The sequence below is a fragment of the Rhizobium sp. FG113 genome (genome assembly GCF_057809895.1).
The window spans coordinates 110,730-165,836 of record NZ_JBMDKV010000016.1 but is presented as its reverse complement, the minus strand read 5'-3'; the positions used below and the strand labels follow the sequence as shown (position 1 = coordinate 165,836).

At 62.3% G+C, this 55,107-nt stretch carries 56 protein-coding genes (1 of these 56 cut by a window edge); 25 read left to right on the top strand and 31 right to left on the bottom strand.

The window, feature by feature from the left end:
* Positions 1–17 precede the first annotated feature (17 nt).
* Complete coding sequence (locus ACODTZ_RS27875) at positions 18–1,712, bottom strand: recombinase family protein (RefSeq protein WP_489029640.1); 1,695 nt, start codon at positions 1,710–1,712, stop codon at positions 18–20.
* Between the two features lie 246 nt (positions 1,713–1,958).
* On the opposite strand from ACODTZ_RS27875, the gene ACODTZ_RS27870 reads away from it, so the two are divergent.
* Together ACODTZ_RS27870 and ACODTZ_RS27865 are read left to right on the top strand one after the other, a co-directional pair.
* Positions 1,959–3,875, top strand: a complete 1,917-nt coding sequence (locus ACODTZ_RS27870) for a peptidoglycan L,D-endopeptidase MepK (protein WP_489029638.1) — start codon at positions 1,959–1,961, stop codon at positions 3,873–3,875.
* Positions 3,876–3,969: 94 nt separating this feature from the next.
* Positions 3,970–4,737 (top strand): pyrroline-5-carboxylate reductase, encoded by a 768-nt coding sequence (locus tag ACODTZ_RS27865; RefSeq protein ID WP_489029637.1) that lies wholly within the window; start codon positions 3,970–3,972, stop codon positions 4,735–4,737.
* A 15-nt stretch (positions 4,738–4,752) separates the two neighbouring features.
* Here the strand turns inward: ACODTZ_RS27865 and ACODTZ_RS27860 are convergent, their stop codons facing one another.
* Positions 4,753–4,947: a hypothetical protein gene (locus ACODTZ_RS27860; RefSeq protein WP_489029635.1), complete on the bottom strand. Its 195-nt coding sequence runs from the start codon at positions 4,945–4,947 to the stop codon at positions 4,753–4,755.
* A 102-nt stretch (positions 4,948–5,049) separates the two neighbouring features.
* Complete coding sequence (locus ACODTZ_RS27855) at positions 5,050–6,162, bottom strand: NAD(P)/FAD-dependent oxidoreductase (RefSeq protein WP_489029633.1); 1,113 nt, start codon at positions 6,160–6,162, stop codon at positions 5,050–5,052.
* A 262-nt stretch (positions 6,163–6,424) separates the two neighbouring features.
* Between ACODTZ_RS27855 and ACODTZ_RS27850 the strand changes: the two genes are divergently transcribed.
* A complete protein-coding gene (locus ACODTZ_RS27850; protein ID WP_209235522.1) occupies positions 6,425–7,861 on the top strand; it encodes an NAD-dependent succinate-semialdehyde dehydrogenase in 1,437 nt (478 codons plus the stop codon).
* 97 nt (positions 7,862–7,958) lie between these two features.
* Here the strand turns inward: ACODTZ_RS27850 and ACODTZ_RS27845 are convergent, their stop codons facing one another.
* The 3 genes from ACODTZ_RS27845 to ACODTZ_RS27835 form a co-directional block, all read right to left on the bottom strand.
* Positions 7,959–8,222 (bottom strand): DUF2312 domain-containing protein, encoded by a 264-nt coding sequence (locus ACODTZ_RS27845; RefSeq protein WP_018899724.1) that lies wholly within the window; start codon positions 8,220–8,222, stop codon positions 7,959–7,961.
* Between the two features lie 90 nt (positions 8,223–8,312).
* Entirely contained in the window at positions 8,313–8,618 is a 306-nt protein-coding gene (locus tag ACODTZ_RS27840; RefSeq protein WP_112981606.1) for a DUF1244 domain-containing protein, read from the bottom strand.
* Between the two features lie 15 nt (positions 8,619–8,633).
* Positions 8,634–9,422 (bottom strand): N-formylglutamate amidohydrolase, encoded by a 789-nt coding sequence (locus ACODTZ_RS27835; protein ID WP_489029648.1) that lies wholly within the window; start codon positions 9,420–9,422, stop codon positions 8,634–8,636.
* A gap of 233 nt (positions 9,423–9,655) precedes the next feature.
* On the opposite strand from ACODTZ_RS27835, the gene ACODTZ_RS27830 reads away from it, so the two are divergent.
* Together ACODTZ_RS27830 and pyk are read left to right on the top strand one after the other, a co-directional pair.
* Positions 9,656–10,141 carry a DUF1036 domain-containing protein gene (locus ACODTZ_RS27830; RefSeq protein WP_111563360.1) on the top strand — a complete coding sequence of 162 codons (486 nt, stop codon included), beginning with the start codon at positions 9,656–9,658 and terminating at the stop codon, positions 10,139–10,141.
* Positions 10,141–11,580 carry a pyruvate kinase gene (pyk, locus tag ACODTZ_RS27825; protein ID WP_489029630.1) on the top strand — a complete coding sequence of 480 codons (1,440 nt, stop codon included), beginning with the start codon at positions 10,141–10,143 and terminating at the stop codon, positions 11,578–11,580. Before ACODTZ_RS27830 ends, pyk begins: the two co-directional genes overlap by 1 nt.
* A gap of 308 nt (positions 11,581–11,888) precedes the next feature.
* On the opposite strand, the gene ACODTZ_RS27820 is transcribed toward pyk, so the two are convergent.
* Positions 11,889–12,440, bottom strand: a complete 552-nt coding sequence (locus ACODTZ_RS27820; RefSeq protein ID WP_489029628.1) for a DUF4865 family protein — start codon at positions 12,438–12,440, stop codon at positions 11,889–11,891.
* Positions 12,437–12,856, bottom strand: a complete 420-nt coding sequence (locus tag ACODTZ_RS27815) for a tautomerase family protein (RefSeq protein WP_489029626.1) — start codon at positions 12,854–12,856, stop codon at positions 12,437–12,439. Before ACODTZ_RS27815 ends, ACODTZ_RS27820 begins: the two co-directional genes overlap by 4 nt.
* A gap of 106 nt (positions 12,857–12,962) precedes the next feature.
* On the opposite strand from ACODTZ_RS27815, the gene ACODTZ_RS27810 reads away from it, so the two are divergent.
* Entirely contained in the window at positions 12,963–13,901 is a 939-nt protein-coding gene (locus ACODTZ_RS27810) for a LysR substrate-binding domain-containing protein (RefSeq protein WP_489029624.1), read from the top strand.
* A 216-nt stretch (positions 13,902–14,117) separates the two neighbouring features.
* Entirely contained in the window at positions 14,118–14,948 is an 831-nt protein-coding gene (locus ACODTZ_RS27805) for a phytanoyl-CoA dioxygenase family protein (RefSeq protein WP_489029622.1), read from the top strand.
* A gap of 306 nt (positions 14,949–15,254) precedes the next feature.
* Here ACODTZ_RS27805 and ACODTZ_RS27800 read toward each other — a convergent pair whose 3' ends face one another.
* Both ACODTZ_RS27800 and ACODTZ_RS27795 read right to left on the bottom strand, forming a co-directional pair.
* Positions 15,255–16,229, bottom strand: coding sequence for a threonine ammonia-lyase (locus ACODTZ_RS27800; RefSeq protein ID WP_489029620.1), 975 nt, complete (start codon positions 16,227–16,229; stop codon positions 15,255–15,257).
* Between the two features lie 69 nt (positions 16,230–16,298).
* Positions 16,299–17,414 carry a helix-turn-helix domain-containing protein gene (locus tag ACODTZ_RS27795; protein WP_489029618.1) on the bottom strand — a complete coding sequence of 372 codons (1,116 nt, stop codon included), beginning with the start codon at positions 17,412–17,414 and terminating at the stop codon, positions 16,299–16,301.
* Positions 17,415–17,572: 158 nt separating this feature from the next.
* On the opposite strand from ACODTZ_RS27795, the gene ACODTZ_RS27790 reads away from it, so the two are divergent.
* A complete protein-coding gene (locus ACODTZ_RS27790; RefSeq protein ID WP_489029616.1) occupies positions 17,573–18,280 on the top strand; it encodes a hypothetical protein in 708 nt (235 codons plus the stop codon).
* 67 nt (positions 18,281–18,347) lie between these two features.
* Here ACODTZ_RS27790 and ACODTZ_RS27785 read toward each other — a convergent pair whose 3' ends face one another.
* The 10 genes from ACODTZ_RS27785 to ACODTZ_RS27740 form a co-directional block, all read right to left on the bottom strand.
* Positions 18,348–20,954 carry a TonB-dependent receptor gene (locus tag ACODTZ_RS27785; protein WP_489029615.1) on the bottom strand — a complete coding sequence of 869 codons (2,607 nt, stop codon included), beginning with the start codon at positions 20,952–20,954 and terminating at the stop codon, positions 18,348–18,350.
* 259 nt (positions 20,955–21,213) lie between these two features.
* On the bottom strand, positions 21,214–22,173 hold the full coding sequence (locus tag ACODTZ_RS27780) for a FecR family protein (protein WP_489029613.1): 960 nt from the start codon (positions 22,171–22,173) through the stop codon (positions 21,214–21,216).
* 125 nt (positions 22,174–22,298) lie between these two features.
* Entirely contained in the window at positions 22,299–22,811 is a 513-nt protein-coding gene (locus tag ACODTZ_RS27775; protein WP_489029611.1) for an RNA polymerase sigma factor, read from the bottom strand.
* A gap of 160 nt (positions 22,812–22,971) precedes the next feature.
* The gene (gene ggt / locus ACODTZ_RS27770; RefSeq protein WP_489029609.1) at positions 22,972–24,717 is read right to left on the bottom strand and encodes a gamma-glutamyltransferase; all 1,746 of its coding nucleotides are present in this window, start codon (positions 24,715–24,717) and stop codon (positions 22,972–22,974) included.
* A 72-nt stretch (positions 24,718–24,789) separates the two neighbouring features.
* The gene (locus ACODTZ_RS27765; RefSeq protein WP_489029608.1) at positions 24,790–25,860 is read right to left on the bottom strand and encodes an alpha/beta fold hydrolase; all 1,071 of its coding nucleotides are present in this window, start codon (positions 25,858–25,860) and stop codon (positions 24,790–24,792) included.
* Positions 25,861–25,965: 105 nt separating this feature from the next.
* Complete coding sequence (locus ACODTZ_RS27760; RefSeq protein WP_018899710.1) at positions 25,966–26,598, bottom strand: tetratricopeptide repeat protein; 633 nt, start codon at positions 26,596–26,598, stop codon at positions 25,966–25,968.
* Positions 26,599–26,706: 108 nt separating this feature from the next.
* Complete coding sequence (gene ykgO, locus ACODTZ_RS27755) at positions 26,707–26,832, bottom strand: type B 50S ribosomal protein L36 (protein WP_003566454.1); 126 nt, start codon at positions 26,830–26,832, stop codon at positions 26,707–26,709.
* 177 nt (positions 26,833–27,009) lie between these two features.
* A complete protein-coding gene (locus ACODTZ_RS27750) occupies positions 27,010–28,071 on the bottom strand; it encodes a 5-(carboxyamino)imidazole ribonucleotide synthase (protein WP_489029605.1) in 1,062 nt (353 codons plus the stop codon).
* Entirely contained in the window at positions 28,068–28,562 is a 495-nt protein-coding gene (gene purE / locus ACODTZ_RS27745) for a 5-(carboxyamino)imidazole ribonucleotide mutase (RefSeq protein ID WP_018899708.1), read from the bottom strand. Before purE ends, ACODTZ_RS27750 begins: the two co-directional genes overlap by 4 nt.
* Before the next feature lie 37 nt (positions 28,563–28,599).
* Entirely contained in the window at positions 28,600–28,803 is a 204-nt protein-coding gene (locus ACODTZ_RS27740; protein WP_018899707.1) for a YdcH family protein, read from the bottom strand.
* 229 nt (positions 28,804–29,032) lie between these two features.
* Between ACODTZ_RS27740 and ACODTZ_RS27735 the strand changes: the two genes are divergently transcribed.
* Complete coding sequence (locus tag ACODTZ_RS27735; RefSeq protein ID WP_018899706.1) at positions 29,033–29,206, top strand: YdcH family protein; 174 nt, start codon at positions 29,033–29,035, stop codon at positions 29,204–29,206.
* Between the two features lie 156 nt (positions 29,207–29,362).
* Here ACODTZ_RS27735 and ACODTZ_RS27730 read toward each other — a convergent pair whose 3' ends face one another.
* Positions 29,363–29,623 carry an ArsR/SmtB family transcription factor gene (locus ACODTZ_RS27730; RefSeq protein WP_018899705.1) on the bottom strand — a complete coding sequence of 87 codons (261 nt, stop codon included), beginning with the start codon at positions 29,621–29,623 and terminating at the stop codon, positions 29,363–29,365.
* A 68-nt stretch (positions 29,624–29,691) separates the two neighbouring features.
* The gene (locus ACODTZ_RS27725) at positions 29,692–30,456 is read right to left on the bottom strand and encodes a sulfite exporter TauE/SafE family protein (protein ID WP_489029603.1); all 765 of its coding nucleotides are present in this window, start codon (positions 30,454–30,456) and stop codon (positions 29,692–29,694) included.
* 107 nt (positions 30,457–30,563) lie between these two features.
* Between ACODTZ_RS27725 and ACODTZ_RS27720 the strand changes: the two genes are divergently transcribed.
* Both ACODTZ_RS27720 and ACODTZ_RS27715 read left to right on the top strand, forming a co-directional pair.
* Positions 30,564–31,217: a thiamine phosphate synthase gene (locus ACODTZ_RS27720; RefSeq protein WP_489029601.1), complete on the top strand. Its 654-nt coding sequence runs from the start codon at positions 30,564–30,566 to the stop codon at positions 31,215–31,217.
* A gap of 10 nt (positions 31,218–31,227) precedes the next feature.
* Positions 31,228–32,310 (top strand): tetratricopeptide repeat protein, encoded by a 1,083-nt coding sequence (locus ACODTZ_RS27715; RefSeq protein ID WP_111563349.1) that lies wholly within the window; start codon positions 31,228–31,230, stop codon positions 32,308–32,310.
* Positions 32,311–32,325: 15 nt separating this feature from the next.
* On the opposite strand, the gene ACODTZ_RS27710 is transcribed toward ACODTZ_RS27715, so the two are convergent.
* Positions 32,326–34,062 (bottom strand): chemotaxis protein, encoded by a 1,737-nt coding sequence (locus ACODTZ_RS27710; RefSeq protein WP_489029599.1) that lies wholly within the window; start codon positions 34,060–34,062, stop codon positions 32,326–32,328.
* A gap of 344 nt (positions 34,063–34,406) precedes the next feature.
* Between ACODTZ_RS27710 and ACODTZ_RS27705 the strand changes: the two genes are divergently transcribed.
* The 10 genes from ACODTZ_RS27705 to ACODTZ_RS27660 all read left to right on the top strand — a co-directional run bounded on the left by ACODTZ_RS27705 (position 34,407) and on the right by ACODTZ_RS27660 (position 46,039).
* Positions 34,407–34,736, top strand: a complete 330-nt coding sequence (locus ACODTZ_RS27705; protein WP_018899700.1) for an STAS domain-containing protein — start codon at positions 34,407–34,409, stop codon at positions 34,734–34,736.
* Entirely contained in the window at positions 34,733–35,101 is a 369-nt protein-coding gene (locus ACODTZ_RS27700) for a response regulator (protein WP_018899699.1), read from the top strand. Before ACODTZ_RS27705 ends, ACODTZ_RS27700 begins: the two co-directional genes overlap by 4 nt.
* Positions 35,098–37,173: a chemotaxis protein CheA gene (locus tag ACODTZ_RS27695; protein ID WP_489029596.1), complete on the top strand. Its 2,076-nt coding sequence runs from the start codon at positions 35,098–35,100 to the stop codon at positions 37,171–37,173. Before ACODTZ_RS27700 ends, ACODTZ_RS27695 begins: the two co-directional genes overlap by 4 nt.
* On the top strand, positions 37,170–37,670 hold the full coding sequence (locus tag ACODTZ_RS27690; RefSeq protein WP_112944887.1) for a chemotaxis protein CheW: 501 nt from the start codon (positions 37,170–37,172) through the stop codon (positions 37,668–37,670). Before ACODTZ_RS27695 ends, ACODTZ_RS27690 begins: the two co-directional genes overlap by 4 nt.
* 30 nt (positions 37,671–37,700) lie before the next feature.
* The gene (locus ACODTZ_RS27685; RefSeq protein ID WP_489029594.1) at positions 37,701–39,395 is read left to right on the top strand and encodes a methyl-accepting chemotaxis protein; all 1,695 of its coding nucleotides are present in this window, start codon (positions 37,701–37,703) and stop codon (positions 39,393–39,395) included.
* 217 nt (positions 39,396–39,612) lie between these two features.
* Entirely contained in the window at positions 39,613–41,550 is a 1,938-nt protein-coding gene (locus ACODTZ_RS27680) for a HAMP domain-containing methyl-accepting chemotaxis protein (RefSeq protein ID WP_489029592.1), read from the top strand.
* A gap of 208 nt (positions 41,551–41,758) precedes the next feature.
* Positions 41,759–43,573 carry a methyl-accepting chemotaxis protein gene (locus ACODTZ_RS27675; RefSeq protein ID WP_489029590.1) on the top strand — a complete coding sequence of 605 codons (1,815 nt, stop codon included), beginning with the start codon at positions 41,759–41,761 and terminating at the stop codon, positions 43,571–43,573.
* A 1-nt stretch (position 43,574) separates the two neighbouring features.
* Positions 43,575–44,051, top strand: coding sequence for a chemotaxis protein CheW (locus tag ACODTZ_RS27670; RefSeq protein ID WP_111563342.1), 477 nt, complete (start codon positions 43,575–43,577; stop codon positions 44,049–44,051).
* 26 nt (positions 44,052–44,077) lie between these two features.
* Positions 44,078–44,932: a CheR family methyltransferase gene (locus ACODTZ_RS27665; RefSeq protein WP_489029587.1), complete on the top strand. Its 855-nt coding sequence runs from the start codon at positions 44,078–44,080 to the stop codon at positions 44,930–44,932.
* A gap of 12 nt (positions 44,933–44,944) precedes the next feature.
* Entirely contained in the window at positions 44,945–46,039 is a 1,095-nt protein-coding gene (locus ACODTZ_RS27660; RefSeq protein ID WP_113235213.1) for a protein-glutamate methylesterase/protein-glutamine glutaminase, read from the top strand.
* Positions 46,040–46,097: 58 nt separating this feature from the next.
* Here ACODTZ_RS27660 and ACODTZ_RS27655 read toward each other — a convergent pair whose 3' ends face one another.
* Positions 46,098–46,838: a 3-oxoacyl-ACP reductase family protein gene (locus ACODTZ_RS27655; protein WP_489029585.1), complete on the bottom strand. Its 741-nt coding sequence runs from the start codon at positions 46,836–46,838 to the stop codon at positions 46,098–46,100.
* A 77-nt stretch (positions 46,839–46,915) separates the two neighbouring features.
* A complete protein-coding gene (locus ACODTZ_RS27650) occupies positions 46,916–47,494 on the bottom strand; it encodes a TetR/AcrR family transcriptional regulator (protein ID WP_489029583.1) in 579 nt (192 codons plus the stop codon).
* Between the two features lie 211 nt (positions 47,495–47,705).
* On the opposite strand from ACODTZ_RS27650, the gene ACODTZ_RS27645 reads away from it, so the two are divergent.
* From ACODTZ_RS27645 to ACODTZ_RS27635, 3 genes are all read left to right on the top strand, one after another.
* Positions 47,706–48,506, top strand: a complete 801-nt coding sequence (locus tag ACODTZ_RS27645; protein WP_113235219.1) for an inositol monophosphatase family protein — start codon at positions 47,706–47,708, stop codon at positions 48,504–48,506.
* Between the two features lie 100 nt (positions 48,507–48,606).
* Positions 48,607–49,704, top strand: a complete 1,098-nt coding sequence (locus tag ACODTZ_RS27640) for a flagellar motor protein MotA (RefSeq protein WP_489029580.1) — start codon at positions 48,607–48,609, stop codon at positions 49,702–49,704.
* A gap of 3 nt (positions 49,705–49,707) precedes the next feature.
* Entirely contained in the window at positions 49,708–50,739 is a 1,032-nt protein-coding gene (locus ACODTZ_RS27635; RefSeq protein ID WP_018899686.1) for a peptidoglycan -binding protein, read from the top strand.
* A gap of 103 nt (positions 50,740–50,842) precedes the next feature.
* Here ACODTZ_RS27635 and ACODTZ_RS27630 read toward each other — a convergent pair whose 3' ends face one another.
* From ACODTZ_RS27630 to ACODTZ_RS27615, 4 genes are all read right to left on the bottom strand, one after another.
* Positions 50,843–51,034 carry a YegP family protein gene (locus tag ACODTZ_RS27630; protein ID WP_047509410.1) on the bottom strand — a complete coding sequence of 64 codons (192 nt, stop codon included), beginning with the start codon at positions 51,032–51,034 and terminating at the stop codon, positions 50,843–50,845.
* A gap of 96 nt (positions 51,035–51,130) precedes the next feature.
* A complete protein-coding gene (locus tag ACODTZ_RS27625; RefSeq protein WP_489029578.1) occupies positions 51,131–51,472 on the bottom strand; it encodes a CopG family antitoxin in 342 nt (113 codons plus the stop codon).
* A complete protein-coding gene (locus tag ACODTZ_RS27620) occupies positions 51,453–51,746 on the bottom strand; it encodes a BrnT family toxin (protein WP_111563336.1) in 294 nt (97 codons plus the stop codon). The genes ACODTZ_RS27625 and ACODTZ_RS27620 overlap by 20 nt, the downstream gene beginning before the upstream one ends.
* 79 nt (positions 51,747–51,825) lie before the next feature.
* Positions 51,826–53,616, bottom strand: coding sequence for an ABC transporter transmembrane domain-containing protein (locus tag ACODTZ_RS27615; protein ID WP_489029646.1), 1,791 nt, complete (start codon positions 53,614–53,616; stop codon positions 51,826–51,828).
* 203 nt (positions 53,617–53,819) lie between these two features.
* Between ACODTZ_RS27615 and rpmE the strand changes: the two genes are divergently transcribed.
* A complete protein-coding gene (gene rpmE / locus ACODTZ_RS27610; protein ID WP_037182697.1) occupies positions 53,820–54,041 on the top strand; it encodes a 50S ribosomal protein L31 in 222 nt (73 codons plus the stop codon).
* Between the two features lie 67 nt (positions 54,042–54,108).
* On the opposite strand, the gene ACODTZ_RS27605 is transcribed toward rpmE, so the two are convergent.
* Both ACODTZ_RS27605 and rcdA read right to left on the bottom strand, forming a co-directional pair.
* The gene (locus ACODTZ_RS27605; protein ID WP_489029575.1) at positions 54,109–54,741 is read right to left on the bottom strand and encodes a hypothetical protein; all 633 of its coding nucleotides are present in this window, start codon (positions 54,739–54,741) and stop codon (positions 54,109–54,111) included.
* 92 nt (positions 54,742–54,833) lie between these two features.
* Positions 54,834–55,107, bottom strand: the 3' portion of a protein-coding gene (gene rcdA / locus ACODTZ_RS27600; protein ID WP_026283232.1) for a protease adaptor protein RcdA. It continues 242 nt past the right edge of the window; 274 of the gene's 516 nt are visible here — the last part of the coding sequence; the start codon falls outside the window, past its right edge — the gene reads right to left on this strand; it ends in the stop codon at positions 54,834–54,836.

Genomic DNA, 55,107 nt, shown 5'->3' with positions numbered 1-55,107 from the left:
CTCTTCTTGCCTCAAAATTAGGAAAGAAGGTGTCTACAAATCTCGGGGCTATTCACATCAAGGAAATGTTCGGGCCGCAAAGCGCCATCACCTTTCGTGCCATCGATCATTGCGTCGTATTTGTCGAGCAGCTGATAGTCCTTGAACCGATATGCCTTCATTCCGTTCGCAGCCCACAGCATGATCAGTTCGCTCTCGCTGTCGAAAGTCATCATTTCGTAGACCTGCTTCAACGCTACATGAACCTTGGAGCGTGATCGCGATAGCTGCTCATCGTCCATATCCGGCCACAACAGGCGCTCCGCTTTGATCATCTCATCGGCATTGCTAGTGTCATTATATTCGCCATCCATGGCGAGTTTCTTCCGCTTTGCCTTCTCTAATAGAGACTGTGCAGCGTTTTCTTCATCGAGCAGTTTTTCGATCCGTTCCTGATAGATCGGGATCAGTTTATCGCTAGCCGTTAGCAGCTGGTCCATAAGCGCTTGCTGATTCGTCTTCGCAGTCGATATCGTTGCCTCAAGATCGCGCACCTCTTTTACGACGGCGAGCAGATCAGGCTTTCGGTCACGACGTTGGGCGAAGTCACTCAGGCCGAAATCGGAGATCGTATCGAGAACAACCGGCTCAATTTTGCCGTATGCCCACATTTTCTTGCCAGCATCACAGCCCTTGTTGCGGAAATGATTGTAGCATCTCAGATACGTCGTATAGGGCTTTGGACCACCCGACGTAACCGACATCGGGCCGAAGCAATGGGCGCAATGCGAGAGCCCCTGAAAGATATTTGTGAACGTGTTTCCGCGTCGAACTCGTGGACCTCTCCGAACGAGCATCTGTTGCACTCTATAGAATAAGTCTTCGTCAATCGCTACCGGGTAGTAATCGGGAATGTCATCGCCATATCGGGTCATTTTGCCAGCGACGAGTTTGCGCGGCTCCAATATGCCCAGCACCGCTTTGTTGAGCAGCACATTGCGGACTGTCGTTTGATGCCAGCCAGTTGCTGACTTCCTGAAAGTCGGAGCATTGCGCTGGTTCAGCATCTTGGCGATGCCCATTTGACCGATCCCGTCAGCGGCCAGCTCGAAAATGTCTTTGACGGTCGTCGCGTGGTCGTTCAGCACGTACTTGATCGTGCCGTCATGCGCCTTGTCCTGGCCGATCCAGCCGGGAACGTTTTGCGAGTATTTTCCAATTCCTTTCAGCCCGTTTTGCCGCTTCGTCTCGGCAGCTGCACGAACACGACCGCTCTTGTTCTCGCTTTCTTTGTTCGCAGCAGCCATTTCGCTGAGGCTGATGATTAGCCGGGTCCAGTCGTTTCCGACGCTCTCCTGCGAATAGATGTTGTCGTCCTTCAACGTGACGATGATGATCCCTGCTCGGAGTAGGGCAAGGAACGGTTCAAGCGCATTGATGACTGTTTGGCGAGATAGTCGGTCAAGCGCTTCGACCAGCAAAACACTGCCCGGCGCGATCGTTCCGTCTTCAACAAGGGCGAGGAATTTGCCTAGCGCACCCTTCTTCAAGTTCGCTCCGGTCCAGGCCGACTGACCGATATCGTGCAAAGTTTTGTCGAGAATCAGGCCGTGCTTCCGAATGAATTCATCCGAAAGTTGGGTTTGTCTTAACAACGAATCGCCGCGAAGCTGGCGTTGCGTCGACATTCTGATATAAGAATATGCTGTTGTACCGGCCGGAAAGGTTGCCATTTAGCACCATTAGTGGTTTGTTAAGTCGTTAACTTGTATGGTTAATTTCGGTTAGGGGATAGGAGATGTGTGCTTTAGTGCAAACAAGCAATCATCTTTTGTTACCAATCATAAACCACTTGTTAGTGGCCTGTTCACTATGTAAAGAAAAGGTTGATCATGTGTGGCATTTTTGCCATCGTGTGACCGCATTTCACAGTCAAGGGTCAGATTGAGGGACCATCGGCTGTCTGACGGGGATTGAGTTTGCCGGATCTGAATTGGAATACGAAGCCTTCGCGCCCGACATGGCGCAACAGGTGCGCAGACCTTTGCGGAAAGGTGACAAGGACGGCTATGGCCGCCCTTCTCGCAGTTGCAGTTTCGTCCCCGGTGCTCGTCGGCTCCAGTACGCCGTCCGAAGCGGCGGGCGAAACGCGTAGTCTCAAGCTTTACTTCATTCACACGGGTGAAAAGGCTGTCATCACCTATAAGCGCAACGGCAGGTTCGACCCCAAGGGTCTCGAGCAGCTGAACCGCTTCCTTCGCGACTGGCGCAAGAACCAGCCGACGAAGATGGACCCGCGCCTATTCGACCTGATCTGGGAAGTCTACCGCCAGAGCGGTTCCAAGGATTACATCAACGTCGTCTGCGGTTTCCGTTCGCCGGGCACCAACGCCATGCTGAAGAACCGCTCGCGCAATTCCGGTGTCGCCGAGAAGAGCCAGCACATGCTCGGCAAGGCGATGGACTTCTTTATTCCTGATGTGAAACTGGCAACTTTGCGCGCAATCGGCATGAAAATGCAGGTCGGCGGCGTTGGTTTCTATCCGAAATCCGGTTCGCCCTTCGTGCACATGGATGTCGGCGGCGTTCGCGCATGGCCGCGCATGAACCGCGACGAACTCGTCCGTCTCTTCCCCAACGGCAACACGATGCACATCCCGGCCGACGGCAAGCCGCTGCCGGGTTATGAGCAGGCGGTCGCCGATTACAAGCGCCGCGTCAGCGACAGCTCGGTGCAGATGGCAAGCTCCGGCGCCTATACCGGCTCGGCAAGCGAAGAGCGCAAGAAGCCGAAGACCTTGTTTGCAGCCCTGTTTGGCGGTGGCGCGGATGAGGAAGAGGATAACTCCGACGACAGCACGCCAGCAGTCGCCGTTGCCAAGGCAACGCCACCGAAGGCCGCCGATATGCCGAACGCGGCTGATCCGAGCCAGGGTGCCCCGGCTCAGGCAGAGGCTTCGCAGCAGACCGACGTCGCAAGCGTCAACGCGCCGATCCCGCAGGTGCGGCCGGCGTTTGCAAATCAGCCTGGCGGCAGCGAAGTGGCCAGCGCCCTTGTCGCTCCGCAATCGGGTAATGCCGCGCAGGATGCTCTTGCCGCTGTGACCGATCAGGGTCAGCAGGGCTATGCGGATCTCAGCGCGTATAGCGTTCCGGTGCCTTCGCTCCTCGGTGCACGTCGTTCTCCGGGAGACGCGGAAGTCGCTTCAGCCGATCCGGCTGCCGCGATGACGGGGAATCTCGCAGCAGTGCCGACGCCGGCTGAGCGTCCGGCTCTGGCAGAAAAGCTTCTGGCTGCGGCGAATGCCGATCCGGAAGCCGGTGTCGATGAGGCAGATCAGCAGGGTACGCTTTCTCCAGCCGTTGCCGATGCTCTCAACCAGCAGAACAATGCCAATAGCGGCCAGCTTGCAGCCAACCAGCCGCCGGTATCGAGCGTCGAACAGGCTATAAACGCAGCGATGCCGCAAAAGGTTCCGGCCGAAAAGCCGCCGGTGCAGCTGGCAGCGCTTGCGCCCGCGACCAAGTCGGCAAGCTTCGGCGACGCCTTCGATGTGCCGAAGCCGGCAATCGAGCCGAGTGCGGCTCAGAGCCTGCCTTCGAAGGGTGGCCGCCCGACCAAGCATGAAGCCGCCGAGGCCGATGCCAGCCGCGCGACTGTTACCACCGAGCCGAAGCTGACGCAGAAGATCATCTCGCAGTGGGCGCTCAGCAATGCGCGCATGGAAATGGTGACCAAGCCGGTCAAGGCACCGCGTTTCGTTAGCCAGACGCTACGCGCGCAGCCGAAGGCCGTCTACGCCGAGGGCTTCACCAAGACGGCGTCGATCGACACGGGCCGCTTCAGCGGCACGGCGGTCAACTTCATGGAAGTGCGCAAGTTCGAATCGAACTGAGCCATCTTCCAGATCAGACAATCAGAACCGTCGGAGCGATCCGGCGGTTTTTTGTTGGTGGCGTTGGATGCGCGGCAATTAACGGAGAGCGGTGATGAAGATTGGGTTCGTGGGCACGGGGGCGATCACCGAGGCCATGGTCAAGGGGATGCTCGGCTCGTCGCTCGACCTGTCGCGGATCACCGTCTCGCCGCGCAATGGCGAGATCGCCGCACGTCTGGCGGCATCGTCGCCGCTGATCGAGATCGGCGCCGACAACCAGGCCGTGGTCGATGCCGCCGATATCCTGTTCCTGGCGATCCGGCCGCAGATCGCCGAGGAGGTGATCAAGGGCTTGCGTTTTCGTGCCGGGCAGAGCGTCGTCAGCGTTGTCGCTGCGACCGACCGGGCGAAGCTCGAGGACTGGATCGATGCGCCTGTTACGATCACCCAGGCCATTCCGCTGCCCTTCGTTGCCGAGCGCGCCGGGGTGACGGCGATCTATCCTGGGAATGACACGGTCGCCGCGATCTTCTCGGCGCTGGGCAGTGCCGTCGCCTGCGAGACGCGCGCGGAGTATGATCTGCTGGCGGCCACAAGCTCACTGATGGCCACCTATTTCGGCATTCTCGATCGCACCACCGGCTGGCTCGCCGATCAGGGGATGCCTGCGGACAAGGCGCGGGCCTATCTGGCGCCGCTGTTCCTCAGCCTCGCGCAGGAGGCGGTCAAGCATGGCGACACGCCGCTCACCGAACTCATGGAAGAGTTCTCCACCAAGGGCGGCTTGAACGAGCAGGTGTTCGAGGACTTCGACCACCAGGGCGGAAGCGGCGCGCTGATCGCGGCGCTCGATCGCGTGCTGGCGCGGATCAAGGGATAGGGCGTCGCGCCCGCTTCAGGGCTTGCCGGGATTGTCGTTGGCCGTCGTGCGAAACTGTTCGTCTTCGAGCACCCGCGCGCCGGTATCGAGCACCCGGATCACCATCTCGTAGATGTTGAGCGCGCGTTTGCTTGAGGGCATGCTGTTGTCGAGAAGCGTGAGAGCCTGGCGCAGGCGCTCGGCCAGTTCCTTGTCGGTGATCGTTTTCACGAAATGCGCTCCGCAAGTTGCTCCTCTGACTGTGCAATCTACCGCGAATTGCGCGGCGAAACCACTATCCGAAGGTTGGAGACGGGCGTTGTGCGCCACCTTTCAGCCGGCGATTTCGGCCATGACGTGTTCGGCGATCGCAAGCGACGAGGTGAGCCCCGGGCTCTCGATGCCATAGAGATGCACCATGCCGCTGACGCCGTGGACGGATGGGCCGTGAATGGCGAAGTCGGCGGCGGGCTGGCCGGGGCCGGAGAGTTTGGGGCGGATGCCGCTATAGGCCGGCTGCAGGCAGTTGTCGGGCAGGCCGGGCCAGTAGCGCCGGATCTCGTCATAGAACCGCTCGCAGCGCGTCGGATCGACCTCGTAGTCGATCGCGTCGATCCACTCGACATCGGGGCCGAAGCGGATGGAGCCGCCAAGGTCCATGGTCAGGTGCACGCCGAGGCCGCCATCCTCGGGCACCGGGTAGATCAGCCGCGAGAAGACGTTGCGCGTCGGGGCGGCGAAGTAGTTGCCCTTGGCGAGGTGGAGCTTGGGCACCGTGGCGTGGTCGAAGCCCGAGACGAGGCGGGCAAGATCGTTGGCGTGCAGACCGGCGGCGTTGATGAAATGGCGCGATGATACGTCGTATTCCCCGCCGCTCGTCTTGTCGCGGGTGCGCAGGACGAAGCGGTTGTCGGCGGCCTCGCCTGACACGATCTCGGTGTTGAGGGCGATGAAGGCGCCGTTCTCCTCGGCATCCCCGCGCAAGGAGAGCATCAGTGCGTGGCTATCGACGATGCCGGTCGAGGGCGAGACGAGGGCGGCGACGCAACTCAGGGCCGGCTCGCGGGCCATCGCTTCCTCGCCGGAGATCAGGACGAGATCATCGACGCCGCATTCGGCCGCCTTGATGCGGATGGCTTCCAGTTTCTCTACCTGCGCCGGGCTGGTCGCGACGATGAACTTGCCGCAGCGGGCGTGGGGGATGCGCCTGTCCTCGGCGTAGCGATAGAGCCGACCGCGGCCTTCGATGCAGAGCCGCGCCTTCAGCGATCCGGGCGGATAATAGATGCCGGCGTGGATGACTTCGGAATTGCGGGAGCTGGTCTCCATGCCGATCATCGGGTTGGCCTCGATGACCAGCGTCTCCAGACCGCGCATCGCCGCTTCGCGCGCGATCGCCAGCCCGATTACGCCGGCCCCGGCGATGATGCAGCCGACCTCATCCATTCCAATCCTCCTGCGACGCCTCGATCACTACCGCAATCGGCGGGGCGATCAAAGTCCTGCAATCCTAGAGCTTTTGGCGTAGCGCTTTTGGCATAAGTGGGATGACCGATTGGGGGGAGACACTGGCCTATTTCGGTTTATAACGTCGCATGCTCTGAGAAACAGCATCCGTTCGGCCTATATGAGGCATGTGCGGAGCGTGCCCCCGGCCCGCCGTTCGCTGTCCGACGAATTGATTTGATGAAGACGACAAGGAATAATCATGCAGACCTATCCCGATGTGAAGCTGTTCATCGACGGCGAATGGAAGAATGCCGCCTCCGGCAAGACGCTGCCCGTCACCGACCCGGCCACGGGTGAGACCATCGGCACCATTCCGCATGCCTCCCGCGAGGATCTCGACGCAGCACTCGCCGCAGCCGACAAGGGCTTCCGCGTCTGGCGCGATACCTCGCCCTTCGACCGCTCGAAGATGATGCGCCGCGCCGCCGACCTCCTGCGCGAGCGCAAGGAAACCATCGCCTGGATGATGACGCGCGAGCAGGGCAAGCCGCTGGCGCAGTCGCTCGTTGAAATCGCCGGCGCCGCCGACGTGATCGACTGGTTCGCCGAAGAGGCGCGCCGCACCTATGGCCAGGTCATTCCGTCGCGTGCGCCGAATGTCACGCAGCTGGCGATCAAGTCGCCGGTCGGCCCGGTCGCGGCCTTCACGCCGTGGAACTTCCCGATCAACCAGGTGGTGCGCAAGCTTTCGGCCGCGATTGCCGCCGGCTGCTCGATCATCGTCAAGGCGCCCGAGGAAACCCCGGCATCGCCGGCCGAGCTCATCCGCGTCTTCGCCGATGCCGGCATTCCCAATGGTGTCGTCAACCTCGTTTACGGCATTCCGGCCGAGATTTCCGAATATCTGATCTCGCATCCCGTCATCCGCAAGATCTCGTTCACCGGCTCGACGCCTGTCGGCAAGCAGCTGGCGGCGCTGGCCGGCCTGCACATGAAGCGGGCGACGATGGAGCTTGGCGGTCACGCGCCGGTCATGGTGTTCGATGACGCCAATGTCGATCAGGCCGTGTCGATCATGGCCGGCTCGAAGTTCCGCAATGCCGGCCAGGTCTGCGTCGCGCCGACACGCTTCCTGGTGCAGGACGGCGTGATGGACCAGTTCACGGATGGCTTCGTCAAGGCCGCCCAGGCGGTCAAGGTCGGCAACGGTCTGGACGCAGGCGTCGAAATGGGCCCGCTCGCCAATGAGCGCCGTATCCCGGCTCTCGAAGAACTGATCAACGATGCCGTCTCTAAGGGCGCTGAACTGAAGACCGGCGGCCGCCGCATCGGCAACACCGGCAACTTCTTCGAGCCGACGGTTCTCGCCAACGTGCCGCTTTCGGCGCGCGTCATGAACGAGGAGCCCTTCGGCCCGCTCGCCATCATCAACCGCTTCTCGACGCTTGAAGATGCGATCACCGAAGCGAACCGCCTGCCGTTCGGCCTGGCCTCCTTTGCCTTCACCAGCTCCAGCGCCACCGCGCAGGCGCTTGGCCGCCGCGTCGAAGCCGGCATGCTGTCGATCAACCACAATGGCCTTGCCCTGCCGGAAGTGCCGTTCGGCGGCATCAAGGATTCGGGCTACGGCACGGAAGGCGGCTCGGAAGCGATCAACGCCTATCTCGACGTGCGCTACGTCACGCAGCTTGGCTGAGTCACGCAGCTCGGCTGATCGGCTGGGACAGAGAGACAAAAAGAAAGCCGCCGGGGCGACCCGGCGGCTTTCTTGTTTGGTTCGATAGTAATCGAAATCAGGCTTCTGCCGGGCCCTCGATCATGCCGAGCGCGGCCAGATAGGTGTCGAGGATCGCTTCTTCCTCGAGACGCTCCTGCTCATCCTTCTTGCGCAGCGCGATGACCTTTTTCAGGATCTTGGTGTCGAAGCCGGTTCCCTTGGCTTCGCCGTAGACGTCCTTGATATCGTCGGCGATGGTCTTCTTTTCTTCTTCCAACCGTTCAATGCGCTCGATGAAAGCGCGAAGCTGGTCGCGGGCAACGCCGTGGGCATCAGACATCGTGTTCTCCTGCTAGGGGGATAAAAATTCGGATGGCGTTGACTGCCGTGAAGTGCCGCCGGGGTCAAGCCTATTCGACAGAGCCGGGGCTCATTTGTGCGGGTTGTTGCTTTCGAATGCGGCTTTTTGTTGGGGCGTCGCTTCGGTCTGGTAGCGGCTTTTCCACTCGTCGAAGGGCATGCCGTAGACGATCTGACGGGCCTCGTCCTTTGTCAGTTCGACGCCATCGGCATCGGCCGCGTCCTTGTACCAGTTGGACAGGCAGTTGCGGCAGAAGCCGGCCAGATTCATCATGTCGATGTTCTGGACGTCGGTGCGCTCGCGCAGGTGCGCGACGAGGCGGCGGAAAGCGGCGGCTTCGAATTCGGTTTGTTGTTCCTTGCTGAGCTCGGTCATTTTGCTCTCCTATCGTCAGTATGGGCCGGTGCGCGAGGCGTGCACCTGGTATTGATGCAGCGCCGGGTCGGCGTTCATGGTCGCAAAGATCGGCGCCAGCCGGTCGGCCCAGGCTGCAATTCCTGGGGCGTCGCCGATCAGGTCCTGGCGAACCTCCAGCAGCGCGTGCGGGATGCCCGTGACCATGCAATGCTGGTACATGGTGTCACCCTTCAGCGCGCCATCATAGGGCTCGTTGTCGCCGATCACCAGATCGGGATCGGCGCGCAGCAAGTCAAGAAGCGGGCCGACGGCGCGGTGGTCGCTATCCCACAGGACGGCGGCGTGCCATGGGCGCGGCACGTTTTTCCAGGCGGGCGTGAAAGAGTGAAGCGAGAGCACCAACGGCGCCTTGCCGGTGGCGGCGGCGACCTTCGCAATCGTCTCGCTGACGGCATTGTGATAGGGGCGGTGGAAATTGGCGATGCGGCCGTTCCACTCTTCCTGGGTGATCGGGTGGTTGCCCGGAATGATGGCGCCGTCGGAGATCTTCATGATCAGCGTCGGGTCGTCCTCGCCCCGGTTCGGATCGATCAGCAGCCGCGAGAAGCCGCCGAGCACGGCGGGCACGCCAAGCTTTTCGGACAGCGCCCGCGTCAGCCCCTCGATGCCGATGTCATAGGCGATATGCCGGGCAAAGGCGCTCTCGGGCAGGCCCAGGCTGCCATAGCGTTCCGGCAGGCGGTTCATCGCATGGTCCCCTAGGAGCACCATACCCCTGTCATGATGTCCGCCTAGAATTTCGAAGGATTGGAAGTCGTTCATCGAGGACAATGCCATTGACTGTTTGCAAGCGTGTCTCTGATCGCACGGGCAGGGGAAGGGTTCAAGCGCGCCCCGTGATCAATCACTTCGCTATGGCTTGGCAATCTCCGCGCGATCCTTGCGGCGGCGACTGCGCCTCTTGTTTGATGTCAGAAATATAATCGATTAGCATTGCGTTGACTTTCGCCGGGAGGCAGCGCAAGAAGGCACGACAACGAATAACCGGGAGCCAATTGGAAGTCGTGTTGATCCAGACCGCGCCATGTTTCCTTACGCGTTCCGGGCCGCTTGCCCGTTTTGCTCTTTTTGTTCTCGCGGCGTTCTCGCCGTTCTTCATTGCCGATGTGGCGCGCGCGGATTTTCGCGTCTGCAACGGTACGCAGAATCTAGTCGGCGTGGCGATCGGTTACCGGGCCAAGGACGGCTGGATGACCGAAGGCTGGTGGCAGGTCCCGGCAACGACCTGCGCGACACTGATCGAGGGAGAGCTTCAGTCTCGCTACTACTACCTCTACGCCGAAGACGCCGCCCGGGGAGGACGATGGACGGGCGACGTGCAGATGTGCGTGGCGGAGAACGAATTCAAGATCACGGGCGTCAATGATTGCTACGCCCGTGGCTATCAGAAGATGGGGTTCAAGGAATATGACACGGGCCGCCAGGGCAGCTGGATGGTTCAACTTTCCGATACCCCAGGCACCCAGGAAAGTCCGAACTGATGAAGCGTAACCGCAAAGTAAAAATCCTCGCAACGCTCGGACCCGCCTCGTCCGAAGAAGCGATGATCGAGAAGCTGCACCAGGCCGGTGCCGACGTTTTCCGCATCAACATGAGCCATGCGAGCCATGACACGATGCGCACGCTGATCCAGCGCATCCGCGCGGTCGAGACCCGCAGCGGCCGGCCGATCGGCATTCTCGCCGACCTTCAGGGTCCGAAGCTGCGCGTCGGCAAGTTCGCCGACGTCAAGGTCGACCTGAAGCCGGGCGACACGTTCACGCTCGACAACAACGACACCCCCGGCGACAAGAACCGCGTGTTCCTGCCGCATCCCGAAATTCTCGAAGCCGTGAAGCCGGGCGACCGCCTGCTGATCGACGACGGCAAGCTCGCTTTGCGCGCTGAAAAGTGCGACGGCAAGAGCATCGTCACGACCGTTATTTCCGGCACCCGGATTTCCGACCGCAAGGGCGTCAGCCTTCCCGACACGATCCTCACCGCCGGCGTGCTGACCGACAAGGACCGCGCCGACCTCGATGCGGTTCTCGCAACTGATGACGTCGATTGGGTCGCGCTTTCCTTCGTACAGCGTCCCGAGGATCTGGTTGAAGTGCGCAAGATCGCGCGCGGCCGCGTTGGCCTGATGGCGAAGATTGAGAAGCCGCAGGCAATCGAGCGGATCGAAGAGATCATCGAGCTCTCCGACGCGCTGATGGTTGCCCGTGGCGATCTCGGTGTCGAAATGCCGCTCGAATCCGTTCCCGGCATCCAGAAGCAGCTGATCCGCGCCTGCCGCCGTTCGGGCAAGCCCGTCGTCGTCGCCACGCAGATGCTGGAATCGATGATCTCGGCGCCGGTCCCGACCCGCGCCGAAGTCTCCGACGTCGCGACCGCCGTCTTTGAAGGCGCCGACGCCGTCATGCTCTCGGCTGAATCCGCCTCCGGCGATTATCCTGTTGAAGCCGTCTCGACCATGGCATCGATCGCCAGCACCATCGAGCGCGAGCCGCATTATCCCGGCATCATCTACGCCCAGCGCGCCCAGGCGGAAGCCACCGGCGCCGACGCGATTTCGCTGGCTGCCCGCCAGATCGCCGAAACGCTGCGCCTGTCGGCCATCGTCTGCTACACCTCGTCGGGCACGACCGGCCTGCGCGCATCGCGCGAGCGCCCGCAGGTGCCGATCCTGGCGCTGTCGCCCGTCATCCAGACCGCACGCCGCCTCGCCATCGTCTGGGGCCTGCACTGTGTGGTCACGCATGACGCGACCGACCTCGACGACATGGTCAACCGCGCCTGCCGCATCGTCGCCGACGAAGGCTTCGGCAAGCCGGGCGACCGCATCATCATCTCGGCCGGCGTGCCGCTCGGGACACCGGGCGCCACCAACATGCTGCGCATCGCCTATATCGGTTCGGACGGCCAGAGCGGGTTTTGATCCGGATTTGGTTTGATTGAGTTGAGAACCCGCTGCCTTCTGGAGGTGGCGGGTTTTTTCGTTGTCGGGTTGTGGCTTGGTGCATTGCTGACTTGGTGGGTGGGATACCCCCCTCTGTCCTGCCGGGCATCGGGGAGATCGACTCGTGACGTGTTCCCCATCCAAACGTGGATGTCGGAGCGAGCGGCCGAGCCCAGCCAATCTCCCCACCTGTGGGGGAGATGCCCGGCAGGGCAGAGGGGGGTAACACGCTCACTGACCTCTCGATCAGTATTCCTCTGAACCTATCGAGAACTCGCTATAACCTTTCACGGCAGCGACACGTGACCGACGCGATAGATCCGCATCGATGGCGACACAGCAGGCGCATCCACGTGCAATGCGAAGCGCACCATCGTCCAGCTCGAGGGATCGAACGCCGCGACGGATGCGAGCATGCCGGGCTCGTCCAACCGCTCACGCGCACGGGCCGTCTGACTCTCGCGAACCGATGCAAGTGACACCTCAGTGCCCAGCGGCAAGATCTCACGTGTCGCGAAGCGCGCCTCGGCCACATCCGGCGCCACCTCGCCGTGCCAGACAATCCACGTCGCTACCTGCGGCCGGCCGAAGGATTGGCTGACGGCCTCAAAACCGGGGCCGCAGAGGAAGTCGCTCGCGCCTTCAGCGTGCCGCCAGAGATAGAAGGGCGCGTAGAGATTGTCGGTCGCGCCGAGTTCACCCTTGCGTGCCGTGAGATAGGCCTTGAAGCCGAGGTTTGGGAAGCCGTCGGTCATCGGGCCCTTGTCGCGGATGCGGCGGTCGATGATCGCCATGTCGTAATCGGCAGGCAGGGTGAAGCCGTATTGCATGGCGATCATGGCGCGGTCTCCATCGCCCGGATTTCCCAACCGGGCTCCAGCATCTGCTGCTCGCCATTGCCGAACGACCACTCGTCCGGTGCCGTGGTGTTGATGACGATCATCACATCCTCAGGCCGCAGGCCCGGCGATTGGCCGAGCAGTTCGACCGCGCGCTTGAAGAAAGCGGTGCGCGCATCCGCTGTGCGCGGCTTGCCGGCGGTGATGGCGATCAGCACGAAATCGTCGGAGCGTGGGCCGGCGAGATAGTTACGGTCGAAGATCAACTCGCCCCGGTCGTGCTGGTGGATGATGTGAAAGCGATCGGCCGGCGGCACGTTGAAGGTTTCCACCATGGCGCGGTGGAGGCTCTCGGAGAGGGCCGCGATATAGTCCGGCGATTTGCCTTTCAGAAGCGAGATACGAGTGAAGGGCATGTTTGCCTCCTTTTCCCTGATGTTGACAGGAAGAGGATCGCACGGCACGATAATGCAGAAAATCAGAATATAATGGATCATCGATCCTGAAAAAATGGACTATTAAATGCGCCGGACGATCTTCGACCTCGACGTTCTCAGAACCTTCGTCACCGGCATGGAGCTCGGCAATTTCGCGCGCGCCGCCGACCGGCTAGGGCGCTCGACCTCGGCTGTGAGCGCGCAACTGAAGAAGCTGGAGGAGCAGGCGGGCACGCCGATCTTTCGCAAGTCCGGCCGCGGGCTGGCGCTGACCGATGCCGGCGAAACCATGCTTGGCTATGCCCGCCGGCTGCTGGAGCTGAACGACGAGGCGGCGGCGGCCGTGCACAGTGTCGAGCTGGAGGGCTGGGTGCGGCTCGGGCTGCAGGAGGATTTCGGCGAGACGCTGCTGCCTGATGTGCTCGGCCGCTTCGCACGGGCGCATCCGAAGGTGCGTATCGAGGCGCGCGTGGTGCGCAACGTCGAGCTGATCGAGCGGGTGACGTCGGGCAAGCTCGACCTCGCGCTCGCCTGGAGCGACGGGACGCTGACGCCGCATTGCGACCGGATCGGCGAGGTGCCGATGCGCTGGATCGGCTCGGCCGCCGTGTCATCGGGATGGAACCGCGCAAGCGGAGAGCCGCTGCCGCTCGCCGCACTCGAGGCGCCCTGCCTGATGCGCAGCGCCGCGACCAAGGCGCTGGATGCGGCGGGCATTTCCTGGCGGCTCGCCTTCGTCAGCCCCAGCCTCGGCGGCCTGTGGGCGGCGACGGCGGCGGGGCTAGGGATCACGCTGCGCACGCCCGTCGGATTGCCCGTGAAGGTGCGGCCGCTCATGGCGGAAGACCTGGCGCTGCCTGAATTGCCCGGGCTCGGCCTGGTGCTGCACCGGGCGGAGGCCGAGAGTGCGCCGGCGGTGGCGAGGTTGGCCGGGCTGGTGCGGCAGTCGGTTTTTGATGTGCTTGGCGAGGTTGCAAGGCCCGCTGCCGTCAGTGCTGTGATGGCGCGGCAGCGGCGCGGTTGACCCGTCGGCCGGCCGCTGTTAGCCTTCAGCCATCATGATGACGCTCACGCTCAACATCGCTTCGGTCTTCTTCTTGAGCCGCTAAAGGCTCGGCCACCACTGTGGCCCTGAAGACGCGACCGCAGTCCGGCCCTTCGGTCGGCAGCGGCGCTTGACCGAAATCCGCCTCCTGTCAGACGAGCGACGCTCCGGGGAGGCGCAGATGGAGCAATTTCCATGACCGACAAAACCTATCCGCCTGTGCTCAGCGCGGCCGAGATCGAGCTGTTCATCGAGAACGGTTTCATCCGCATCGACAATGCCTTTCCGCGTGAACTGGCCGAGGAAGCGCGCGATATCATGTGGGGCGATATTCCCTTCGACCGCGACGATCCTTCAACTTGGACCCATCCCGTGATCAGGCTTCCCGGCTATGGCGGTGGGCCGTTCGCTGCGGCGGCCAACACGCCGGTGCTGCATCAGGCTTTCGACCAGCTGGTGGGCAAGGGGCGGTGGCTGCCGCGCGATGGGCTCGGCAGCTTTCCGGTGCGGTTTCCGCATCCCGATGATCCCGGCGATGCCGGCTGGCATGTGGATCTGAGTTTCGCCGGGGAGACGGGCGACCCGAACGAGCGCAGTAACTTCTCGGCGTGGCGGGTGAATGTCACCTCACGCGACCGGGCGTTGCTGATGCTCTTCCTGTTTTCCGATGTCGGCGAGGAGGATGCACCGACGCGTATCCGGGTGGGCTCGCACAAGGACATGGCGCGCTATCTGGCGCCGGCGGGCGAGGCGGGGCGGTCGCATATGTATCTGGAGCAGATGGGGGCGGAGCGGCCGCAGGCCCTGGCGACGGGGCCGGCTGGCACGGTCTATCTGTGCCATCCGTTCCTGGTGCATGCGGCGCAGATGCATCGCGGCAAGACCCCACGCTTCATGGCGCAGCCACCGCTTGGGCTGCGACAGCCGTTTTCGCTAGAACGGGCGGATGGGGATTATTGCCCGGTGGAGGTGGCGATCCGGCGTGGGCTTGCGGAGGGGGATGGGAGCCGGTTGGTGCGGGTGTAATTGCGGGCTTGGTGGGGTGCCGTGCGGTAGGTGAGTTCGACGTTGGCTTGGCGGGTGGGATACCCCCCCTCTGCCCTGCCGGGCATCTCCCCCACAGGTGGGGAGATCGACCCGTTGCGGCGGCATCGCCAAACGTTGACCTGGGAGCGAGCGGTGGCCCCCAGCCAATCTCCCCCCTTGTGGGGGAGATGCCCGGCAGGGCAGAGGGGGGTAATGCACCCGCCGAGACCTCGGTTTTGGAGTCAGTTATCGCACCCGCCGACCTCTCGGCTTCGCAGCCACATCCCGCAGCGCCAACCTCGCGCCCTACCCCCGCAACGCCAGCGCCCGGCCAAACATCTCGTCATCCACATTGCCGCCCGAGGTCACCACGATCGCGGCATCCTCCTGCAACTGCTCCCCATGAAACAGCGCGGCGGCCAGTGCGACCGCGCCGCCGGGTTCGACGACGATCTTCAGGCGGGTGAAGGCCAGCGCCATGGCGCGGAGCGCCTCTTCGTCGGTGACGACGATGCCGGGGCCGGCGAGGCGTTTCAGGATCGGGAAAGTGATGTTGCCGGGCTGCGGCGTGATGATGGCGTCGCAGATCGAGCCTGACAGGGTGGCGTTGCGCTCGATCTGGCCCGAGGCCAGCGAGCGGGTCGTGTCGTCGAAGCCTTCGGGCTCGCAGGGGCGGACGCGGAAGCCGGGCGTGCGGGCTTCGAGCGCCAGCGCGATGCCCGAGGTCAGGCCGCCGCCGCCGCAGGGGACCAGCACTTCAGCTGCGCTCACGCCTTCCTCTTCCGCCTGTTCGGCGATCTCCAGCCCGGTCGTGCCCTGGCCGGCGATGACCTGCGGTTCGTCGAAGGGTTTGATCAGGGTCAGGCGGCGCTCTTCCGAGAGGCGCGCGCCGATCGCGTCGCGGTCTTCGGTGGCGCGGTCGTAAAGCACGACCTCGGCGCCGAGCGCGCGGGTGTTGGCAATCTTCAGCTTCGGGGCGTCGGAGGGCATGATGATGACGGAGGGGACGCCGTGCAGCTTGGCGGCAAGCGCGACGCCCTGCGCGTGGTTGCCGGAAGAAAACGCGATGACGCCGCGGGCGCGCACCTCTGGCTCCAATGCCGAGACGGCCGACCAGCCGCCGCGGAACTTGAAGGAGCCGGTGTGCTGCAGGCATTCAGCCTTGATGAACAGCCGGCGCCCGGCGATCTCGTCGAGAAACGGAGAGGAAAGAAGCGGGGTGCGGCGGGCATGTCCACGCAGGCGGGCGCGGGCGGCGACGATCATTTCAATGCTGACCATGGGAGCTCTTTCGGATGATAATGCCGTCATGAATAGGACGGCGCCTTCGCGTTGTGAACGGCTGCTTTGTCACGGTGACATGAAAAGCGGCTCTTGCGGCGTGGGCAGGAATTCCGGTTCCGGCGCGGGCCTTGGGCCGACTGGCCGGGTCTGGTGGCGCCTACGGTATTCGGTGGGGTTCGTGGCGGTGACGCGCAGAAATTCGCGGTTGAAATTCGACTTGCTGATGAAGCCACAGTCGAACATCAGCCGGGTCACGGGCTCATCGGTGGTTTCCAGCGTCTGGCAGGCGGCGCGGATGCGGTAGTCGTTGACATATTGCGAGACGCTTGCGCCGTGCACGCGGTTGACGGCGATCGATACGCGCCGCGCAGGCAGGTTCATCCTGCGGGCGATGCGGCCGAGATTGAGCTCGGGGTCGCGGTAGAGTTCGCGTGACTGCATGAGTTCGTCCAGCGACCGGGCGATGGCGCCGTCTTCCTCTGTCGGGCCGGATGCGGGTGCCGGTGGCGTTGGCTGTGGCTGGGGCTGGGGCAATGACGCGGGTTCGGTGGACTGGCTGCTGCTGGCGATGGCGGCGGCGGTGCCGAGTGCCAGCAGCGAGATGACATTGCCGATCGCGACCACGGCGCCGGCATGAGCGCCGCCGGTTCTATAGAAATCGAAGCTGATGACGATATCGGCGGCGGCGGAGGCGAGAAGTGCCACTGCGGTGATCAGCAGCGAGCGGTAGGAGAGGAGCGCGCCGTCGAGCCGTGAGGAGATAAGTCCATCGGGGCCGTGGCGGGCGAGCCAGAAGAGGGCTGCGCCATAGGCCGTAAAGGTGGCGGTGATGAAAATGCCGACAGGGCCGCGCCAGAAGATCATCAGCACCAGGACGATCGCGGCCGGCAGGAGATGCGGCGCAAGGCGCAGCCAGGAGAGGGTGTTGTCGCGCGCGAGGTTGCTGAAGCTGATCCAGGCGAAGGCGGCGATCAGGGCGGCGAGCACCGCCTGGCCGGGCATCAGGGCGATGATGTCATAGCCCCAGCGCAGGCCGAGCAGCACCGATTGCAGCGCATAGAGCGCGATCAGGATCAGGAAGGGCCGCCGCTCGGGCGCCAGGCCATCGCTTTGCCTGACCATCCGGACAAGCAGGATCGCGAGCAACAGGGTGACGACGAAGGGCAGCGGCACGAAGATCATGGGTGCGGATCCAGCAACAGAAGAGCGATATGAGCACGACAATGACCTCGATCGCAATCGCGGGCGACCCGGATCGCGATCGAGGTCTCGATTTCCTGTGTTCTCAGCCACCTTGGGTTCGCCGCTCGATGGGAGCGGTGTCACGCAAGGAGACTGCCATGATGATCATCATAACCATACCTCTGCTCCTGTTTACGCTGGTTTCAAGCTATGCCGATGGCTGGCGGACGGGAGAGACGATCGACGTCTCGTCGATCCGCTCGATCGTGATAACCGGCGACGCCAGCTCGATCCGGATCAGCGCCAATTCACACGAGCCCTATCGGGCCGAGACGCGGGGGCGGCGCGATGGCTGGTTCAGCCGCTGGTACTCCAGCTGGTTCTTCAGCGGTTGCGAGGACCAGAGCCGGATGACGATCAATGGCACGACGCTGTCGATCGCGGTCGCCTCGACGAAGTGGTTCGATCTCTCCGATTGCTCGCCCGAGGTCGTTGCCAACATTCCGCCGGGCGGGTCGATCGAGGTCAACCAGCAGGCCGTGATGGCGCGGTTCGAGGGCGAGTTTGCGAAGCTCGGCCTATCGAGCAAGGCCGCCGATGTGACGCTGCAGGGACACGCCTCGAACGTCGCCATCGATAGTGCCGCGCTCAGGGCGCATCTGACTTACGACAAGCTCAACGCCGACGAGACGATCGACGTGAAGGCACATTCGGTCGACAGCTATCTCGATTTCGGCAAGGACGTGCCTGTCGATTATACCGTCACCGCCAAGGCGTCGCTGATCGACAGCCCCCGGCCGAGCGTGGTCGGCGCCAAGCCTCTCGTCACCATCAAGGCCGAGTACGCGCATACGACGATCCGATAATGCCGCCTGATGGCCGCCGGCGCCCAAGAAGCGCCGTGCGGTCAGGCCCTTTGATGCTGGAGTTAGACTAGAATTTCGCCGTCATGTTGAAGCGGAAGGTGCGCCCTGGAGACGGCATGAGGCCGAGCGTGAGGGCATCCATGTAATAGACGTCCGTCACGTTATCGATGGCGAAGTCCATGCTGACATTCTCGTTCACCTTGTAGCTCGCGAAGATATCCAGCAGGGCATATTTCTCCCAGTTGACGACAGTCGTGTAGCCGCCGGTCTCGTTGGTGCCCATCCTGCCCCGATCGCCAATGAAGGTCAGGCGTGCGCCGGCCTCCAGGGATTCTTCCAGCAGGCGGACGCCGCCCGTCAGCGTGGCACTCTTGCGCGGAGGGACATGCAGCTGGGCGTAGCCGTTCTCAACGCCAGAAGGCAGGCAATTCAAGCCGGTCCGCTCCTGCGCGCAGAATTCGATCTTGTCATAGATCGTTCCGCCGATGTCGATGTAACCCCAGCCGACATCGTATCCGACCGACGCTTCGAAGCCACGAAACAAGGCACGGTCGATGTTTCTGACCGAGACGTTGGGATAGTTGGTGCGGGACATGTAGTCCTTGACGTCGTTGTTGAAGTAGGCCGCCTTGAACCTCAGCTTGTCGCCCGCGCCAAAAACATCTTCCTGGAGGAAATTCATCCCGATTTCGGTGTTGTGAGAGCGTTCGGGACGGACTCCCACCAGCGGATCGGTGTTGAACGAAAAGCCGGTGGTGGATTCGAAGAGGCTGGGAGAACGGATGGCTTCCGCGTATTTCGTGTAGAATTGCAGTCCCTGCAATGGCTCGATGGTGGCGCCGATCATCGGCGCCCAGCCGCTGTTTTCCTCCTGGTTATGGAGGAGCGAGCCGTAATTGGTGTTGTTGTCGTAGGAGCGGGTCCAGGTGTAGCGCATGGCGCCTTCGAGCTTCAGCCAGTCGGTAGGCTTCCACTCGCCGGCGGCGAAACCGCTTGCCTCTCTCCGCCAGCCATCGCGCGATGCCAGAAGGCCGTTGGAATCGATGTTGGGACGGCCGGGTGGGGGCTCGACGGTCTCGTAGACATAGGAGCCGCCAAGCGAAATGCTGACATCGCCCCAGTCGGTTGAGAATTCCGACGTGTTGACAATGTCGGTGCCGTATCGCTTGGCGATATCCCAGTAGTCCTGCGGGATGTTCACGGTGCCGATACCGGCGAAGCTGAAGGCGTAAGGTGTTAGGATATGGGTGTCGGTGTCCGTCATCCACAGGTTGGCTTTGAGGTTGATCAGATCGTTGTCGTCAGGGTCCCAGCTGTAGCCGGCGCGGTAGGTATCGACCGATACCTCGCTGAGCGGCGCCTGCGTGGCGCCGTCGAAACGCAGGATGACCGAGGGCATCATCTCGCCGAACATGCTGTGATAGCGCATGTAGCTCATGTCGAAGGTGTGCCCGCCGTCGAGTTCCAGCTTGGACTTCAAGAGATAGGACGTATTGTCCTGCGAGGTGTTGAGCACTTCCTCGCCGGCGCGGTAGCGGTTCAGGCCTTCAACCGAAAGATTGGTGTAGTTGGTGATCTGTTCGGGTCTGGAACCCACCGCCGGACGCACCACAGTGCTGTAGGTTCTGGTAAGGGCCGGCGTGTTGCCGTTGGTGCCGGCGTAGTAATTCCCGGTCTTGCGTCTTGCATAGGCCGCCGTCACCTCGAACATGTCATTGCGCGCGGCAAAAGCAGCGCTGCCGCTGCCGGATGTCGGCTGAAGGAAAGGGGGACGGTCCATGCCGCTGGGGCTCCCCGCGAGAACGGTATCCGGTACGCTCTGGATGGTGCAGGCATAATTGCAGCTGGTCGTGAAGCGCGTCTGCGACAAGGGCGCGTAGCCACCCGGTGTGCCCACCGCAGGCGGAGAAGCCGTGTTGCCCATCACCCCGCCTCGTACGCGGACGCCCCAGTTCTTGTCGCCGGTGATGATGTCGTCTGCGTTGATCGTTTCCATACGAACGAGGCCGCCTGTCGCACCAACCCCATAGACGCTTGCTGACGGCCCCTTTTCTATAACGGCGCCACCGATCAGATCGGGATCCACATAGTTGCGCGAGGCGACGCCGGAATAGCCGCGATAGACCGTGTTCTGCTGCAGTGTTCCATCGACGACGACAGGAACGCGGCCGAAGCCCTGCATGCCGCGCACGTTGACGTCGATGGCGCCGCTGTTTCGATTGTCGCCTGTCAGGACGCCCGGCGTCCCCTTGAGGAAATCGCCGACGGACGAGCCGCGGAAACGCTGGATGTTCTGCTCATCGAGAAAGGCGCTGCTGCCCGCCGTCACGTAATTGGCGTCTCCCTCGGCCAAGGCGCCGAGCGTGGAGGTTCTTCCGGTCTTGGGCAATCCCTTGATCGTGATGGGATTGAGAAGGGTCGAGTCGTCCGAACCGGCGGCTCCGTCCGTTGCCGCAGGCCCGACGACCGTCACGGTGTCAGCGCCGGTGAAACGGTAGCTCAACCCCGTTCCTTCAAGCAGTCGGTTTAGCGCCTGTTCCGGTCCCAGCTGGCCGGTGACGCCCTTCGTCGTCTTGCCGCGCACGAGATCCGCCGGGTAGAGTATCTGCAGCCCTGCTGCATCGCCCAATCTCGATATCGCGGTGCCGAGAGCGCCCCCGGGGATATCGAGCATTCCGATCTGCCGTCCGGGGTTCTGGCCGAAGGCAGGGGTGATTGCACATGTTGACCACAATATCAGCCCAAGGCTCCCCAAGCCCAACACCAACCGACTACGCTCTCGCGACCTGCTTTTCATTCCCCGTCGAACTCCTGCTTTCTCACGCACGACCGGGTGTTCCGGCCGCTCAAGACAAAGACGAATCTCGACAGGGGCTACCTCACCCCTGAAGTTGAAAATAATCGTCATGATTTTTGCGGCGCGTTCCGCGTTTTTATGCGGGCCGCAAAAGGATCAGGTAAGGTGTCAGTGAAAGTGCTGTAACCGGCAGGGTGTGCGTGATTGCGTCGAGCAGGCCGTCAGGGTGGTTGACGTCGAAAATGCCGCTGACGCGCAGATTGAGGAGATCGTTGTCGATCACGCGTATCAGGCCGCGACGGTAGCGATTGACGTCGCTGATCACCTGCCCCAGCGGAACATCTTCGAAGATAAGCTTTCCACGCCGCCAAGCCGTCTCGCCGGCGCCATCGGCACACGTCACCTCGCCCAGACCGGCGTCGCCGTAGCTGACCTTCTGGCCAGCCTGCAGGATGGCAGAACCGGCGTTTGGGCAAGATACCGATACGCGGCTTTCAACGACGGTCACGGTGATTGCATCCAGGCTGTGGTGAACGACGAACTCGGTGCCGAGCGCGGTGGCCTGGCCGCTGCCTGCCAACACCGAGAACGGGCGCCCATCGCCCTTGGCGACCATGAAGAAGGCGCGCCCCCTCTGAAGGCGGACGTTGCGCACCGTCGGCGTGAAATCGATCGCGATCGCGCTGTCGGCGTCCATGTCAACGATCGATCCATCCGCCAGCGTGACGCTTTTGCGTTCGGCGACGGCGGTCGTGTAATCGCTGGTCAGGATATCAGGCAGTCCGTTGATGGCCACGTAACCCGCCGCGAGCGCGGCCACGGCACCGCCCGTCATGAATGAGCGTCGCCCCAGTGCGAATGCACGGTGGCGATGCGGGCGGCCGATCATGCGTCGTCGAGGATCCGGCAACTCATCCATGTCCGCCCACATCGCGCACAGCGCCAGGTAATGTCGCGCGTTCTCATGACAGGCCGACATCCAGGCTTGATGGGCAAGTTCTTCATACGGTGTCGCGTCTTCCGATCTCAGACGCGCGAACCATGCGAGTGCTTCGTCTCGAGCCTTCTTGTCTGTCGTGTCGTCGTTTTGTGCCATGACGATATTCATCTCTCAGCCTGTTTGGGGCACACAGCACGGCTATCCACCGAGAAAATCCTCTTTGTAAAGACGTTTGTGCACTGCATGGGCCTCACCTTCAACGGCAATATTTCTTACGCATTCTAATCCAGAAGCCCTTCGAGGCGCTGGCGGCAATGCGCCAGGGCCCTGATCATCAGCTTCTCTACCGCGCTCTTGCTGATGCCGAGGCGAATGGCGATCTCCCCGTAACTCAGCCCGTCGAACTTGTGCATGAGGAAGACCTCGCGTTGCTTCTGCGACAGTTCGGCAACCGCGCTTTCGAGTATCGACAAGCGTTGCCGGTAATCGGTTTCGCGCTCCGGGGAGGGGCGGTCTTCCACGATATCCGGAACTGCCTCGGTGGATATGTGGCGCTCTCGCGCCGTCCTGCTGCGAACCCGATCCTTCGCCAGATTGTCGGCGATGCGGTAAAGATATGAGCGTGGATTGCCTATGACAGTATCGACGGGAATCGTCTGAAGTTTCAGATATGTCTCCTGGATGACTTCTTCGACATCCGGACCGCGACCGAAACGCCTTGCCAGGTGTCTGGCGAGATCGGTGTAGCCGGTCAGAAGGACATTCAGAATGGCTTTCCTGCTGCTGTCGGTCATTACGGCAATGCTGGTTTCGTCCGGTCGCCGCAGGCGTCAGGACGGGTCATGGGAGGAGGCGTGTCTTGCGACCGCTCTGACCACAAGCCAAATCGAAAATCAAATAAAATATGACTAAACTAGTCATATTTTAGTCTCGCGCCCGGGCATGTCTGCGCTATCAATAGCCACCGGCCGAGCCTTCGGTCGAGCGGCTGTCCATGGCGCCGTTGTAGCGGGCGCCGCCGCCTTTCTCGATGTCTTTCAGGCTCTTGCCGCCGACGAGGATGCCGGCGGCCTGGCCCCAGACGGGCGGGCCGCTGCCGTCGTCCATGGTGTGGCCCATGGCGATCAGCGCGCGGATCGTGTCGGGCGACAGCGCGTAGGGCTCGAAGTAGATCTTGTCGGGCTGCCACTGGTGATGAATGCGCGGGGCGTTGACGGCCTGGCTGATGTCCATGCCGAAATCGACGACATTCAGAATGGCTTCCAGCGTAATCGTGATGATGCGCGAGCCGCCGGGGCTGCCGATCACCATGAAAGGTTTGCCGTCCTTGGTGACGATGGTGGGGCTCATCGAGGAGAGCGGGGTCTTCTTCGGCGCGATGGCGTTGGCTTCGCCCTGGACGAGGCCGTAGAGATTGGGGACTCCGGGTTTGGAGGTGAAGTCGTCCATCTCGTTGTTCAGCAATATGCCGGTGCCCGGCGCCACGACGCCGGCGCCGAAATTGCCGTTCAGCGTGTAGGTGACAGCGACCGCGTTGCCCTCGTCGTCGATGATCGAATAATGCGTGGTCTCGGTGCTTTCCTTGGCGCCAAGCGGCTTCAGGTCGGCGGAGGTGCCCGATTTGTTGATGTCGATCTTGGCGCGGATAGCCTTGGCGTAGCTCTTGTCGAGAAGCGTCGTGACCGGGTTGTCGACGAAATCCGGATCGCCGAGCGCGGCATTGCGGTCGACATAGGCGTAGCGCATGGCCTCGGTCATGAGGTGCACGGTCTCGGCCGAGCCATAGCCGAGGAAGGAGAGCGGATAGCCTTCCAGGATGTTCAGGATCTCGCAGATGATGACGCCGCCGGAGGAGGGCGGGGGCGAGGAGATGATGTCATAGCCGCGATAGCTGCATTCCACCGGCTTCAGTTCGCGCACCTGATATTGCTCGAAATCCTCTTTGGCGAGAATGCCGCCCTTGGCCTGGCTGGCCTTCACGATCGCGTCCGCCGGCATGCCCTTGTAGAAGGCGTCGGTGCCCTTGTCGGAGATGCTCGTCAGCACGGAGGCCAGTTCCGGCTGCACCAGCTTTTCGCCTGACGTGAAGAGCTTGCCGTCGGGCTTGAGGAAGATCTTGGCGGCCGCTTCGTCCCTGGCGAGCCGCTTGGCGCTGTTCTCGATCGAGGCCACGTCGCCCTGTTCAAGCGTAAAGCCGTCCTTGGCGTAGCGGATGGCGGGGGCAAGGAGATCCTGGCGCGACTTGGTGCCGTATTTCTCGCGCGCGGTCTCGAAGCCCATGACGGAGCCCGGCACGCCGACGGCCAGATAGCCATCGAGGCTGGCGCGGGGGACAATATCGCCCTTGGCGTCGAGATACATGGTCTTGGTGGCGGCGAGCGGCGCGCGCTCGCGGAAATCGAGGAAGCTGGTCTTGCCATCCTTCATGCGGATGGTCATGAAGCCGCCGCCGCCGATATTGCCGGCGGTCGGATAGACCACGGCCAGCGCATAGCCGACGGCAACCGCAGCATCCACGGCATTGCCGCCGCTCTTCAACACCTCGACGCCGACATCGGTCGCCAGATGCTGGGCAGTGACGACCATGCCGTGCTCAGCCTCTACGGGCGCTGGCGAGGCGGCAAGTGCCGGTGCGATTGGCGCAAGCGTCAGCGACAGGGCAGCGATGAGGGCTGCGGATTTCGTGGGAAGGCGGTCCATGATGTTCCCCTCGTTGGACTGACATGGGGAACATATGGGGTTGCAGGCGTGGCAGGCAATGCGCGGCGGGCGCTATGTGGTGCCTTGCAGGTCCGGCGTTGCGACCGGCTGCGGAGTGGTCGGCATTCTGGCTTCCTGCGTCGGAGGCACTGGCGCAGCCAGTCTTGCCTCGGCGATCCGCGCCGCGGCCTGCAGGTCGCGGTCGTAGCCTGCCATCTTCTCCATTGCCGCGATGGCGACGTCGGTGGCGAGGTAATCGGGCTTGTGGCCGACGCCCTTGATCTTGACCAGTTCGGAGCCGGCGATATCGCGGGCGAGGCCCTGCGAGTGCAGGTGCTCCCAGACGATGTCATCGCTGTCGCCGGTGATGATGACCGTGGGCGCTGATATCTTGATATAGAGATGCGACTGCGTCTTGAAGTAATCGAGCAGGCGCACGAAGTCGGCGGCGTTGTTGTGAAACGTGGCGGGGCGCAGCACCAGCGAGGGGCCGGTTTTCAGGATATAGTCGTCCGGCCGCGGATTGGGGCGGAAGACGTTGAGCGTGCCGCGTTCAAGGCGCCGCAGGCCCAGCGGCACGACGAGGGCGTGGTTGAAGAGCCAGCCGATCACGGGTGCTGTCGAGACGTGATAGTACCAGTCGATGCCGCCGGGCCACGGGTGCGTGGCGGGCGCCAGGAAGAGCAGGCCGGCCGTCTTTTCCGGATGGCGGACGCCGAATGCGGCGGCGATGGCGCCGCCGAAGGAATGGCCGACGATGATCGCCTTGTCGATGCCGCGCTTTTCCATCAGCGCGGCGATGGCGTCCGCCTGGCCAGAGGGCAGGGCGTTATCCGGTCCGCCGCGTTCGGAATAGCCGTGGCCGGGGCGATCGACGAAGAGCATTTCGGCACGTCCGCGCAAGGGTTCAAGAAAAGCGCCGATCTGGTCGAGCAGGTTGCCGCTTGCGCCGTGGATGAAGACGAGCGCCGGCAGGTCGGCGGTTTCGGGGCGCTCGATGTGGACGGCGTTCATGCGGTAGCCGCCGATATCGGTCAGCTCGCCAATGTTGGGATAGGCCTGCTCGAACTGGCGGGCCTTATAGGAGGAGTAGCCGATTGCTGCGGCTAGAGGGGCGAGGAGGGCGGAGACGAGGGTAAGCATGGTGCGACCTGCGGCAGAGACTAACGGACCATACGTTAGATTGGCTCGCGCGGTTCACCTTCAAGAGGGGCCGGGCAAGAGGGGAGCCTGTCACACAGTAATGTGTCAGGTGCGGCTGCCGGCGAGCTTTTCGGAGAGCGTGTTCAGCTGTTCCTGCGCATTGCGGTTGGCGGGGTAGATTTCGAGGAAACGCTCCCATGCCTTCAGCGCCAGCTGGTCGTTGCCGCTGTCACCAAGGATAGAAGCCATGCCCGCTAGAGCGCCGAAATGGCGAGGCTCGATGTCCAGCACATGTTCGATATCGGACATCGACTTGCGCATGGCGCCGTTGGTGTAGTTCAGCGTCGCGCGGCGATTCCAGCTTTCGGAGTAGCCCGGCTTCAGCGCGATCGCCTGGTCGAGGAAATCGAGTGCTGCGCTGTTGCGCTTCTCCTCGATCGCCTTGTCGGCCCATTGCATCAGCAGGTTGACGGTAGCGCTGCCCGAATCGTTCCATTCGGCGCGAATCTCGTTGGCGATGTTATCCGCCTTGTCGGCGTCGCGTTCGCGCTTCAGTGCTGCAAAGAGCTGATCGAGATGTTCTTTGGGCGAGAGGTTCGCGGCCTGCTGCTCGACGATCTTTTCCTTGTCCCGCGCGGGTGCGGGTTCCTGCGCATGGGCAGGCAAGGCAACTGAGAGCAGGGCGAGGGAGAGCGGCAGTGCCGCGCAGGTCATGGCCAAAAAACGCATGGCGGGCATAATAGCCCGCCAACGCGAAAGATCAAAACACTTTAACGGGATCACAAAAAGGACCCTTCCGGACAGGCTCAGGCGCGCAAACGCTGCCGAGCCATCCGGCCAGCCAAATCAGCCCTGACGAGCCTTGAAGCGTGGGTTCAGCTTGTTGATGATGTAGATGCGGCCCTTGCGGCGAACCAGGCGGTTGTCACGGTGACGAGCCTTGAGCGACTTGAGCGAATTCTTGATCTTCATTGTTTTGATCCGCGATGTTGGGGGGAATTCACATTCGCCCGTATCTATTACATTCAAAAGCGCGCTCAGGGCGCGCTCTTCAGGTTGGGCGTGCAGATAACCCGGCCTCTTGTCTGTGTCAACCACGTGAAGGTGTTTTTCCCGTGGCAGTGGCCGGTTTTGTCAGGGAAAAACCCCTTATTTCCCCGCAAGTGTGGTGACGTGACCCATCTTGCGGCCGGGTCTCGATTCCGTCTTTCCATAGAGGTGAACCAGCGTGTCGCGCCGCTTCAGCCAGTCCGGAAGAGCAAGGATATCGTCGCCGATCAGGTTCTGCATCACGCAGTCGGAGTGGCGATCGGCATTGCCGAGCGGCAGGCCTGATACGGCGCGTATATGCTGCTCGAACTGCGAGATCACGCAGGCCGCTTCCGTCCAGTGGCCGGAATTGTGTACGCGAGGCGCCATCTCGTTGGCGATCAGGCTGCCGTCGGCGAGCGCGAAGAACTCGATGCCGATGACGCCGACATAGCCGAGCGTCGTCAGGATCTTCTCGGCGGCTTCGCGCGCGGCGGCTGCCGTGGCGTCGCTGATCGACGCCGGAACCGTCGATGTATGCAGGATGCCGTTGCGATGCACGTTTTCTGCCGGGTCGTAGCAGGCGACGCTGCCATCGGTGGCGCGGGCGGCGATGACCGAGATCTCGCGCTCGAAGGCAACGAAGCTCTCGAGGATCAGCGGCACGCTGCCGAGTTCGGCGAAGGCGCCGTCGGCGCTATCGGCGGCTGAACGGAAGACTTTCTGTCCCTTGCCGTCATAGCCGAGGCGGCGCGTCTTCAAGACACCCTGGCCGCCGAAATCGGCAAGCGCTGCCTCGAGATCGGCCTGGCTGTCGACGGCGTGGAACCGTGCTGTCGGAATGCCGCAATCATTGATGAAGCGCTTTTCGACGAGACGGTCCTGGGCGGCTTCCAGCGCTTTCGGCGGCGGATAGACCGGCACTGTCTGCGCTAAGGCCTCGGCTGCGGAGACGGGGACGTTTTCGAATTCGTAGGTGACGACGTCGCAGACGGTCGCCAGTTCCTCGAGTGCTGCGGGATCGTCATAGGCTGCGACGATCTGCCGGTTGGCGACCTGCGCTGCCGGGCAATCGGCCTGCGGCTCGAGAATGATGGTGCGGAAGTTCAGGCGGGCGGCAGCCATGGCCAGCATGCGGCCAAGCTGGCCGCCGCCGATGATGCCGATCGTTGTCATGCTCATAGGTCGTCCATCGGGTATTCGGCGATCGCCGCACTTTGGCTCTCGCGCCATTCGTCAAGTCGGTCGGCGAGGTCTTCGTCGGACAGTGCCAGAACCGCTGCGGCCAGAAGTGCCGCGTTGATGGCGCCGGCCTTGCCGATCGCCAGTGTTCCGACCGGGATGCCGCCGGGCATCTGCACGATCGACAGCAGGCTGTCCTGGCCGGACATCGTTTTCGACTGCACGGGAACGCCGAAGACAGGAAGCGGGGTCATTGCGGCGGTCATGCCCGGAAGATGGGCGGCGCCGCCGGCGCCGGCGATGATGACCTTGAAGCCTTCCGACTTGGCGCCCTTGGCGAACTCGACCATGCGATCGGGCGTGCGATGTGCCGATATGATCCTTGCGTCATAGGGGATCTCAAGCGCCTCCAGCGTATCGGCGGCGTTCTTCATGGTCTCCCAATCGGACTGGCTTCCCATGATGATGGCAACGGTCGGTCTGTCTGTCATCGTCACGACACTTCCTTCAAGCGATGATATCCGGGCTTCAGGCGATGATATCCGGGATGATCTGGTCTTCGAGCTTCGACAGCTTGTCCTTGATAACAAGCTTCTTTTTCTTCATGCGCTGAACGCGCAGCGCATCGCAGCCCGTCGCGATCATGGCGTTGATGGCGACATCGTAGTCCTCATGCTCCTGGCGCAGGCGCGCCACCATGAGCCTGACTTCCGCCTGTTCCTGATCCGGCATACGCATTCCCCATGATCGTCTTCAGACCTTCTCCGGCCTGTCGCTAATTTTTGCAAGCTCCTATCACCAAATAGCGGTAACGGCTAGTTAGTCTCGATCATGAATTTGCCACGCTCTCTCCTTGTTTTCGCCTTCGACAAGCCTTCAAAAATGTGTCACAGTTTGAGGGTTGACGCCTTGGATCTCCGGCGGTGTTGGCTGGAGAAAGGTAAGAGGAAGGAAGGGTCATATGACTGTTCAAGCTCATCTTGAATCACTCCAGAAGAAGCATGGCGCTCTCGAAGACGAGCTCCATTCTCTGATGGCATCCCCCTCCAGAGACGACCGTGAGGTTGCCGAGTGCAAGCGCAGGAAGCTGCGCATCAAAGACGAGATTGAGCGTCTCAAATCATCCGTACACTAAGCAGGATAGAACGTTACAGGGCGTGGTCGACGCGATTCAAAGGGCAAATATCGCAATATAACCAGTTGTTTAGTAGTCTCTCGCGTCCGTTGGAATGTTCCTGCGCGTCGGTTGCCGAAAAGGTCGCAGCCGGCGCGTTTTCATGTCCGGATGGCGTTATGCCCAGAACTGATCCAGCCAGAGATTGAGCCTGTCGAAGCCGCGATTGTTGACCGCGTAGATGCGTTTCGTGCCATCGGCGGTGACCGAGACGAGGTCGCAATCGAGCAGGGCCTTGAGGTGCTGGGAGACGGCCGGACGGCTGATCGGAAGGCCTTCGGCGAGCTCGTTGACGGTGCGCGGCGAGCGTCGCAACTCCTCCAGCAGGAAGCGCCGGTGAGGGTCGGCAATCGCAGTGAAAGGGTCCACGTTCGACATGGCGAAAAGCTACGTCAATCGGAGAATTTGGGCAAGCGAATTGTGCGCCGCAGCAAGGCCCTTAAGGCCTAAAATCCAAGGCCTTCGCGGGCGATCAGGACGGCTGCAATCAGCGCCATCGCATACATGAACGGATAGAATATTTTCGGCTGCATGCGCTTCACGCACCACGCGCCGGCAATAGTGGCAAGCGGCGCGAAGGGGAGCAGCGTGGCGGAGGCGGCGAGGTTTTGGGTGTCTAGCTGGCCGAGCGCGAAATAGGGGATCAGCTTGACGGCGTTGAGGATGGCGAAGAAGCGGGCGCTGGTGCCGGTATATTCGCGCGGCGGCATCTGCAGCGGCAGTACGTAGATCTGGAACGGCGCGCCGCCCGCGTGCGCGACGAAGCTGCCATAGCCGGAAAAGGCGCCCCAAAGCGTGGCACGGACCGGCCGCTGGCCGTGCGGGGGCACGATCTTTCCTCTGCCGGGGCCGAAGTTGTTCCAGAAATAGCGCAGGCAAAAGAGGATGGTGACGATGCCGATGACGACACGCAAGACGCTGCCGGGAACCAGTGCTGAGGTGGCCCAGCCGAGCGCGATGCCGGCGATCGCGCCCGGGAGCATGATCTTCAGCGTCGTCCAATCGCCATGCTTGCGCCAGATGACGAGTGATATCATGTCCATGAAGATCAGGATCGGCAGCAGGATGGCGGCGGCCTGCACGGGGGAGACGACGAGAGCCAGAAAAGGCAATCCGATCAGCGACAAGGCGTCGCCCATGCCGCCCTTCGCGAGGCCGACGAGAATGACGGCGGGAATGGCGGCGTAGTAAAATGACACGTCCATCGGCATGCTTTTGAAGTCCTCCCCTTGCCAGCCCGGTCTAACGGAATTACTCACACAAAACGAGTGCGGAGCTGCCGGCAAACGGCGAAATCCGCTGGAAATGGAAAGAGTTCATGAGCGAACCTGAAAACCGCTGCCGCCTAGTGCTGATCGTGCCCGATATCGCCGATGCCGACGAGCAGGCGAAAGTCGTCGGCGATGCGCTGAAGGGCGGTGATGTCGCCTCGATCATCCTGCCGCAATACGGGCTTGGTGACGGCGAGTTTCAGAAACACGCCGAAAAGATCGTGCCGCTGGCGCAGAACGCGGGTGCCGCGGCGCTTCTTGCCGGCGACAGCCGGGTCGTTGGACGCACCAAGGCGGATGGCCTGCATATCACCGGCGGTGCCGCGGAGATTTCCGAGGCGGTCGAGAAATATGCCGACAAGCTGATCGTCGGCGGCGGCAATGCGGCCGACCGGCATCATGCGCTTGAGATCGGCGAGGAGCGGCCCGAGTATGTCTTCTTCGGCAAGCTCGAAGGTGACATCAAGCCGGAGGCGCATCCGAAGAACCTGGCACTTGCCGAATGGTGGGCTTCGATGATCGAAATCCCGTGCATCGTCATGGGCGGCACCGATCCTGCTTCGGCGCTCGCTGTTGCCGAGAGCGGCGCGGAATTCGTGGCCATGCGTCTTGCCGTTTTCGGCGAGCCGGCGCGCGCGGCCTTGGTGGTTGCCGAAATCAACGCACTTCTTGACGAAAAAGCGCCACGGTTTGAGGGTTGATATCGCCCTCATGCCCATGCTGACACGCCATTTGCGCCTTTCCCTCCTTGCCGCCGCCACATGTGTGGCGGTTTTCGCGCATGGCGCATCGGCCCAGCAGGTCGACAATATGGTCACGCGACCGCTCACCGGCGCGCCTGAGACGCTGAAGTCCGGCCGCGCGCAGCCGGACGGGGTAACACCGTCCACAGGTGTCGGCGTGTTCGATCGCATGGGCGCGAAGCTGCCCGACCTGCCGCCTGAGAAGGACTACAAGGGCAAGGTCGACGATGCCTATGGCGCCTATCAGCGCGGTTATTACCTGACGGCGATGGGGATTGCGCTGCCTCGTGCGCAGCTCGGCGATCCGGCGGCGCAGACGCTGATGGGCGAACTGCTGGCCGATGGTCTCGGCGTCAAGCGCGACGCCAAGGCGGCGGCCTTCTGGTACGGAAAGGCGGCCGAGGGCGGTGATCCGGCGGCGATGTTCAAATACGCGCTCATCCTGATGGAAGGCCGCATCGTCAAGCGCGACAAGACGCTTGCCGACAACTACATGCGCAAGGCGGCCGAAGCCGGCAATGCATCGGCCGAGTTCAACTGGGGGCAGATCCTGGTGGCCGACAATCCCGGCGACAAGGGTCTGAAGCTGGCGCTGCCGTTCTACGAAAAATCGGCAGAAAAGGGCGTCGCCGACGCGCAATACGCGGTGGCTGAGATTTACTCGTCGTTGCCCGACCTGCCGCCCGAGAAGAAGCAGCTTGCCCGCGAATGGATGGCGCGCGCCGCACATGCCGGGTTCGACACCGCGCAGCTCGATCTCGGCGTCTGGTTCGTCAACGGAACCAACGGGCCGCGCGACTTCGAGAAGGGCTTCCAGTGGCTGAGGATAGCCGCCAATGACGGCAACGTGGTTGCGCAGAACAAGCTGGCGCATCTCTATATCAACGCGCTCGGCACGAAGCCGGATCCTGTCGAGGCTGCCAAGTGGTATGTGCTCTCGCGCCGTGCCGGTCTGCCCGACCCGGCGCTCGAGGATTTCTACCTCGGTATCGAGGAAGAGCAGCAGAAGGCGGGGATCGAAGCCGCCAACAAGTTCCGACGCCTGCGCTGACCGCGCTCGATCAGTTTAAAAGAGCGCGTCCTCGAAGAGGTCTTCGTCGCTGGTCGCTGCACTTGCCGGCTCTGGTTCGGCAGCAGCTGTCTCTTCCACCGCAGCGATGATGTCGCGGTGAACGTTGCGCTCCTGCACCATCGTATAAAGCTTGAAGATCTTGCGATCGAGCGGGGCGATGGCTTCGGCCAAGTCCGAGATATCCGCGATCTCGGCGCCGGCGGCATCTTCCAGCGTATCGGCGCAGCCCGCCAGCACATCGCCGAGATCCTTCTGGAAATCCAGCGTTCCGATCAACAGGTTGATCTTGCCGGCGACCTCGCGGCCGTGTTCCGACAGCGTCTTAAGCTCCGCTTCCATCGTATCGGCGGCAGTGCGGATATCGGCGACGGCGGTCGTCAGGTTTTCGGCGAGGCCGCCTGATGCCGTCTCGCTCGACGGGGCCACGCGACCGGCGGCCTCTTCCAGCGCCGGCAGGCCGTTGACGATGGCGTCGGCGCTGTCATCCAGCTTGCCGGCGAAAATGCGCAGCTCGGCCGTGACGACGTTGATCGACTTGCCTGCTTCGCCAAGACGGCTGCAGCGCAGATTGGTGTTCAGCGCCATGTAATGGATGTCGGTCTTCACCGCCTTGATGTTGCCGATCGCTTCCAGAAGCTTGGCGGTGGTGTCGCGGGTCGACTGGCTGACCTGATCGGCCTTGAGGGTGACGGCGTCGACCTGCTTGACGATCTCATGGGCTGCCGAGACGCTGGATTCCAGCGCGCGGATGAAATTGCCCTGGCCGCCGCCGCTCATCTGGTCGCGCAGCCGCAAGATCTCCTGCGTGTCGTGGCCGAAGCTGGCGATCGTCTTGATGACATTCTGGGAATCGCGGTGAAAATCGCGACACATCTCGTTCATCTGCGCGGCCGTCAGGTGCTGGATGACATTCTGCAGGCGCGCCCGGGCGTCGGCGTTCAGGCTGCGGCCGTCTTCGCTGTCGAGGAATTCGTCGAGCAGGGTGAAGGTGCTCTGTACGTGCTCGATGCGCTGGCGGGTGATGTCGCCGATTTGCAGCGCCGACAGGGTCGAGGCGACCTTGCTCTGCACGCCTCTGGCGACCGCGCCGACGTCACGGGCAATGGCGCTCAAGTTCTGGCGGTGTTCGGCGATCTTGCGGGCGTCGCCATCAAGGGCGCTTGCCACGGCCGGAACCGTGTCGGCGTAGCTCTTGGAGACGTCGGTGCCGAAGGTCAGGGCGAGCTTGACTTCCTTTTCCAGCTCCTCGATCTGGCCGGCGAAGCGATTGACCTCATCGGTGCCCGAATAGATGCGCTCGAGAATTTCCTGCGCGAAGCCCGCGAACTCGGCAAGGCCGGCGCCGGTGATCTTCACGGTGACGGCGAAGGTGCGCAGGTAGCGCATGGTTTCCTGCATGTCGGAGACGTGCCGGCGCAGCGAATAGCCTGCTTCGGCGAGCGACGAAAGCGCGTCGCGGCGGGACTTTTCGGCGGTCGGAAGATCGCTGAGGCTCTTCACCGTGGAGCGCAGTTCCGCACCGGCATCACCATTCTCGCCAGCATCAAGCGCCTTGGTGATGTTATCGAGCGAGCTCAACAATCGGTTGAGGACGTCCATGACCGAAAGCAGGACGGTGCCGCCTTCGAGAAAGCGCTCCTCGACCTTGCTGCGCGCCGCTTCCAGTGTTTGGCTGATGGCTGATCCAGATGCCTGGAATGCAGTCACTGCCGATGTCGCCCCGTTCGTCATTTTATTGTCCTTTACTTAAAACCTCAGCAAGGTTCGGGACTATTTTTACGGGCATCATGGAAACGGGGAGTAAACACGCCAGACTCGTCAGCGTTGTGCTTAACATAGCGTGAATTGCACGACGCCCGTTGCCGACAAACGCTCATAATTTTAATAAGTGTATGAATTTGTTTGTTTTTATAAACATGTTTGAGTGCTAATTATTATTTTTGTCAGGTGATATTTCAGGGAGTCGGGACTCGTCTCAATTGCATTTCGTTGCAACCTACTTTTACGTGTTGTTAAGCGTGCCGTGAGATTCCTCAAAGGGTTGAAAAAGTATTTCTCCGCCCTAGGAGGCCGAAGTGAGTGTGCGTGAACAGTATTCCGAGTCTATATCCCTGCCGGAAGTTCTGACGATCAGGAATATCTCGGATATCTTCTCGAAAATTGCGTCTTTATTTAAGAATAACAGTTCTGTTGTTCTCGATATTCCCGAAAAAGCTGAGGCCGACTTGAGTTTTGTGCAGCTGATAGAAGCTGTTCGCCGGCACGCTGAAACCAACGACAAAGCGCTCGCACTCGCGGCTCCCGCCCGCGGCCAAGTCCTGAAGGTGCTGGAGCGCGCCGGCTTCGTGGAAGCCTTCAACAGCGAAGACACAAAATTCTGGTTGCATGAAGAGGTAAAGCCATGAGCGCCAACATTCTCACCGTCGACGATTCCGCAAGCATTCGACTGACGACAAAGGTCACGCTGACCAATGCGGGCTACACCGTCAGCGAAGCGGCCGATGGCGCGCAGGGCCTGGCGGCTGCCAAGGCCGGCAATTACGACCTGATCATCACCGATCTCAACATGCCTGTGATGGACGGCCTGACGATGATCGAGGAGCTGCGCAAGCTGCCGGAACATACCGGCGTGCCGATCATCTTCCTGACGACCGAATCCGACGCCGACCTCAAGGCCCGCGCCAAGGCCGCCGGCGCCACCGGCTGGCTGACCAAGCCGTTCGACCCGGAAAACCTCGTCAAGATAGCCAGGAAGGTGCTCGGCAGATGAGCTCTCTCGATCCTGTAGCGGTCTTTCGCACAGAGGCGGCCGAATGCCTCGAAGCCATCGAGACGGGTCTTCTCGATCTGACGCACAAGCTCGACGACAAGGACGTCGTCGATGCCGTCTTCCGCGGCCTTCACACGCTGAAGGGCTCGGGCTCGATGTTCGGCTTCGATGCGCTGGCCGCCTTCACGCATCATTGCGAAACGGCATTCGACCGGGTTCGCAAGGGCGAGGTGCCGGCAACGGCCGAACTCGTCGCCGCCGTGCTTGCCGCTCAGGATCACATGCGTGCTCTCGTCGATCGGCCGGATGCCGATCACGGTGACACCGGCCAGCAGTTGCTGGCCCAGCTTCAGGCCGCCGTCGGCGAGACCTCGGGTGGCGCCGCCGCTCCCGCTGCTCAGCCGGCCCCGGCTGCCGCTCCCGTCGCAGCCGCCGCCAAGACCACCAGCTGGCGCATCCGCTTCAGCCTTCCCTCGAATTCGATGGCGAACGGCACCAATCCGCTCGGTTTGCTCGACGAGTTGCGCGATCTCGGCGAATGCAGCGTCAAGGCCAACCTCTCCGCCATTCCTGTCCTCGACGAGATGGTTCCGACGGATCTTTACGTCACCTGGGACGTCGTTCTCACCAGCACGCAGGACCGCTCGGCGATCGATGACGTGTTCATCTTCGTCATGGACGACATGGAGCTTGAGGTCGAGGAGATCGCAGGTCCGGTGGCTCAGGAAGCCAAGGCTGAACCGGTCGCCGTCGTGGCAGAGGTGAAGGCCGAGCCTGTGGTCGCAGCGCCCGTCGCGGCTGCACCCGCAGTTTCCGCCACACCCGAGTTCAAGCCTGTCGAGGCGGTTCCTGCGAAGCGCGAGAGCGCCGCACAGGCCGACCAGCGCCAGGCGAAGGCGGCCGAAAACGTTCGCGTTCCGGCCGAGCGTCTCGACGAACTGATGGACCGTGTCGGCGAGCTCGTCATAGCCCAGTCGCGCCTCAGCCAGCTGGCGAGCGCCAGCGCCGATATCGCGCTGCGCTCGGTGTCGGAAGAAATCGAGCGCCTGTCGGGTGAACTGCGCGACACGATGATGGTGCTCCGCATGGTGCCGGTCGCGACGCTGTTTTCGCGCTTCCGCCGCCTCGTTCACGATCTCGCCCGCGAAACGGGCAAGGTGATCGAGCTGGTGACGGAGGGTGAAAGCACCGAGGTCGACAAGACAGTGATCGAGCGTCTCGCCGATCCGCTCGTGCATCTGGTGCGCAATTCGATCGACCACGGGCTGGAAACGCCGGCCGAGCGTCTGGCCGCGGGCAAGAGCGAAGCCGGCACGGTGACGCTCTCTGCACGGCAGGCGGGCGGCGAGGTGATCATCTCGATCAAGGATGACGGCCGCGGCATCAACCGCGATCGGGTGCGCGCCAAGGCGGAATCCTCCGGCCTCATCGCGCCGGGCCAGCCGCTCACCGATTCCGAGCTGCTGCAGCTGATCTTCGCGCCTGGCTTCTCCACAGCGGCAGCGATCACCAATCTTTCCGGCCGTGGCGTTGGCATGGATGTGGTCAAGAAGACGGTCGAGGCGCTGCGTGGCGCGATCGACATCACCAGCCTGAACGGCCAGGGTTCGGAAGTGTCGCTGCGCATTCCGCTGACACTTGCGATCATCGACGGTCTGCTGGTGCGGGTCGGTAACGGCAGCTACGTCATTCCGCTTTCCGCTGTCGAGGAATGCCTGGAGCTGTCGCTCGAAGAGGACCTGCGTTCGCGCGGCCGCAGCTTCATCTCGCTGCGCGACAGCCTCGTGCCGTTCCTGAGACTTCGCGATCTCTTCCGCACCGGCACCAAGCCCGACGTGCATCAGAAGGTCGTGGTCATCTCCACCGGCACGGAGCGTGTCGGCCTGGTCGTCGACCAGATCATCGGCGACCACCAGACGGTCATCAAGTCGATGTCGAAGCTGCACAACGACGTGTCCACCTTCTCGGGCGCCACCATTCTCGGCGACGGCAGCGTCGCCCTCATTCTCGACGTCGGCCATCTCGTGGCCGCCGGTCAGCAACAGGAAACACAGATGCGGGTGGCAGGATGAGCGCGGCAGCCGAGAAGATCGACCATCATTGGAACTATGCCGACGAAGTCGAGGTCCTGACCTTTGACATGAACGGCGAGACCTTCGCGCTCGAAGCGGTCATCGTCCAGGAAATCCTGGACCTGCTGCCGGAGACGGCGGTGCCGGGCGCGCAGCCCTTCGTCGCCAGCGTCATCAACTTTCGCGGCAAGGTCATTCCGCTGGCCGACCTGCGCCTCGCCTTCGGGATGGAAGGCACGGAAGCAACGATCGACAGCCGCATCATCGTCATCGAGCTCGATCTCGATGGCGAGGCGACGCTGGTCGGACTGCGCACCGACAAGGTGAACGAGGTGACGACGCTGGCACGGGCAGCCAGCGAACCGCCACCGAGCGTCGGCATGCGCTGGCGCGCCGACTACATCAACTGCCTGGTGAAGCGCGGGGGCGAGTTCATCATCCTGCCCAATCTGCAGGCACTGTTTTCTTCACGACACGAGACATCGACCGCCGTTTAGGCTGCGTCATCTAGGGGTAAGGGGTTAGAGATGCGATTGACGATCAAGACGAAACTGGTGTCGGCATTTGCCTTCATCATCCTCATGTTGCTGGGCACATCGACCTATTCGATCATCAGCCTCAGCGGTCTGAATGATTCCATCGGCGCCGTGCTGGCCGGCCCGGCGGCGCGCCTGGAACTGGCGCAGACCATCAATATCGGCCAGCTCGAAGCGATCCGCCAGCAGAAGAACCTGCTGATGGCCAAGGATCAGGCGGAAGTGAACAATTCCATCGCCAAGGGGGATGTCGGGCGCAAGGAATTCGCCCAGGCGCTGGCATCCGTGCTGCAGATCGCCACCGAACAGGGCCGTCCGCGCTGGGAACAGGTGTCCGAACTCTCGAAGCAGTTCTTCCAGGCTGACGACCAGATCCGCGAATTCGTGAAGGCGGGTAACGCCGAAGCGGCCAACAATATCTCGGTCACCACGGCACGCACCGCCGCAAACCAGATCGATACCGCGCTCGCTGAAATCCTCAAGCTCGAGAAAGAGCGCATGAGCGTTGCAGACGATGAAGCCGAGGCAAGCTATGTCGCAACGCGCACGACGATGATCGTCGCCGTCGCCGCAGCCTTCCTGTTTGCCGCGATCACCGCCTTCTGGATCGCCAGCACCATCTCCAAGGGTCTCAACCGCGCCAACACCGTGGTGCGCGAAGTCGCCGAGGGCGATCTCACTAAGATGGCCGAAATCACCAACCGCGACGAGATCGGCGAACTGCTTGGCAATGTCAACGTGATGATCGAGCGTCTTCGCGGTGTGGTCGGTGATGCGCTTTCTGCCTCGGAAAACGTCTCGGCCGGCAGCCAGGAACTTTCGGCGAGCTCCGAGCAGGTGTCGCAGGGCGCGACTGAGCAGGCAGCATCGGCTGAAGAAGCTTCGGCTTCGATGGAGGAGATGGCCGCTAACATCAAGCAGAACGCCGACAATGCCGCACAGACCGAGAAGATCGCTCGCCAGTCGGCAAAGGATGCGGAAGAAAGCGGCGCTGCCGTCAGCCGTGCCGTCGAAGCCATGCGCACCATCGCCGACAAGATCGTCATCGTGCAGGAAATCGCACGCCAGACCGATCTGCTCGCACTCAACGCCGCCGTCGAGGCCGCGCGTGCCGGCGAACATGGCAAGGGCTTTGCGGTCGTCGCATCCGAAGTGCGCAAGCTTGCCGAGCGCAGCCAGTCGGCAGCCGCCGAAATCAGCGCCATGTCGGGCGATACGGTCAAGGCCGCCAGCAATGCCGGCGACATGCTCGGCCGCCTGGTGCCCGATATCCGCAAGACTGCCGAGCTCGTCTCCGAGATCAGCGCCGCCTGCCGCGAGCAGGATATCGGTGCCGCCCAGATCAACGAAGCGATCCAGCAGCTCGACAAGGTGACCCAGCAGAACGCCGGTGCCTCCGAGCAGATGTCGGCGACCTCTGAAGAACTCGCGGCCCAGGCCGAGGAACTTCAGGCCTCGATCGCCTTCTTCAAGGTCGATACCACGGGCAGCAAGGCCGGCTTCAAGAAGCCCGCGGCCAAGCCGGCCGCCAAGGCTCCTGCTGCCCGGCCCGCTGCGGTCGTCAGCAACAAGAACGTCGCCACCCGCTCGGTCGCCGCCCAGCAGGCGCGCGCCAAGGGCTTTGCCCTCGACATGTCGATGGGCGGTCCTGACGCCAGCGACGACGATTTCCGCGAAAGCGCGTGATCAGTGACCCCGTCGTGGCCGGATGACCGGCCACGACATCGAGACTGCCAACGAATGGATCGTTGGAGGCAGGGCGCGCGACAGCCGCCGGCCATGAGCGAATGAAAGCTCCCATCTCATTTCCGAAATCGCGTGGTCCGAAATCGCCTGGATGATCGGACACCCAGGATCGCCATCGCGGTTTCACCCAGCGATTTTTAAAGGCCGGAGTTTTCACATGCGCATTACGCTCAAGCTCAAACTGTCACTTGCTTTTTCACTCTTGATTTTGCTGATCATCGGCGCCGTTGGACTGGGTATCCATGGCCTGCAGACGATGAACACGCTGCGCAATGAGCTCCTGGAAGGTCCGGTCGAGCAGGATCACTATGCCAGCGGCCTGACGTCTGCGTTCGATGGTCTCGGCCTTGCGGTGGGTGACCTGCTTGTCGCCGACAGGCCCGAATTCGTATCCAGGGCAAACGCCGCGATCGATGCCGAACGCAAGGCTTTCGAAAAGACGCTCGACGAGGGCGAGCATGACGCGCCGCCGGAATTCAAGGATGAATGGAACCAGATTCGCGAATTCTGGACCGGCTATGTTGCTCTGAACGACCGCATTCGCGGCCTCATCACCTCCGGCCAGAAAGAGATGGGCCTGCAGTTGAACGAGACCGATGGTGTCGCGGCGCGCCAGAAGCTTGACGGCATGACCGCTGCGCTGACGACGCTGACCAAGCAGGCTGTGGCCGACGCCGATGCGGTGGGCGACAAGACTTATGACACGACCTTCATGATGCTCTTGATTGTCGCGGGCGCCGCGCTCGTCATCGCCATCGGCGCGACCATCTGGATCGCGACGACGATCAGCTCGGGTCTGCGCAAGGTGAAGACGGTGGCCGACGCGGTGGCGATCGGTGATCTCGACCAGAACATTGAGATCAAAAGCAATGACGAAATCAAGGATCTCGTCGACACGATCAATGTCATGACCGCCAATCTGCGCCAGACGGCCGCTATCGCCGATCAGGTCGCGCAGGGCGATCTCTCCATCGATCCGCGCCCGCTGTCAGACAAGGATGTTCTCGGCATCGCCATGAAGGACATGGTCGCCAACCTGCGCGCCACGTCTGTTATCGCCGACCGCATCGCCAATGGCGACCTGACCGTTTCGCCGAAGCCGCTGTCGGACAAGGACACGCTCGGTATCGCGCTGGAGCAGATGGTCGAGCGTCTTCGCGGCGTCGTCGCCGATGCACTTTCGGCGTCCGAGAATGTCTCCGCCGGCAGCCAGGAACTCTCGGCGAGCTCCGAGCAGGTGTCGCAGGGTGCGAGTGAACAGGCGGCATCGGCCGAGGAAGCGTCTGCTTCGATGGAAGAGATGGCCGCCAACATCAAGCAGAATGCCGATAACGCCGCGCAGACCGAGAAGATCGCCCGCCAGTCGGCCAAGGATGCCGAGGAGAGCGGTGCGGCGGTTACCCGCGCCGTGACCGCCATGCGCACGATTGCCGACAAGATCGTCATCGTGCAGGAAATCGCCCGACAGACCGATCTCCTGGCACTCAACGCCGCCGTCGAGGCAGCGCGTGCCGGCGAACATGGCAAGGGTTTTGCGGTCGTGGCTTCCGAAGTGCGCAAGCTTGCAGAACGCAGCCAGTCGGCCGCGGCCGAGATCAGTGCCATGTCGGGCGATACGGTGAAGGTGGCGAGCGAAGCGGGTGACATGCTCGGCCGCCTGGTTCCTGATATCCGCAAGACCGCCGAGCTCGTGTCCGAGATCAGCGCTGCCTGCCGCGAACAGGATATCGGCGCCTCGCAGATCAATGAGGCGATCCAGCAGCTCGACAAGGTGACGCAGCAGAACGCCGGTGCTTCCGAGCAGATGTCGGCGACTTCGGAAGAGCTTGCGGCACAGGCCGAGGAACTTCAGGCCTCGATCGCCTTCTTCAAGGTCGACATGTCGGGCATGCGGGCAGGCGTCCGGACCGTTGCGGCCAAGCCCGCTGCGACACGGCCTGCTCAGGCCGGAGCCACTCGCCCGACGGCGGCCGGCAACAAGAATTTCAGTGCCCGCACGGTTTCGGCCCAGCAGGCGCGCGCCAAGGGGTTTGCTCTCGACATGTCGATGGGTGGCCCTGACGCCGGCGACGACGATTTTCTCGAAAGCGCTTGATCAGCGCTCTCGTGTAATGCCTGGAGCGCGTGGCTCCAGGCAACGGCCAACGAATGACGCGTTGGATGCGGCCACGGCGGCAGAATCCGTGGTGCAAGGGTAAATGCTCGCTCTTCCCATCATGATGCAAAATCCTTCCCTCGGCGGCGCGAATTAAGGCTCGCGCTTCAGAGGGAACTACTCAAATCCAATGCCCTGGAGCATACCCATGCGCTTTACGATCAAGTTGAAACTTGGCCTTGCCTTTGGCCTCATCATTCTCATGACATGCGGAATGGCAGCACTTGCCATTTCCAGCCTTTCCGGCCTGAACGTCGCTATTACAGACATCGTTCAGGGACCTGCCGCCAACCTGAAGAACTCCAGCGACCTTTCGGATTCGGTCTACAAGTCCGTGCGCGCCGAGAAGAACGTGATCCTCAACGAGGATGCGTCGCAGATTCAGAGCTACGTCCAGGAAGTACAGTCTGCTCGCACGGACATTCAGGCACTGCTGACGCAGCTGGACCATGAAACGAACTCCGCCGTTGTCGCCAAGGTCGCCGAATTCCGCCAGGCCTATCCGCAGTGGCTGCAGATGCAGGACAAGATCCTCGATTTCGGTCGCCAGAACACTGTCGAATCCAACAAACAGGCGGCCTCGCTTTCGATGGGCGAGGGTGCGAAGGTCACGGGTGTCCTGCTGACGGCTCTCGGCGGGCTGAATGACGCGATTGCCGCCGATCTCTCGAACACAGACCAGCTGACCAACACCCAGTACAACGACTCCAAGATACTGCTCATCGCGATCGTCGTCGGCGTTCTGGTCTTCTCGGCTGTCGTCGCCCTGTGGATTTCGCTCAGCATCTCCCGTGGCTTGAAGCGCGCGGTCAATCTTGCCGACGCTGTCAGCATTGGCGACCTCAATCAGGAGATCGACCACAAGAGCAACGACGAAATTCGCGACCTCGTGAACTCGATGTCGGTGATGACCGCAAACCTGCGCAACACGGCCAACATCGCCACGCAGATTTCGAACGGTGACCTGACCGTCGCGCCGAAGCCGCTGTCGGACAAGGATACGCTCGGTCTCGCGCTGGAGCAGATGGTGGAGCGCCTGCGCGGCGTCGTCGCCGATGCGATTGCAGCCGCCGAGAATGTCTCGGCTGGTAGCCAGGAACTGTCGGCAAGCTCGGAGCAGGTGTCGCAGGGCGCCACCGAACAGGCAGCATCCGCCGAAGAAGCGTCTGCTTCGATGGAAGAGATGGCCGCCAACATCAAGCAGAATGCCGACAACGCAGCCCAGACCGAGAAGATCGCTCGCCAGTCCGCCAAGGATGCCGAAGCTTCCGGCGATGCCGTGACCCGCGCCGTCGAGGCCATGCGCACGATCGCCGAGAAGATCGGCATCGTCCAGGAAATTGCTCGCCAGACCGACCTGCTTGCGCTGAACGCCGCCGTCGAGGCCGCGCGTGCCGGCGAGCATGGCAAGGGCTTTGCGGTCGTGGCTTCGGAAGTTCGCAAGCTTGCGGAGCGCAGCCAGTCTGCTGCCGCCGAGATCAGCGCGATGTCTGGTGATACCGTCAAGGCCGCCAGCGAAGCCGGCGACATGCTTGGTCGTCTGGTTCCTGACATCCGCAAGACCGCGGAACTGGTGTCCGAAATCAGCGCCGCTTGCCGCGAACAGGATATCGGCGCCTCGCAGATCAACGAAGCGATCCAGCAGCTCGACAAGGTGACGCAGCAGAACGCCGGCGCATCGGAAGAGATGTCGGCAACCTCGGAAGAGCTGGCGAGCCAGGCGGAAGAACTGCAGACCTCGATCGCCTTCTTCAAGGTGGACATGGCCGGCAGCCGCGATAACCGTAAACCCGCCGCCCGCATCAGCGTGCGCAGCCCGGCACCCGCAGCCGCCCGCAAGCCTGCATCCAAGCCGGTTGCCAACTCGGTCTCGGCGCAGCAGGCGCGCGCCAAGGGCTTCGCACTCGACATGGCCATGGGCGGACCCGATGACGGCGACGCCGATTTCAAGGAAAGCGCATAATATGGCAACCACCTCCCAGGAAGCGCAGTTCGTCACCTTCAGCCTCGGCGAGGAAATCTTCGCCGTGCCGGTGGAGGTGGTTCGTGAGATCCTCGACTATGCCGAGGCCTTCAAGATCCCGAATGGTCCCGACTATCTCCTTGGCCTGCGCGACGTGCGCGGCCAGGGCGTCCCGACCATCGATCTCAGGCTGAAGCTCGGTATGTCTAAGACGGTGCCCACGTCGCATACGCGGGTTCTCGTGCTTGATATCCCTATGGAGAGCCGGCTGCTCACGCTCGGCCTCGTTGCCGACCGGGTCTTCGAGGTTACGCCGTTTCGGCGCGACCAGATCGAGGCGGCGCCTGACATCGGCGTGCGCTGGCGCTCGGATTACATTTCCGGCGTGGTGCGCCGGGAAACCGGCTTCGTCGTCATCGTCGATCTCGCGCGGCTTCTGTCGCGCGAGGATGCCTCCGCCCTGCAATCGGCCGCCTGAGCGGACACGCTGGAGTATTTTGACTTATGAGCATGGCTGCCGTTGAGGCCCCGATGATGGGCGACAGGATCAGCAAGCGGAATTTCGAAAAGCTTGCACAGTTCATCTATGACTACAGCGGCATCAAGATGCCGCCGACAAAGCTGACGATGCTCGAAGGCCGGCTTCGCCGCCGGCTGCGGGCAACGCAGCACGCGACCTTCGACGACTATTGCGACTTCCTGTTTCACGATGACGGGTTGGAGCAGGAGACGGTCTATCTGATCGACGCGGTGACGACGAACAAGACCGACTTCTTCCGCGAGGCGCGCCACTTCGAATACATGCAGCAGGTGGCGCTTCCCGCTCTCGTATCGAGCGGCGTCCGCACCATCCGCACCTGGAGCTCCGCCTGCTCCACGGGGGCTGAGCCCTATACGATGGCCATGGTGCTCGAAGAGTTCGTCGCCGACCGGCGCGACCTCAACTACAGCATCCTCGCGACCGATCTCAGCACCGACGTGCTGGCGACGGCGCGGCGCGGCATCTATTCCGAGGATCTGGTGCATCCGGTGCCGCGTGAGCTGCAGCGCAAATACGTGATGGTCGCCAAGCAGAAGGATCGCCGCGAGGTCCGGATCTCGGCCGATCTGCGTAGCCGCGTCGGCTTCGCCCGCATGAACCTGATGGACGAGAACTATCCCGTCGGCGAGGGGATGCACATGATCTTCTGCCGCAACGTGCTGATCTACTTCGACAAGCCGACGCAATCAGGCGTTCTGAAGCGCTTATGCGCGCGGCTCCTGCCCGGTGGCTACATGTTCATCGGCCACTCCGAATCCATCACCGGTATCGACCTGCCCCTGAAGCAGGTTTCCAACACCGTGTTCCAGCGCATCTAGGTCAAAGAGCATATGGGCAAGAAGATCCGCGTTCTCGTCATCGACGATTCCGCAAGCGTTCGCCAGACGCTCGTTCGCGTGCTGCAGGAAGATCCCGATATCGAGATCATGGGGGTCGCGACCGATCCCTTCATGGCGGCGAAGAAGATCCAGGAAGAGATTCCCGATGTCATCACGCTCGATGTCGAGATGCCGCGCATGGATGGCATCACCTTCCTGCGCAAGCTTATGTCGCAGCGGCCGATCCCCGTCGTCATGTGCTCGTCGCTGACGGAGGCGGGGTCGGAAACGCTGATGCAGGCGCTGGAGGCCGGCGCCGTCGACGTGATCCTGAAGTCGAAGATCGGCGCTGCCGACGGTCTGGCCGACGATGCCGTCCGCATCCGCGAGGCGGTAAAGAGCGCCTCGCATGCGCGCCTCGGCAATGTCAGACGCAACGTCAACAGCCTGCGCCCCGGCGCGCCGATGCCGGCGCAGAAGCTGACGGCGGATGCGATGCTGCCGCCGCCATCAGGCAAGGCGATGGCGAAGACGACCGAGATGGTGGTCTGCGTCGGCGCGTCGACCGGCGGCACCGAGGCACTGCGCGAGTTTCTGGAAGCGCTGCCGGCCAATGCGCCTGGCATCGTCATCGTCCAGCACATGCCGGAGAAATTCACCGCCGCCTTCGCCAAGCGGCTGAACAGCCTGTGCGAGGTCGAGGTCAAGGAAGCCGTCGATGGCGATCCCGTGCTGCGCGGCCATGTGCTGATCGCGCCCGGCGACAGCCACATGCTGCTGGAGCGGCGCGGCGCGCGCTATCACGTTGCGGTCAAGAGCGGGCCACTGGTCTCGCGCCACAGGCCGTCGGTCGATGTGTTGTTTCGTTCGGCGGCGCGTTCGGCAGGTTCCAACGCCATGGGCATCATCATGACCGGCATGGGCGACGATGGCGCCAAGGGCATGCTGGAGATGCACCAGGCCGGCGCCTACACGGTGGCGCAGGACGAGGCGACCTCCGTTGTCTTCGGCATGCCGAAGGAGGCGATTGCCAAGGGCGGGGTGGATCGCATCCTGCCGCTGGAGCAGATCGCCCGCGAAGTTCTGATCACGCAGCAGAAGTTCTGAGGCGTGACAATAAACAGATGAGAGCCGGCGGCGTGTGAGTACCGCCGGCTTTTTGCGTTCAGGCGAGGTAGCCGCCGTCGATGGTGAGCGCCGAGCCGGTGACGAAGGATGCCTCGGGGCTGGCGAGATAGGCCGCAAGGCTGGCGATTTCGCTGTCCTCGCCCATGCGGCCCAGCGCCATCAGCGGCGACAGGTGCTCCTCCGTGCCCGGCGCGCCGTTCATGTCGGTAGCGGTCGGTCCCGGCTGGATGGTGTTGACGGTGATCCCGCGCGGGCCGAGATCGCGCGCCAGGCCGCGGGTCATGGAGGCGATGGCGCCCTTGGTCATGCTGTAGACCGAGGATGTCGCAAAGCCGCTGCGGTCGGCGACGACACTGCCGATATTGATGATGCGGCCACCTGCCTGCATGTGCTTGGCCGCTGCCTGGGTGCCGACGAAGACGGCGCGGACGTTGACCGCGAACATGCGGTCGAAATCTTCCAGCGCGAATTCATCGAGTGGGGCGAGCATCAGGATGCCGGCATTGTTGACGAGGATGTCGAGCGCGCCGAAGTGGTCGATTGTCGTGGCGACGGCATTGCGCACGGCCTCGGGATCGGCGCTGTCGGCCTTGATCGCCAGCGCCTTGCCGCCTTTGGCTTCGATCTCGGCGGTCAGCGCCTTGGCCCGGTCATCGCTGCTGGCATAGGTGAAGGCCACGGCTGCGCCGTCTTGCGCCAGCCTGCGGACGATCGCCGCGCCGATGCCGCGCGAGCCACCGGTGATGAGGGCAACCTTGTCGGTGAGAGAGTGAGACATTTCAAATTTCCTTTCTGGTTTCTGGATCATTCAGTCTAGAATTAGGCAAGAAAACGCGACGCGGTCTTGCTGTGGGCCTAGCGCAGGCTGCGGATGGCCATGCGGGCGATGCCGCGAAGGGTTTCGGGGGAGGCGCCGTTGCGGGCGCTGACTTTCATGCCTGACAGGGTCGCGCCGAGGAAGTGGACGGCCTCGTCGGGGTCGATGTCGGATGCGATGCCGCCACTCTTGCGGCCGTCTTCGATGATCATCTTCAGCGCCGTGGACAGGGCGCGAGCCGCTGTGTCAGTCAGCGTGGCGATATCAAGGTCGGTGCGGCCGAACTCACAGACAGCGCTGACGCCGAGGCAGCCGCGGCTGGCTTCCGACGACGGCCGCGAGGCGAAGGCGACGAGCGCACCTTCGAGCGCTTCGACGGGCGATGCCTGACGCTTCAGGTCGTCGATCAATCTTGCGGTACTGTCGGCGTTGTAGCGCTGCAGTGCCTGGAGGTAGAGGCCTCGCTTGTCGCCGAAGGTATCGTACATGCTCTGGCGGCTGATCTTCATTGCCGTCAGCAGCTGGTCCGTCGACGTGCCTTCATAGCCGTGCTCGGAGAACACGTTGATGGCGGCGCCAAGCGCCAGGTCACGATCGAATTCCTTATGTCTTGCCATGGCGGAGATATAGGAATTGCAGACTGATCTGTCCAGAATTAATCTGCGGCCTTTCTGCGATTCAATGCAGCCATGCGGCGCCGCTCTTGAAATTTCCCCGATTTTGTGGTCTTGAAGCCGCCAATCTTATAAAGCGCAGCCTCTACCGGCGATCAGGGACCATCCCCGCCCTGACAACGCGCACCTATTTAGCCCAAGGAAAACCGCCCACATGGCCCGTTCAGCTCTTCTCAATGTCATGGTTCAGGCTGCCCTCAAGGCAGGAAAATCGCTGGGGCGTGATTTCGGCGAAGTGCAGAACCTGCAGGTCTCGGTCAAGGGACCGGGCGATTTCGTCTCGTCCGCCGACCGCAAGGCCGAGAAGATCGTGCGCGAAGAGCTTCTGAAGGCACGCCCGACCTATGGCTTCCTCGGCGAGGAAGGCGAAGAGATCAAGGGCACCGACGGCGCGCATCGCTGGATCGTCGATCCGCTCGACGGCACCACCAACTTCCTGCACGGCATTCCGATGTTCGCGGTGTCGATCGCGCTCGAGCGCAACAATGAGATCGTCGCCGGCGTCATCTTCAATCCGGCGACCGACGAGCTCTACACCACCGAGCGTGGCGGCGGTGCCTTCCTCAACGATCGCCGCCTGCGCGTCGGCGCGCGTCGCGTGCTCTCTGACTCGGTCGTCGCCTGCGGCGTTCCGCATCTTGGCCGTGGCAATCATGGCAAATTCCTCGTCGAACTCCGACACGTCATGGGCGAAGTCGCCGGTGTCCGCCGCATGGGTTCGGCCTCGCTCGATCTCGCTTACGTCGCGGCCGGTCGTTTCGACGGCTTCTGGGAAACCGGCCTTTCGGCCTGGGATATCGCGGCCGGCATCCTGCTCATCCGCGAAGCCGGCGGCTATGTCAGCGATTGGGATGGCGGCAACTCGATTCTCGAGACCGGCAGCGTCGTGGCCGGCAACGAATACATCCAGAAGGCGCTCATGGAAGTTGCCAAGCGCCCGGTGCCCAGCCGGTAAGTCTTTGTTATAAAGACAGGCTTTTTCGTTCCGCATACTTCAATTCGGCACAATGATGATCTAGTCTCCGGCTGTGATGAGGCCGGAGGCTGCGGAATCTATGGAAAATGTGAATGTGGCGGAGTTCGGCTCGACCGAAAAAACCACGGGAAATTACAGCTATAAGCTATCCAGCCCGATGCCCTTTTTGTGGACGATGGTGCTGTTCCTCGTCATCGTCGGGTTCATAGCATCCATCCTGTTCCGCCAGGCGCAGACGGCCTTCATGCACAATCCGGGGCTGAACGGCCTCATTCTCGGCGTTCTCGGCATCGGCATCATCCTTGTCTTCAGCCATGTGCTGTCGCTTCGGCCCGAGGTGCGCTGGTTCAATTCTTTCCGCGCCGCCGGCAGTGCCGACAAGGTGAACCGCAACCCGAAGCTCTTGGCGCCGATGCGCACGCTGATCGGCAGCCGCACCTCCTCGGCCGCCGGCATCTCGACCACGGCCTTCCGCTCCATTCTCGACTCGATCGCCAACCGCCTTGACGAATCCCGCGACGTCTCGCGCTATCTCATCGGTCTCCTCGTCTTCCTCGGTTTGCTCGGCACCTTCTGGGGCCTGATCGGCACGATCGGCTCGATCAGCAACGTCATCCAGTCGCTCGACGCCGGAACCAATGGCTCCTCGGATGTGCTTTCGGCGCTGAAAGAGGGGCTGTCGCAGCCGCTTTCGGGCATGGGGCAGGCGTTCTCGTCGTCGCTGCTTGGTCTTTCCGGTTCGCTCATCCTCGGCTTTCTCGACCTGCAGGCCGGCCGCGCGCAAAACCGCTTCTATACCGAGCTGGAAAACTGGCTGTCGTCGGTGACCGATGTCGGCTCCGACCTCGCGGCACCCGTCATCGACACCAAGGGCGGCGTTTCGCCGGAAGAGATCCGGGCGCTGTCGGAATATATGCAGAAGGTCTCTGAAGAGGGCGGCGGCAGCCAGCGCTCTGTCGCGGCCATGGCCAATCTCGCCGAGGGCATCCAGGGGCTGGTCAAGAACATGCGCAACGAGCAGCAGATGCTGCGCGACTGGATCGAGGCGCAGCAGGACGAGGCGAAGGCCATGCGCCGCACGCTCGACCGGCTGGCTGAGCGGATCGGCGCGCAGGAAAAGCATGCGTCCGCCGAGCGCCCCCGCATGCCGCAGACCGAAAAGAGCGAGGGCAAGTAAGCCATGGCTCTTGCCCGCAACCGTCGCCGCGAACGCACGGTCGACTACTGGCCTGGCTTCGTCGATGCGCTGTCGACGCTTCTGATCGCGGTGATGTTCCTGCTCACGGTGTTCGTCGTCGGGCAGTTTATTCTCAGCCGCGAAATATCCGGCCGCGACGAGGTAATGAACCGGCTGAACAGCCAGATCAACGAACTGACGCAGCTCTTGGCGCTCGAAAAGGGCAGCAAGCAGGATCTCGAGGACAGCGTCGCCAACCTGCAGGCCTCGCTTGCGACCGCCGAGGGCGAACGCTCACGGCTGCAGTCGCTGCTTTCGGCCGGCTCCGGCGGCCAGGACGCGGCGCAGCAGCGCATCGGCTCGCTCACCAAGGAGCTCGACGAGCAGAAGCAGATGAGCGACCGGGCGATGAGCCAGGTGGAGTTGCTCAACCAGCAGATCGCGGCGCTGCGCAACCAGATCGCCGCCGTCGAGGTGGCGCTGCAGGCCTCCGAGCAGAAGGACCAGCAGTCGCAGACGAAGATCGCCGATCTCGGCCGCCGCCTCAACGTGGCGCTTGCCGCGCGCGTGCAGGAGCTCAACCGTTACCGCTCGGACTTCTTCGGGCGCCTGCGTGAGATCCTGTCTGACCGCGAGAACATCCGCATCGTCGGTGACCGCTTCGTGTTCCAGTCGGAAGTGCTCTTCCCCTCCGGCGGCGCCGATCTCAATCCCGACGGACAGACGGAGATGGCCAAGCTCGCGGCAGCACTGCTCGACGTCGCCAAGGAGATTCCGCCGGAGATCAACTGGGTGCTGCGCGTCGACGGCCACACCGACAACGTGCCGCTCGCCGGCACCGGCCGCTTCGCCGACAACTGGCAGCTGTCTTCGGCGCGCGCGATCTCGGTGGTCAAGTTCCTGATCGCGCAAGGCGTTCCTGCCGACCGGCTGGTGGCCGCAGGCTTCGGCGAGTATCAGCCGATCGCGCCTGGCGATACGCCCGAGGCACGCGCGACCAACCGACGGATCGAGCTGAAGCTGACGGAGAAGTGACGGGTGAGTTGCGCTTGCGCAAGTAACGGCGCGGCATTGCACAACCGTTCATGGCCCAGCAGCATAAAAAAAGGCGGCGCCCTGAGGTGCCGCCTTTGATGTATCAGGCGTCAGCCGCCTTGGTGGTGTCGTCGACGACGGCTCCGGGAGCGTTTTTCTTGATGGATTCGATCGCGCTCAGCGCCGACGCCTTGGCCTTGTAGCCCTCGGAGCCGAACATCGCTTCGCCGTTCGATGCCTTGAAACGGAAACGGAATTCGCCTGCCTTGTCCTTATAAACTTCGAACTTATACATCGATTGTCTCCCGGAATCAGGATGTTGTTTAAATCTGCAAGCGCAGCCTAAAACAAAAAATCCAATTATTCCATCGGGATGTTTGGGCGGGTGCGCTCAGGCGGCGGCGTCCGAGGCGTCTTTGGTCGCAGCTGCGGATATGCCGGCCTTGAACGCATCGATTGCCTTTAGCGCCGCGTCTCTTGAGTTCAGGGGCGCGGACGAGAACAAGATTTCGCCGCTCGATTGCTTAACGTCAAAATGAAAGCGGCTTTGTGCGTCCTTCGTGACTACGAAGACGTAATCGCCCGCCGCCACGTGTTCTGGCGAGATCTTCTCAAACAACATGTCACGACCGCTGGAGAGATCGAATTCGCTCAGGTCGGCATCGGCGACGAAATCCTCGGCCTGCTGGTCGGAGGAGAAGCGCGGAAGCGGCTTAAGACTTTTGCTGTTCATAGTGCCTCACTTCCTTTGCGTGCATGTAGCGCGCGCTGATGGGACGCAGCAAAGTTACACCGTTTTTGACGCGCAGGCAAAAGACGATGAAGACGTAACGGTCTTGCTCATCCTTGCCGATCGCGCGCATCCTCGTCTCCAATCCCGGGTCGAAGGGATCGTCGAAGATGCTCACCGGGCGCTCGAACACGGATTCGATCGTCCGAATGGACAGACCATGCCTGCCGCATTTCGGCCAGTTGCCATCATCCCAATCGAAACCGTTGAACCGCATCGCCCGCGCCCTGGATACGGTTCAACGCTATTGCAGCACCTTTGCGATTGCAATCCTCAGTGGAAACATCACTCCGCCGTCACTTCACCGCCGCAAGAAGCTCCTCCGCACCGGCATCGAACTGCAGCCGGGCCAGCTTGGCGTAGATGCCGCCGTGGCGCACGAGGCTCTGGTGGGTGCCTTCCTCGACGACGCGGCCCTGGTCGAGGACCAGGATGCGATCGGCCTTCAGCACGGTTGCGAGGCGGTGGGCGATGATGAGCGTCGTGCGACCTTCCATCAGGCCGTCCAATGCCCGCTGCACCAGCGTTTCGCTTTCTGCATCGAGCGCCGAGGTGGCTTCGTCGAGCAGAAGGATCGGCGCGTTCTTTAGGATGGCGCGGGCAATGGCGATGCGCTGGCGCTGGCCGCCCGACAGCATGATGCCGCGTTCGCCGACCGTGGTGTCGTAGCCTTGCTCCAGCCGCGCGATGAACTCGTCGGCCTGGGCGGCGATGGCGGCGGCGCGGACTTCCTCGCGCGTGGCGCTCGGGCGGCCGAAGGCGATGTTGTCATGGATGGAGGCGGCGAAGATGGTGACGTCCTGGGGGACGATGGCGATGCGCTTGCGCAGGCCATCGGTGTCGGCTTGGCGCGCGTCGACGCCATCGATCATGACGGCGCCCTGCTGCGGATCGTAGAAGCGCAGCAGCAGCGAGAAGATGGTGGTCTTGCCGGCGCCTGAGGGGCCGACGATGGCGACGGTCTCGCCCGGCTTGACCGCGAAGCTCAGGCCATGCAGCGCGGATGTGTCGGGGCGCGAGGGATAGGCGAAGTGGACGTCTGTGAACTCGACGCGGCCGAGGCTCGGATCGGGCAGGGCGATGGGGGAGGCCGGCGTTACGATCGGAGAGACTTCGTCGAGCAGTTCGGTCAAGCGATCGGCGGCGCCGGCTGCCTGCGAGAGTTCGCCCCAGACTTCCGACAGCGCCCCGAGCGAGCCGGCGGCGATGACGGAATAGAGCAGGAACTGGCCAAGCGTGCCGGCAGACAGCGTGCCCTCAAGCACATTGTGCGCGCCGACCCAAAGGACGGCGACGACGCTGCCGAAGATCAGCGTGATGGCGATGCCCGTCAGCAGCGAGCGCGAGCGGATGGCGGCGCGGGCGGCGGCGAAGGCGGCTTCGACGGCTGCTCCATAGCGGTTTGCCGCGGCGGTCTCGCCACCGAATGCCTGGACGGTGCGGGTGGCGGCGATGGTTTCGTTGGCGAAGGCGGAGGCCTCGGCCAGCGTGTCCTGTGCGGCGCGCGAGCGCTTACGCACCGAGCGGCCGAAGGCGACCAGCGGGAAGACGATGAGCGGGATCGCCAAGAGTACGAGGCTGGCGAGCTTGGGCGAGGTGACGACCATCATGACGATGGCGCCGAGACACAGGATCATGTTGCGCAGCGCGACCGAGGCGGTGGCGCCCACGGCGGACTTGATCTGCGTGGTATCGGCCGTCAGCCGGGAGACGATCTCGCCGGACTGGTTGACGTCGAAGAAGGAGGCGGACAGCCGCGTCACATGCGCGAAGACGTCGCGGCGGAGATCCGAGACGATGCGCTCGCCAAGCGTGATGACGAAGAAGTAGCGCAGCGCGCTCGATATGGCGAGCACGACCGCCATGACCATGAGCATGATGAAGTAGCTGTTGATGAAGCGGCCGTCGGAGTGGCTAAAGCCGTGGTCGATCATGCGGCGCACGGCAAGAGGAAGCGCCAGCGAGGTGACGGCGGCGAGCGCCAGCGAGAAGAGGGCGCCGGTGACGAGGCCGCGATAACGCATGACGTAAGGCGTCAGTCTGCCGAGAGGTTTCAAGGAGCGGGACTTTTTCTTCTCGGTCTGCATTGCGTCTGTCAATTCAATCTCCAGCAGCCCTCAACACCGTGCAACACGGTCGATGGCTCTTGTTATCCTAATGGCCTTCATGTATAGGCACCGCATCCTAATGGGAAGCCGTAGCCAGTAGCGACTGCGGCTTCATTTATTCAATCGGTCCTCTTGTCGCAACGTGGTGCGTCAAATGGACGTGACATCGCAGGAAGATTGTTATGAAGGCTGAAATCCATCCCGACTACCACACCATCAAGGTAGTCATGACCGACGGCACCGAATACGAAACCCGCTCGACCTGGGGTTCGGAAGGCGCTGTGATGAACCTCGAAATCGATTCCAAGTCGCACCCGGCCTGGACGGGCGGCAACCAGCAGCTCATGGACCGCGGTGGCCGCGTTTCCAAGTTCAACAAGCGTTTCGGCGGCCTCGGCCTCTAATCGCTGCTGTTGCACTGATTTCGAAGGAGCCCTGCGAAAGCGGGGCTTTTTTGCGTTTGGGAGGCGACTACCGGATTTCCGGAAAATGGTCCTCAGGTCTGCTGCCGATTAGGTCCCCCGCCAATACGACGAACCTGACGTTGGGAGGTGCAAACGACCTGTAGTTATCGGTCTCTGTTCTCTCCAGGATCCTTATCCGGTGGCTGAGAGTTGCTATTGAGACTAAAGGCAGGTGATAAGCAAAGGCCCAATCATAGAAGCCATAGCCGGACTCGCCCATCTTCAGATCGGGTAGGTTTGCTTGGAGCTTTCGATTTAGTTCATTCACATGTCCCAATAGGCATGCGATCGCGTCCATTGTCTTATCGGGTTCCCATTTGGCCTCAATGCCGTGTGAGATGAACCTGAATAGATCGTTCTTGTACTCCCAGGCGCCGAAGCTCTCGAGTGTCACCTGTGGGTCTTTCGATCTTATATGTTTTATAGAGTCTGCTATGTCCCGGAGTTTTCTGTTGTTCTTAACCGGAATCTTGTTTCGCTCTCCGAAGTGATGCGCGTGGAGGCAAAGTCCTTCAAATCTATGAAGCAAGCTGTTGGAATCGGGGTCCATAGCCAACGGAGTGGCTGCGAGCTCATTGAGCAGTTGGAACGTTGGTGCATAGATTTGGTTCTGAAACTTGATCGCAATTGCCACTGTCACGTGCGGTCTTCCTTCTTCATTGGTAAGTGACAACAACAAAAAACCGGCCGCGCAGGGAACGCAGCCGGTTTATGCAGTCTACCTTGAATGGATCAGTTGTTGCCGAAGGCCGTCTGCAGCAGGCTGAGCTGAGCCTGGACGCTGTTCTGGTTGTCAGGCACGATGGCTGCCTCGTTCGGGCGATAGATTTCGCGGTCGAGCAGGGCCACACGGTTCTGCAGGCGCAGCGAGCGCTCGATCAGGTCGCGGAAAGCTTCTGGAAGGTCGCCCCAGCCCGGAGCGTTGCGGTCGACGTTGAAGCCGTCGAGGCGAACCTTGTTCTTTTCGGCCAGAACCTGATCGCGCGACATTTCGCCATTGTTGACG

Coding starts and splice junctions, on each gene's coding strand:
- ACODTZ_RS27685 (WP_489029594.1), top strand. CDS start 37,701: ATGCGATTGACGATCAAGACGAAACTGGTGTCGGCATTTGCCTTCATC.
- rpmE (WP_037182697.1), top strand. CDS start 53,820: ATGAAGGCTGAAATCCATCCCGACTACCACACCATCAAGGTAGTCATG.
- ACODTZ_RS27670 (WP_111563342.1), top strand. CDS start 43,575: ATGGCAACCACCTCCCAGGAAGCGCAGTTCGTCACCTTCAGCCTCGGC.
- ACODTZ_RS27820 (WP_489029628.1), bottom strand. CDS start 12,440: ATGATCGCCATGCAATACGGCTTCACCCTGCCTGCCGATTACGACATG.
- ACODTZ_RS27680 (WP_489029592.1), top strand. CDS start 39,613: ATGCGCATTACGCTCAAGCTCAAACTGTCACTTGCTTTTTCACTCTTG.
- ACODTZ_RS27785 (WP_489029615.1), bottom strand. CDS start 20,954: ATGCTCGATATCCCCGGGGGCGCTCTCGGCACCGCGATATCGAGATTG.
- ACODTZ_RS27765 (WP_489029608.1), bottom strand. CDS start 25,860: ATGCTTACCCTCGTCTCCGCCCTCCTCGCCCCTCTAGCCGCAGCAATC.
- ACODTZ_RS27640 (WP_489029580.1), top strand. CDS start 48,607: ATGGAAAATGTGAATGTGGCGGAGTTCGGCTCGACCGAAAAAACCACG.
- ACODTZ_RS27845 (WP_018899724.1), bottom strand. CDS start 8,222: ATGTCTGATGCCCACGGCGTTGCCCGCGACCAGCTTCGCGCTTTCATC.
- ACODTZ_RS27735 (WP_018899706.1), top strand. CDS start 29,033: ATGACTGTTCAAGCTCATCTTGAATCACTCCAGAAGAAGCATGGCGCT.
- ACODTZ_RS27710 (WP_489029599.1), bottom strand. CDS start 34,062: ATGACGAACGGGGCGACATCGGCAGTGACTGCATTCCAGGCATCTGGA.
- ACODTZ_RS27840 (WP_112981606.1), bottom strand. CDS start 8,618: ATGACCGAGCTCAGCAAGGAACAACAAACCGAATTCGAAGCCGCCGCT.
- ACODTZ_RS27795 (WP_489029618.1), bottom strand. CDS start 17,414: ATGATCTTCGTGCCGCTGCCCTTCGTCGTCACCCTGTTGCTCGCGATC.
- ACODTZ_RS27865 (WP_489029637.1), top strand. CDS start 3,970: ATGAAGATTGGGTTCGTGGGCACGGGGGCGATCACCGAGGCCATGGTC.
- purE (WP_018899708.1), bottom strand. CDS start 28,562: ATGACAGACAGACCGACCGTTGCCATCATCATGGGAAGCCAGTCCGAT.
- ACODTZ_RS27650 (WP_489029583.1), bottom strand. CDS start 47,494: ATGGCAAGACATAAGGAATTCGATCGTGACCTGGCGCTTGGCGCCGCC.
- ACODTZ_RS27750 (WP_489029605.1), bottom strand. CDS start 28,071: ATGAGCATGACAACGATCGGCATCATCGGCGGCGGCCAGCTTGGCCGC.
- ACODTZ_RS27690 (WP_112944887.1), top strand. CDS start 37,170: ATGAGCGCGGCAGCCGAGAAGATCGACCATCATTGGAACTATGCCGAC.
- ACODTZ_RS27625 (WP_489029578.1), bottom strand. CDS start 51,472: ATGAACAGCAAAAGTCTTAAGCCGCTTCCGCGCTTCTCCTCCGACCAG.
- ACODTZ_RS27665 (WP_489029587.1), top strand. CDS start 44,078: ATGAGCATGGCTGCCGTTGAGGCCCCGATGATGGGCGACAGGATCAGC.
- ACODTZ_RS27875 (WP_489029640.1), bottom strand. CDS start 1,712: ATGGCAACCTTTCCGGCCGGTACAACAGCATATTCTTATATCAGAATG.
- ACODTZ_RS27730 (WP_018899705.1), bottom strand. CDS start 29,623: ATGTCGAACGTGGACCCTTTCACTGCGATTGCCGACCCTCACCGGCGC.
- ACODTZ_RS27635 (WP_018899686.1), top strand. CDS start 49,708: ATGGCTCTTGCCCGCAACCGTCGCCGCGAACGCACGGTCGACTACTGG.
- ACODTZ_RS27800 (WP_489029620.1), bottom strand. CDS start 16,229: ATGGTCAGCATTGAAATGATCGTCGCCGCCCGCGCCCGCCTGCGTGGA.
- ACODTZ_RS27760 (WP_018899710.1), bottom strand. CDS start 26,598: ATGCCCGCCATGCGTTTTTTGGCCATGACCTGCGCGGCACTGCCGCTC.
- pyk (WP_489029630.1), top strand. CDS start 10,141: ATGAAGCGTAACCGCAAAGTAAAAATCCTCGCAACGCTCGGACCCGCC.
- ACODTZ_RS27620 (WP_111563336.1), bottom strand. CDS start 51,746: ATGCGGTTCAACGGTTTCGATTGGGATGATGGCAACTGGCCGAAATGC.
- ACODTZ_RS27675 (WP_489029590.1), top strand. CDS start 41,759: ATGCGCTTTACGATCAAGTTGAAACTTGGCCTTGCCTTTGGCCTCATC.
- ACODTZ_RS27630 (WP_047509410.1), bottom strand. CDS start 51,034: ATGTATAAGTTCGAAGTTTATAAGGACAAGGCAGGCGAATTCCGTTTC.
- ACODTZ_RS27715 (WP_111563349.1), top strand. CDS start 31,228: ATGCCCATGCTGACACGCCATTTGCGCCTTTCCCTCCTTGCCGCCGCC.
- ACODTZ_RS27725 (WP_489029603.1), bottom strand. CDS start 30,456: ATGCCGATGGACGTGTCATTTTACTACGCCGCCATTCCCGCCGTCATT.
- ACODTZ_RS27780 (WP_489029613.1), bottom strand. CDS start 22,173: ATGGCACAAAACGACGACACGACAGACAAGAAGGCTCGAGACGAAGCA.
- ACODTZ_RS27815 (WP_489029626.1), bottom strand. CDS start 12,856: ATGCCCTTCACTCGTATCTCGCTTCTGAAAGGCAAATCGCCGGACTAT.
- ACODTZ_RS27855 (WP_489029633.1), bottom strand. CDS start 6,162: ATGGATGAGGTCGGCTGCATCATCGCCGGGGCCGGCGTAATCGGGCTG.
- ACODTZ_RS27810 (WP_489029624.1), top strand. CDS start 12,963: ATGCGCCGGACGATCTTCGACCTCGACGTTCTCAGAACCTTCGTCACC.
- ACODTZ_RS27835 (WP_489029648.1), bottom strand. CDS start 9,422: ATGAACGACTTCCAATCCTTCGAAATTCTAGGCGGACATCATGACAGG.
- ACODTZ_RS27615 (WP_489029646.1), bottom strand. CDS start 53,616: ATGCAGACCGAGAAGAAAAAGTCCCGCTCCTTGAAACCTCTCGGCAGA.
- ykgO (WP_003566454.1), bottom strand. CDS start 26,832: ATGAAGATCAAGAATTCGCTCAAGTCGCTCAAGGCTCGTCACCGTGAC.
- ACODTZ_RS27740 (WP_018899707.1), bottom strand. CDS start 28,803: ATGCCGGATCAGGAACAGGCGGAAGTCAGGCTCATGGTGGCGCGCCTG.
- ACODTZ_RS27850 (WP_209235522.1), top strand. CDS start 6,425: ATGCAGACCTATCCCGATGTGAAGCTGTTCATCGACGGCGAATGGAAG.
- ACODTZ_RS27655 (WP_489029585.1), bottom strand. CDS start 46,838: ATGTCTCACTCTCTCACCGACAAGGTTGCCCTCATCACCGGTGGCTCG.
- ggt (WP_489029609.1), bottom strand. CDS start 24,717: ATGGACCGCCTTCCCACGAAATCCGCAGCCCTCATCGCTGCCCTGTCG.
- ACODTZ_RS27645 (WP_113235219.1), top strand. CDS start 47,706: ATGGCCCGTTCAGCTCTTCTCAATGTCATGGTTCAGGCTGCCCTCAAG.
- ACODTZ_RS27700 (WP_018899699.1), top strand. CDS start 34,733: ATGAGCGCCAACATTCTCACCGTCGACGATTCCGCAAGCATTCGACTG.
- ACODTZ_RS27660 (WP_113235213.1), top strand. CDS start 44,945: ATGGGCAAGAAGATCCGCGTTCTCGTCATCGACGATTCCGCAAGCGTT.
- ACODTZ_RS27695 (WP_489029596.1), top strand. CDS start 35,098: ATGAGCTCTCTCGATCCTGTAGCGGTCTTTCGCACAGAGGCGGCCGAA.
- ACODTZ_RS27720 (WP_489029601.1), top strand. CDS start 30,564: ATGAGCGAACCTGAAAACCGCTGCCGCCTAGTGCTGATCGTGCCCGAT.
- ACODTZ_RS27790 (WP_489029616.1), top strand. CDS start 17,573: ATGATGATCATCATAACCATACCTCTGCTCCTGTTTACGCTGGTTTCA.
- ACODTZ_RS27775 (WP_489029611.1), bottom strand. CDS start 22,811: ATGACCGACAGCAGCAGGAAAGCCATTCTGAATGTCCTTCTGACCGGC.
- ACODTZ_RS27805 (WP_489029622.1), top strand. CDS start 14,118: ATGACCGACAAAACCTATCCGCCTGTGCTCAGCGCGGCCGAGATCGAG.